Here is a 56077-nt window from a genome sequence, read left to right on the forward strand (position 1 = left end):
CCAGATAGGGAAGGCTTTTTTGCTTTCTGGCATTTGCGAACGGGAATAAGGAAAGAAGAGAAAACTGCAGGACTGCGATTTGCCACTGGCAACACCCTCCCGGCTTGCAGTCTCTTATGCTTGAGCCGGACGGTGTCCGTCCAGTCAGAGAGTTGCTTGCTGCTGGCTTCTCAAACCCTGGCCTCAGGGAAGCATCGACTTTTCCCTATTCCTCTGCAGCCGTAAAAAAGCCTTCCCGATGGAAGGCTTTTTATCTTCATTTTGTACTGGTTAATACAGATATTCGGTTCTTTCAGGCTTTCTCTTTCTTGCCAAAACTCAGGCCCAGCTTGATGGAAAGGGCGGCCAATAGCAGCAACATCATGATCAGAGAGAAGAAATTACTGCCCATATCCGGGTATTGCACCTTGAGCAGGGCGGAATGACCAAATACACCGATAAAGAAGCAAAGCAGGGTACATATCGGGGTATTGCCCACCATGGGCTCCTGTCGATAGTGCAAAAACAGTTGATAGGCTGCCAGCACAAAAGCGATGAGAGGATAGAGGGAGAAGGGAACTTGCGAGTTGGTCAGCACAGCCAGCGATGCATCTCCGCAGATGCCAGTTAGCAGTGCCAGTATGAGAGGCTTTTTCGGGATCATGAGCTGTTCATGCATATCGTTCTCCATCCAATGGTTATGAGTGAGGGGCATGGCGTTTCTGGTTTTGAACCTCGGCACCCATGGCGATCATTCGCAGCTGGCGAATCGTACGCTCGGAGAGCGCACGGCACTCCTCGCTGGTCATGTCGAGGGCATCTGCCCCGGCGCTGAATACGATGGTGACCATGGCTTCGGCCTGAATATAGGCGTCTTCTCGCGGGGCCTGAGTGGTGGCCTCAAGGTAGTCGGTCAGCTCGGCAATGAAGTGCTGGATCTCGCGTGCCACGGCTTGGCGGAATGCGGCCGAGGTGCCTGAGCGTTCCCGCAACAGTAGCCGGAAAATGTTGGGGTTGTTCTCGACGAACTCCATAAAGGTCTGCACCGAGGTGCTGATGACGCTGCCGCCACCGGCAATGCGTTGACGGGCCTGGCGCATCAGCTGACGCAGAGTCAGGCCGCCTTCGTCCACCAGGGTCAATCCCAGCTCCTCCATATCGCGGAAGTGGCGATAAAAGGAGGTCGGGGCTATGCCGGCCTCTCGGGCGACCTCCCGCAGGCTGAGATTGGAGAAACTACGGTTGGCGCACAGTTGGCTGAATGCAGCATCGATCAATGTACGCCGGGTCTTTTCTTTTTGTTGAGCGCGAATACCCACGAAATCTGTCACCTTCAGCTTGTCGAGGCCAGATGATAACCCGAAGGCGTCTCAGGATCAGGTTTGTATCCTATTTTTTTGCCAGCGAGCGCGTCCTCTTGTTGGCGTCGGGGACTATGAGTCATGGTCCTCGCGATGAGGGATTCGGTGCGGCATTTTCTGGCGAAACTTGCCCTTGAGCCTGATATGTCCGTTCTGGAAGGGCTTGGTTGCAAGAGGCAATCAGTAAAAGAGAAAGCCACCAGTTAGGCGGCTTTTTCTTTACGTGATATGTGCCGTTTACCTTGCCTGAAGGTGGATTATTCCGGCATATCCTGCTCTTGCAGTGCACTTAGGGTCTGTTGTTCCAGCTGGCTGAGGCCCAGTTGCTCACAAGCCTGCTCAAAACTGATCCCCAAATGGCACATCATGATATCGATCGCAGGCAGATAGTTTTTCATAGCTTCTTCCATGGTGATCCTCCGAACCCGTCTCTTATGCCCTGAGTGACTCGGGGCTGCAATTAGACTTTAGGCTTAGTCCGCTCGTTTGATAACCCCCTGCCACAGCGGACGACTATTTGTTAATCTACTCAATGAGATAGAATGGTTTCCGTATGGCAGCGAGCATCAGGTAAGGGGCAGGGCATGTTATTGAGTTTCTTGATCATCGCATCCGGTTGGTGGCATATCCGCGCCGCCTATGGTGCTGATTATCGCCAGTTTTATCTCAGCAAGCCGCTGACCATGCTGTTTATCATCGCGCTGGCATTCGGTTACCAGGGTTATGATCACGATGGATCCCACGCCTGGATCCTGCTTGGGCTCTGTCTCTCGCTGGCGGGTGATGTGTTGCTGATGCTGCCGGCAGATCGTTTCGTTGCGGGGTTGGCGGCATTTCTTGTCGCGCATCTCTGTTACATCGTCGGTTTTGCCCAAGGTCCCTTGTTGCTCAATCTGGTGGATGGGCTTTTGCTGTTGCTGGTCGCCGGCATGGTGTTTGGTGTCTTGTGGAGCAAGCTGGGGGAGATGCGGATCCCTGTCTTCTGCTACATGTTGGTGATCATCTGCATGGCCTGGGTGGCAGCCGGTGCCTGGCATGCTTCTCTGACCGCAGGCAGTGCCGCAGCTCTTGTGGGGGCACTGATGTTCCTCTTCTCAGATACTATGCTGGCACTCGATCGCTTCCGCCGCCCCTTCCCCCAGGCTCGGGCTTGGATCATGAGCAGCTATTTTGCGGCGCAATTCCTGATAGCCGGGTCGCTGGCGGGCTGAGTATTACCGCTAACACAAAACGGGCCCAAGGGCCCGTTTCTGATTAGGGCATCATGCTTCTATCGGTTCGGCATCAGCTGCCCTGGGGGCTGGTTGCTTGAGCAGCAACATCAGGCCGCTGGCGATCAGCAGGAAGATGCCCATCACATAGAACACCTGGTTGTAGGCCATGATGGCCGCCTCGCGGCTGATGGTATTCGACAGCATGGTCTGGGCTTGTTGCCTGGCCAGCTCCGGGCCAGAACCTTGTGCCATCATGCTCTGGGTCAGCTGCAGCAGATAGTTCTGTCCCTCTATGCTGCTGGCGGCCAGGGTACTGCTGATCTGGCTGACATGGACCCGGGTATCGTTGTCGATCATGGTCGCTATGATGGCGATGCCAAAGGCGCCCCCCAGGTTGCGCAATACGTTGAGCAGGGTAGAAGAGGAGGGGATTTCGTCATGGGTCAGGCTGGCGGTCGCCACCAGCGAGAGCGGCACCATGATGAAGGGCTGGCCCAGCGCCCGCACGATGAGCGACTGGATCAGCTGGGGGCCGGCATAGTCGGCGCTCATGTTGACGTTCATAAAGCAACTGGCGGCGAACACCAGAAAGCCGAAGCTCACCAGATAGCGCGGATCTATCTTGTGGGTCAGCCTGGGCACCAGCGGCAGCACCAGCAATTGTGGCAGGCCCATCCACATCAACACTTCCCCTATCTCCAGCGCGTTGTAGTTGTGGATCTGGGTCATGTAGAGCGGTAGCACATAGATGGAGCCCATCAGTGCCATGCCAAGCACCAGATAGGCAAAGCAGGCCAGGGCGAAACGCGGGTTGTGCAGCAGTCTCAGATTGACCAGTGGATGGCGTCTGAGCAGTTGACTGATGACGAAGAACACCAGCGCGACCACAGAGATGGCGGTGAGTCGCACGATGAAGCTGGAACCGAACCAGTCCTCCCTGTTGCCCTCTTCCAGCACCACTTCCAGCAGACCCAGCCCCACCGCCATGGTGACGATGCCGACGAGATCCACTCGCTTGATCACCCCCCAGTCCACCGGCTGCTTGTCCAGTCCGTGGGCCAGCATCGCCAGCACCAGCAGACCGGGTGGCACATTGAGGTAGAAGATGTAGTGCCAGGACATCTGTTCGGTCAGCCAGCCACCCAGGGTCGGGCCGATGGCGGGGGCGAAGGTGGCGCACAGGCCGAACAGCGCCATGCCGGTGGCTCTCTTCTGCAGGGGCAGCAGAGTCACGATGAGCGAGAAGGCCATGGGGATCAGCGCCCCTCCGGTGAAGCCCTGCAGCGCACGGAAGATGATCATGCTGGTGAGGTTCCAGCTGAACGAGCAGAGCACGGAGGCGATGATGAAGGCCCCAGTGGTCCACAGCAGGTAGCGCCGCACGCTCAGCCCCCGGCTCAACCAGCCGCTCAGCGGGATGGCGATCATCTCCGCCACCAGATAGGAGGTGGAGATCCAGGAGCTCTCGCTCAGGGTCGCCGACAGGGCCCCCTGAATGTCTTTCAAAGAGGCATTGGTGATCTGGATGTCGAGGATGGCCATGAAGGCACCGATAAGGCCCCCCATGACCGCGATCCAGTTGCGGCGTGGAATAGGTTCCATCAGTTGGCCGCAACCAGAGGTTCGGGAGTGCGGGTGTCCACTATCACTTCGGTGGAGAGGCCTGGGCGCAGCTTGCCTGTCAGGGGACCCGGCTCGGGGATGCGGATCTTGACCGGCACTCGTTGCACGATTTTGGTGAAGTTACCGGTGGCGTTTTCCGGCGGCAGCAGCGCGAACTTGGCGCCGGTAGCGGGTGCCAGGCTATCGATGATCCCCTCGATTGGCTGATCCGGATAGGCATCCAGGATCACTTCCACTTTTTGTCCGGGTTGCATGTGAGCGAGCTGGGTCTCCTTGAAGTTGGCCTCGACCCACACCTGCTGCAGCGGCACCAGGCTGGCCACCTGCATGCCGGACTGGACGTAGAGCCCTTCCCGCAGGCTGCGTTTGCCGATGATGCCGTCGGCAGGGGCACGCAGTTCGGTGTAGCCAAGCTCCAGCTTGGCCTGTTCAAGCTGGGCGGAGCTCAATGCCAGCTTGGCCTGATTCTGTTTCGCTTCAGCATCCAGCACCAGCAGCCGTTCACGAGCGGCCTGCAGGGCGGCCTTGGCTTCCTGCATCTGTGCCTGCGTGACCTGCAGGCTGGCGCGCACTTCGTCCAGACTATCTTGCGAGCTGTAGTGGCGCTGGTTGAGCTGGCCTATTCGCTGCACCTGCTGCCGGGCACGCAGTTGCTCGGCTTCGGCGGAGGCGACCCTGGCTTCGGCCTGCTGGATCAGGCTCAACTGCTGGACACGGGTCGCGGCCAGGTTCTCGATAGTGGCCTGAATAAGGTGAAGATCGGCCTGTGCCTCTGCTACCTGGCTTTGGAACTCGCGATCATCGAGGCGGGCGATCAGCTGACCCGCCTTGACCGACTGGTTATCGGTCACCAGCATCTCGCTGATATAACCGGACAGCTTGGAGCTGATCCCGGTCACTTCACTTTGCAAATAGGCGTTGTCGGTGCTTTCGAAATAGCGGCCATGAAGATACCAGTAACCGGCAAACAGCAGGCCAAGCAGGGCCAGCACCATGGCGGCCAGCAGGGGAATTTTCTTGTGTTGACTCATCGGGGGGATTCCTGAACTTAAGAGACGCAGGCTAACACCGGCCAACTGTTTCGATTAGTATCAGGTTATGAGAATAACTGTCTCATTGGTGAAACAATGGATCTCAATGCCGCATTAATCCTGGTTCGTATCGTCGACAAGGGATCTTTTACCGCCGCCGCCCAGGAGCTGGGGATGACCAAGGCGATGGTAAGCCGACGCATTGCCGAGCTGGAGCGTCGGCTCGGCGTGCGCTTGCTCTATCGCTCCACCCGCCAGCTCACGCTGACGGAAGAGGGAGAGCAATATTACCAGCGCTGCAGCAAGGCGGTGGATGCCCTGACGGAGGCCGAGCTGATGCTGAGCGCCCGCCAGCAGGAGGTGACCGGCACCCTCAAGCTGGCCGTACCTATCGAGACCGGGCAACTGGTAGTCGGTCGCATGGTCGCCAAATTTCTGCAGCGCTATCCCGCCATGCAGGTGGAGCTGGAGTTGACCAACCGGATCCTGGACCCCATCAGCGAGGGACTCGACGCCGTGGTGCGGGTGGGGGACATGAGCAATTCCAATCTGGCGGCGCGTCGGCTCTGGAGTACCGAGCGGCTGCTCTGTGCCAGTCCGGACTATCTGGCTCGCAGTCCGGCGATCGCCCGGCCGGAGGACTTGCTCCGCCATGAGCGGGTGGCGGTCAGCAGCGGTTTTCTGGCGTCCCACTGGTGTTTTGAACGGGATAGCAGAGAGGTTCTGGTTGACCCCCCATCCCGTTTTCGGGTTAATAATATTACCTGCGCCAGGGAGGCCGCAAAGGCGGGGCTGGGGCTTGCTTCGTTACCCGCTATGCTCTGTCTGGAGGAGCTGGAACGCGGTGAACTGGTCTCCCTGCTGCCTGAGTGGCAACAGCCGAGAGTACCCATCTATCTGTTGTTTCCGGAGCGGCGCCTGATGCCGCGCAAGTTGCGGGCGTTTATCGATTTCATGGTGGAGAACGGTGTCGAGTTCGGCATCGACAAGCTGCTGTAAGGGGGACCTATGGAAAACTGGATCAACCTCTATCGCGCCTCCCACTCTCTTGAAGCCCACGCGCTCAAGGGGGCGCTGGAAGTGGAAGGGGTCATGGTGCGCCTCAGTGGCGAGGGGCTGTCAGGCGCATTGGGCGAGCTGCCAGTCGATCTGCTTCAGGTCACCCTGATGGTGCGAGCCGAGGATCGCAGCAAGGCCGGCAGAGTCATCGAGCGTTACCAGCAACGTCAGGGCAACGGCTGGCTCTGTGGTCAATGCGGGGAGGAAAATGGCGCCAACTTTGATGTCTGCTGGCGCTGTCATCACGATCCCCATGACGGTTGAACGGGCTAGCGCAGGGGGAAGTCGATATCTTCCCCTGCGTGTTCGTCATGATAGGTCGCCATATCCAGTTCGTTCTCGCTGCGCGCAATCAGCACTGAAACCAGTATATCCCCCGAGACGTTGACGGCGGTGCGCGCCATGTCGAGGATCCGGTCGATCCCGGCGATGAGCGCCACTCCCTCCAGCGGCAGGCCGACGGCAGTCAGGGTCAGGGTCAGCAGCATCAGACCGGTGCCCGGGGTGCCGGCGGTGCCGATGCTGGCCAGGGTCGCGATGCTGATGATGGTCAGGTAATCCACTACGTGCAGATCGACACCAAAGGCCTGGGCCACGAACAGGGCGGTGACGCCCTGATAGAGGGCCGTACCATCCATGTTGATGGTGGCACCGATGGGCAGCACCTTGGCAGTGATGGCGGAAGAGACCCCCAACCGTTTCTCGGCACAGGCCAGGCTGATGGGCAGGGTGCTTGAGCTGGAGCTGCTGGTGAAGGCCACGGCCTGGGCATCGACGATGCTCTTGAAGTAGTGCAGCGGATTGAGGTGCGCCAGCAGGAGCAGCAGGGCGCTGTAAACTCCCAGCACATGCAACAGGCAGCCGAGGTAGACGGCACCGATCACCTTGAACAGCGGCAACAGCAGGTCGATGCCATATTTGCCGATCATCCAGGCCATCAGGGCACAGACGCCGTAGGGCGCCAGCGCCATCACCATCTGGGTCAGTTTGAACATCCCCTCCGACAACGAACTAAAGAAGCGGATGGCGGGGCGACCGCGGCGGCCGCTGGCGTTGAGCGCCACGGCGAGGGCCAGGGCGAAGACAAGCACCTGAAGGATCTTGCCATCAACCATGGCCTGGATGGGATTGCTGGGGACCAGCTGGCTGAGCACTGTGCCCAGAGTCGGTTGCTGCACCATCCCGACCCGTTCATAAGGGCCCATGTCGGCACCCATGCCGGGTTCCAGCAGCCAGCCCATCATCAGGCCGATGCAGATGGCGATGGCAGTGGAGCCCAGATAGAGGCCGATGGCCTTGCTGCTGATGACATCCAGTTTCTTGCCCTTGAGCAGGGCGGTGAGGCCGGCGATGACAGAGCAGAAGATGAGGGGCACCATCAGCATCTGGATGGTGTTGACGAACAGCACGCCGATGGGTTTGAGCAGCAGGGCCTGCTCTTTGAAACCGACTCCGAGGGTGACCCCCAACAGCATGCCGATCAGGGTCTTGAGCCAGAGTGGGCGGCGGGTCCAGATCTGCCAGGGCTTGAAAGCCTCTCCATGGAACAGCATGACGCCAATATCCTTATTAATTTGTCTGCAATGGCAAAAGGGGCGCCAGTGTAGCGATCCCCGATGCGGGTTGCCACATTATCGACAAAGGAGTCGCCACGACCAGTCTCTTGACCGGGTAATGCGTGATTTATTGGTCTACATCAAGATCCCCGGCGCCCTGACAGGATTTAATGAGCATTAAATATGTTCATTAATGAGGTGCAAAATGTCGCAATCGGTACATGGTCACGAAGTGATGGAGATGATGCTGGAGCAGGGCGGACAGTTTACCCGTGCCAGCCTCAAGCAGGCGATGGCCGAGCGTTTTGGCGAACAGGCGCGTTTTCATACCTGCAGCGCCAGCGAGATGGATGCCGAGGCCCTGATTGACTTCCTGGCTGCCCGCGGCAAGTTCATCGAGTCCGCCGACGGCTTCCAGACCCACGCCGACAAGATCTGCAACCACGGTTGACCCTCTGCGAGCGCATCATGGCGCTCGCTGAATACCTCCCATTTTGCTATATTTCGCCCCTTCTCTTTTTGCTATTCAAGGCGTAGCCAGGGCGTTGTATGGATACCTTCTCTGCCGCAGTCATGCTGTTTCTGATCATGGACCCGCTGGGTAACCTGCCGGTCTTCCTCTCCATTCTGCGTCACATCGATCCCAAGCGGCGACGCAAGGTGATGATCCGCGAGCTGCTTTTCTCTCTGGCGATCATGATGCTGTTCCTGTTCGTCGGCCAGCAGATCCTGAGCTTCCTCAACCTGCGTCAGGAGGCGGTGAGCATTGCCGGCGGTATCATCCTCTTCCTCATCGCCATCAAGATGATCTTCCCGGGAGAGGGCGGTGTGACCGGGCTTGCTGCGGGTGAAGAACCCTTCCTGGTGCCGATGGCGATCCCGATGATCGCCGGCCCCTCCATCCTCGCCTCCCTGCTGCTGCTCGCCAACCAGGAGCCGACCCGGATGGTCGACTGGTCGCTGGCCCTCTTCATGGCCTGGGGCGCCAGCGCAGTGATCCTGATGTTCTACGAGGTGTTCAACAAGCTGCTGGGTGAGCGTGGACTCACTGCGGTGGAGCGGCTGATGGGCATGCTGCTGGTGATGATCTCGGTGCAGATGCTGCTCGATGGCGTGCACCACTACTTGCAGGTGACGGCCCAGTCCTGATCGTCAGTATGGGCGTGAGGCTCAAGTTGGCTCATGATCTGGGTCAGCAGGGTCTCGCGCAACCAGCGATGGCCCGGATCCTCGTCATGGCGCTGATGCCAGATCAGCAGGTGGGAGATGCTGTCCAGCTCGATGGGCAGAGGTAGCTGCATCAGGGGATAGACCTGGGTCGCATGGCGGGCATAGAGACTTGAGAGCGTCACTATCATGTCGGAGTGCATCCCCATCCGCAGCGCCGCCTCGAACGAGGGGACGGTTGCCTCGATCCGCCGGTAGAGATCCTGTTCCGCCAGCTTGTAGTCCAGCATCCAGCGATCCCGTCCCTCGCAGTAGGTCTGTACATGGGGGTAGCGCAGATAGTGGTCCAGATCCCAGCCTGGTTCCCGCAACGCGGGGTGATGCTTTTGCACCAGGCAGGTCAATCCGTCGATGGCCAGCAGCCGCTGGCAGATGCTGCTTGGCAGGGTATCGAGCCGGTAATCCGAGTTGATGCAGTTCTCCCGCACCGTGAAGGCGATATCCACCTGCCCCTGGCTCATCTCGGTCAGGCTGTTCTCGGTCCACTCTTCATAGCGCAGGCGGATCCGTGGCGCTTGGCGCTTCAGTTCGCTCAGGTAGAGCGGGGCAAACAGGGTGAAGGCACTGTCCATGCTGGCGATGACGAACTCCCGCTCCGAACTGGCGGGATCGAACGCGGGGGGCTGGATCAGGTTGTCCAGCGACAGCAGTATGGGTTGCAACTGCTGTTGCAGCGTCTGGGCTCGGGCGGTGGGTTCCAGCCCGTAGGCGGAACGGATGAAGAGCGGGTCGTCGAAAGTCTCGCGTAGCCGTCCCAGGGCCTTGCTGACGGCAGACTGGCTCAGGTGAAGGCGACGGGCCGCCTTGCTGCCGTTGCGCTCTTCCAGCAGCACCTGCAGGATGATGAGCAGATTGAGGTCAATGCGGGCCAGTTGTTCCAGTAGCATGATATGAATCCTGTTCAATACAAGGATGAATTTATACCATTAGTATTCATATCTTGGCGATCTTATCCTCTAGAGGTCTCGGGCCCGCCAGGGCCGCTGGTACAGGATGTAGCGGTTGAGGGGACAAAGTAGCACAAGCAATATGGCGGCCCCGGGCCGCCATATTTTTTGGGCGATTTATTTGCCAACTTGCACCCGTCTTGATTTTACCCAACAATCCTTGCGCGTTAATTTGATACAACCAGCAGATATCTCTGGATGAGAGGTTTCCCTATGGGACTCGGTGGAATTCATATCTGGCATTTGTTGATCCTCTTGCTGGTGGTCGTGCTGGTGTTTGGCAGCAAACGCCTGACCAGCGCCGGCGAGGATCTGGGTACCGCCATCAGGGATTTTCGTAAAGCCTTGCGTGACGATGCAAATCATCCGAAATGAGTAGGAGTGGAAGTATGTCTGTAGACGATAAAGTTGAATTGAACGAAACCTGCGACAGCTGTGGTTGCTTTGCCGAGATTGGCACCATTATCGGCGAAGGTGATGACGTGATGGATCTGGTGATCGAGGCCGCTGAAGAGGGTGCTGCCCGCGCCAAACTGGCCGCCTATGAGGCGCTGGCCAAGCAGGTCACCGAAGAGGCCAAGGTGAGCAGCGAGCTGACCCAGGGCGCCGATGGGGTGATCCTGAAAGCCCGCCTGCAGTTCACCTGCACCGCCGAAAAACTGATTTTCGAGATGCGGGCTCGCGCCATCTGAGCACTGTAATGATGCGGCAGGTACGCCTGCCGCGTTGACCCTTCTGCCGTGGGTCGAGTTCTATAGTTAGTCTATTCCACCGTCGGTATTGACCGGCGCGAGTGGCCAACAAAAGGCGAACACATGCGGCAATGGATCTGGGGCCTGCTGGCTCTCTGGTGTCTTCCTCTGCTGGCGGCCGATCTCAAGCCGCAGCGTCTTCCCCAGCCCGGGGACCTCGACAGTATCCTGCAAAAGCGTGAACTCAGGGCCCTGGTGGTCTATGAGCGCGGCTTCTACTTCCTCGACAAGGGGGCCCAATACGGCATCCTGGTCAACCAGCTGCAAGGGTTCGAACGCTGGTTGAACAAGACTTATCTCGCCAAGGAGAAGGTCAAGCTCAAGGTGGTTTACATCCCGGTCAGGCAGGACAAGCTGCTGGATTATCTGACGGAGGGGCGTGGCGATCTGGTGGCGGCCACCATGACGGTCACCCCGACCCGAAGGGAGCAGGTCAGCTTCTCCAGGCCGCTCATCTCTTCCATTGAGGAGTGGGTGGTAAGCCAAAATAGCCTGCCCTCCTTTAACCGCATCACCCAGCTCTCCGGCCGGCGGGTCTGGGTGCGGGCCAGCTCCAGTTACTACGAGAGCCTGCGCCAGCTCAACTGGCTGTTCCGCGAACTGGGACTGCCCCCCGTCTACATAGAGACGGTGCCCGAATATCTGCAGGATGGCGATTTGCTGGAGATGGTGGCGGCCGGGATTATCCCCCTCACGGTGACTGACAGCTACAAGGGGCGGATCTGGCTCGGGATGATCGATGGTCTCAAGGCGCACAAGCTGGTGCCCCTGCGCAGCAATGGCACCAGTGCCTGGGCGCTGCGCAAAAACAGCCCCGAGCTGCTCAAGGCGGTCAACGGTTATCTGGCCAGCGTCAGCCAGCACAGCCTGTTCAGCGATCTGACCCTGCGGCGCTTGCTGGCCCACAGCGAGCGGATGAGCAACATATTGGCTCCGGATCCCTTGGGGCGACTGGCAAAGATCCGTAAGGTGCTTGAAAAATATGCGGAAAAATATGACATCGACTGGTTGATGCTGGCAGCGCTGGGATACAAGGAGTCTGGTCTCAATCCCAACGTGCGCTCCCCAAAAGGGGCGGTTGGCATCATGCAGCTGCTGCCTGCCACCGGGCGGGAAGTGGGGATCACGGGGGCCAGGCTGGCGAGTCTGGAGGGCAACGTGGAGGCCGCCTGCCGTTATATGCGGTTGATCCTCGACACCTATTTCAACGATCCCGGTCTGGATCGGCTCAATCGTCACCTGTTTGCCCTAGCTGCTTACAATGCAGGGCCCAACCGGGTGCAGGCATTGCGCAACAAGGCCCGCTCACTGGGGCTGGATCCCGATGTCTGGTTTGGCAACGTGGATCAGCTGGTGGCCAACGAGGTGGGGCAGGGGCCGATCAACTATGTGGGGACCATCTACAAGTACTATGTCGCCTACCGTTTCAGCCTGCTCCAGATTGAAGGCAAGGCTGCCGCAATCGAGGCGGTGCAGCCCTGAGCTCCTGGCCGGATTGGGCCGGCAGGGTCACCGGAAGCTGCCAGCCGCCATCCCTGTGCTGCAAAAACCAGTGCACGGGGTCGGTGGTCGGGACGACATCTGGCTGGCCTGACTGGTCGAGATAGCGCACCATCGGGGTATCGTGCAGTTCCATCAGCAGCTCCTTGCTTGCTATTCAGAGAGGCTTGCCAGCGTTATGACACTCCCCGATGACAACAGGATGACAGCATGATCCCGGGATCCTTCGCCCTGATCGCGGATCCCCTGCTGGCACTCAAGGTGCGCTGTCAGTGGATCCGCACTGCTCGCGAGCGGATCCAGGCCCAGTACTACAGCTGGGAAGAGGACAGCAGCGGCAAGCTGCTGCTCAGCGAACTGCTCCATGCCGCCAGGCGCGGGGTCAGGGTCGAGCTGCTGGTGGATGATCTCTATGCTGGCGACAACCGCTTTCTGGAGATGGTGGCCCACGAGCCGGGGATCGAGGTGCGCCTGTTCAACCCCTTCTGGTTGCGGGGCTGGCGACCCCTGGCACTGCTACTGGAGGGGCTATTCAGCTTTCGCCGCATCAATCACCGCATGCACAACAAGCTGCTGCTGGTGGATGGCAGGCTGGCGCTGATCGGCGGTCGCAACATCGGTGATCGCTACTTCCATCTCGACGATCAACCCCCCTTTGTGGATCTGGATCTCGCCTGCCGGGGAGCGCTGTGTCAGGAGATGGCGCAGGGATTTGCCCAGTTCTGGCACAGCCGCTGGAGCCATCCCATTCGCCACCTGTTGCGACGCTCCCCGCTGCCCGCCGAGGCCCGGGTGGTCAATGACTTCCTGCTCACCATGACGGATCCGGCCATTGCCGCCGTCTATTCATTGCCGGCCAACCTGTTTGTCGATGAACCCCTGGCGCTGCAGTGGCACGACGGTGTGGCGGAGGTGTGGTTCGACCGGCCCGGAAAGGGATTGATCTCGCGACCCGCCACGGCCCGCCAGCTGTGGCAGCGACTGGCAGACAATCCGCACTCATTGTCGTTGGTGACCCCTTACCTCATCCTGACCCGTGGCTTTCGCCGCCGCCTGTTGCAGTTGCGTCAGCGGGGCGTGACCATCGATATCCTCACCAACTCCCTGGCCAGCACGGATGTGCCTCTGGTCTATGGCGCCTACCGACGCTATCGCGGCTGGCTGTTGCGGCAGGGGATCCAGGTGCACGAGTTTGGCGATGACAGCCACAGCCTGCATGCCAAGCTGATCCTGCTGGGGCGGGAACGGGCACTGTTTGGCAGCCTTAACCTCGATCCCCGCTCGCTGTTTCTCAACACCGAGCTGATGCTGCACCTGCGTTGCCCGACCTTGTGCGAGCAGCTGAGGTCGTGGCTGATGCACTGGCAGGAGCAGGCCAGTAGCGCACCCCGCAAAATCGATGGCTGGCCCCGGCGACTGGTGGCCCGACTCAGTGACTGGTTGCCCCTGAAGCGCTGGCTGTGAGGCGGGTGTTTTTTGTGCGAGATCTCGCAAAGCCTTGTACGCCTTTGCTTATCCTCCGTGCGGGTGAATAGCTATTCATTTCCTTATCTTGCTGTTTTTAAATGAATTATTGTTAATGTGAAGGCGGTTTTTTGTATCAACACGGGAACTTCAGGGCATAAAAACGTTTTTTTATTTTATTTGTCTGCGTAATATTTCACTTGCAAGGACAAACACGGCGGCCCGTCTGCCGTGTGGATGAAGGCAACAAAGGGTGACCGGTCGACTGCATCGCTGCAATCGACACTGACTTCGGATGGGTAGCGGACTCTGGGGAAGTGGGGCAAGGCATCCGGCGTGGCCGGACTCCAATATGGAACATGCTATTTGCGAGGGGGTGACATGGAAATGTCACCCCACTTTTTTTGGGGGCCGTTTTTCCTCTTGGGCCACCTTCGCCGCCATGGTCTATGCCGGACAAAAAAACAGGGCCGCATCACGCGGCCCTGTCAGGGATCAAGCAGGTTGTGGTGCCAGGCGTCGGCGTTGCAGCCAGACGATGACCCCGAACAGCAGGAAACCCGGGAGCCACATCAGCTCCTTGTTCCAGCGATCGGTCGGAGCCTTGACGGCGAGGATCTCTTGGTCAAACTCCAGCCCCATGCCGGCGGCAGGGCTGCCGAAGGCCACGTTGTCGATCAGGGTCTTGCCATCCTGTTCATAGAGGCTCAGGCCCAGATTGGCCAGACGCTCTTCACCGTTGGCACCATCTGGCACGGCAACCAGCAGGGTGAACTTGCGGGGTTTGCCCACCGCATCTTCCCCTTGGACCCGCAGCCGCAAGGTGCTCTCCACCTCCAGTTCACCCATAGTCTGGGCCAGCTGGGCGGGTGGCGTCTCGCGATAGGGATCGTGCACCATGTCCATCCAGAAGCCGGGGCGGAACAGGGTAAAGGCGACCAGCAGCAACAACACGCTCTCGTACCAGCGGCTCTTCACCAGGAAGTAGCCCTGGGTTGCGGCGGCGAAGATCAGCATGGCGATGGTAGCCACGATGAAGATCATCACCCCGTGGGCAAAGTCCACGTCGATCAGCAGCAGATCCGTGTTGAAGATGAACAGGAACGGCAGTGCCGCGGTACGCAGGCTGTAGTAGAACGCCGTGATACCGGTCTTGATGGGATCACCCTTGGAGACGGCGGCCGCGGCGAACGAAGCCAGCCCCACCGGCGGGGTCACGTCCGCCATGATGCCGAAATAGAACACGAACAGGTGCACGGCGATGAGCGGCACAATGAGGCCGTTCTGCTGACCCAGAGTGACCACCACGGGCGCCAGCAGGCTGGATACCACTATGTAGTTGGCGGTGGTGGGCAGCCCCATACCTAGGATGAGGCTGAGCAGGGCAGTCAGCAGCAGCATCAGCAGCAGATTGCCCATGGAGAGCATCTCCACCAGATCGGCCAGCACCAAGCCAACCCCGGTCTGGGAGACGGCGCCGACTATGATGCCGGCAGTGGCAGTGGCGATACCGATGCCGATCATGTTGCGGGCACCGGCCACCAGACCTTCGCGCAGGTCGATGACGCCGTCCCGTACGGTGCCGTAGTCATGTTTGCCGTCGGTGCGCAGCCAGTTGAGCAGCGGACGCTGGGTCAGCAGGATGATGACCAGCATGACGGTGCCCCAGAAGGCGGACAGGCCGGGGGAGAGGCGCTCGATCATCAGACACCATACCAGTACCACCACCGGCAACAGGAAGTGCAGGCCGGAGAGCAGCACGGTGCGGGTGTCGGGCAGCTCGGTGAGCGGCTTGTCGGGATCTTCGGCTGCTAGCGGTTCATTGCTGGCGGCGATCTTCAGCAGGCCCACATAGGTGGCGGCCAGCAGCAGGGATATCCCCGGCAGGGCATAGTCGCCCAAGGCCGGCTTGAGCCAGCCCAGACCGTAGTAGACCGCCATCGAGAGGCCGCTGATGAGGGCGGCGCCGAAGGCAAAGCCGGTCAGGCGACGCAGCCAGGGCTTGGGCTGATGGCCACCGATGGGTTGCATGCCGAGCTTGAGCGCTTCCAGATGGACGATGTAGAGCAGGGCGATGTAGGAGATGGCCGCCGGCAGGAAGGCGTGCTTGATGATCTCCACGTAGGGAATGCCGACGTACTCCACCATCAGGAAGGCCGCAGCCCCCATCACGGGCGGCATGATCTGGCCGTTGACCGAGGAGGCCACTTCCACCGCCCCGGCTTTCTCGGAGCTGAAACCCACCTTTTTCATCATGGGGATGGTGAAGGTGCCCGTGGTGACCACGTTGGCGATAGAGGAGCCGGAGATGAGGCCGGTGAGGCCGGAGGCGACCACCGCCGCCTTGGCCGGGCCGCCACGCAGGTGGCCGAGCAGGCTGAAGGCGAGCTGGATGAAGTAGTGACCGGCGCCGGCCCGCTCGAGCAGGGCGCCAAACAGCACGAACAGGAACACGAAGCTGGTGGAGACCCCGAGGGCGATGCCGAACACCCCTTCGGTGGTGATCCACTGGTGATTGGCCAGCGCGGTAAAGCTGACCCCGCGGTGTGCCAGCAGACCCGGCATCCAGGGGCCGGCCAGGCTGTAGACCAGGAAGACGATGGCGATCACCGCCAGAGCCGGGCCGAGGGCGCGGCGTGCCGCTTCCAGCAGCAGGGGAATGCCGATGCAGGCGGTGACCAGATCCGAGGTGGTCAGGTTGCCGGGACGCTGGGCCAGCGCCTCGTACATCACGAACAGATAGGATGCGGCACCGGCGGCGATCAGTCCCAGCGCGATATCGCTGAGGGGGACTCGATCCCGCGGGGAGGAGCGAAACGCGGGAAACACCAGATAGGCCAGCAACAGGGCGAAGGTGAGATGAATGGCGCGCGTTTCGGTGTCATTGAGTACGCCAACCCCGAAAATGAAGGGGAGCGGCGAGGCGATCCAGAGCTGGAACAGGGACCAGGCCAGTGCCAGGGCGGTAATGAGCCAGCCCATGGCTCCCAGCGGCAGGCGGGCGCCTACATCCTGGGCGATCAGTTCCTCGGTAGAGAGTTGTTTGTCTTGCATAGGGTCAACTTGTGCCATCGAGTACAACAAAAACGACACCCGCCGCCGCAAACCGCGCAGCCAACGGGTGTCGAAGGAGTGACAAAGGCCCTGGGGCCTTCAATCAGAGCCAGCCGCGCTCTTTGTAGTAGCGAGCAGCGCCTTCATGCAGCGGAGCGGAGAGCCCCACCTTGATCATGTCGGCTTCCTTCAGGTCGGCGAAGGCCGGGTGCAGGCGCTTGAAGCGGTCCAGGTTGTCAAACACGGATTTGACCAGCTGGTAGACCACTTCCGGATCGGTTTTGGCGCTGGTAGAGAGCACCGCCTTGCCACCGATGGACGGGGTCGGCTTGTCGCTGCCCTTGTAGAGGCCACCCGGGATCTCGGCCTTGGTGTAGTAGCTCTTCTCGGCCAGCAGCTTGTCGATGTCAGCGCCGGTGACCGGTACCAGTACCGCATCCGTGGTGGTGGAGGCTTCCTGGATGGCACCGTTCGGGTGACCGACGAAGTAGCTCATGGCGTCGATGTTGTTGTCACCCAGCGCGGAAGCCTGCTCGGCCGGTTTCAGCTCGGAGACCAGACCGAAGTCGCTCTTCTTCCAGCCCTTGACCGCCATGATCTCTTCCATGGTGTCACGCTGGCCGGAGCCCGGGTTGCCGATGTTGACGCGCTTGCCTTTCAGATCGTCGAAGCCGGCGATCTTGGCGTCCTTGCGGGCCAGGATGGTGAACACTTCGCTCTGCAGGGAGAAGACGGCACGGATGTCGTCCATGGCACCTTCGGCCTGGAACGGGGGCAGCCCTTTCATCGCCTTGTACTGGTGGTCGGACTGCATGATGCCGAAGTTGAATTCGCCGCTGCGAATGCCGTTGACGTTGGCGACACCGCCGCCGCTGGCCGGGGCGTTGCACTTGATCTCATGCTCGGTGGAACCACGATTGAGGAAGCGGCAGATAGACTGACCTGCCACATAATAGACGCCGGTTTGACCGCCGGTGCCGATGGTCACGAAGCGCTCCTGCGCCTGTACCGGACCACCAAATGATACGCCGACCAGAGCAGCCGACAGTGCGCACGCCAAGGATAATCCTTTCATTTTTTCTCCCTTTTCTTGGATTTGGTTTACCCGATCCGCGGGTAAATTGATGGTAAGCCCGTTCTGCGCCGGGTTTGCCATTACTTCATGTGTGCTGCATGACAAGGGCGGGATCCTGGGTGCCCTTGCCTGCGGTCATCGCGTCCTGCGGTGACTGTCGTGGCGTCCTGCCACCGGGGGTATTTGGCCAATAGCAGGCCGGATAAAAAGTTGTAAGCACTCCGATTAAGCACATTTTGCCAACATAAATCAAACTAAATGGCAAACTAACGGAGTTAAATCTCGAGAAACATGACCGCGATCATTCATTTCCCTGTTGCAGATTAAGGGGAGTCGACGCGAAATGGAAGAGAGAAAAAGAGAGTCTGGATTCTTTTGTAGCCCTTGCGTGGCAAGGGCTACCGTGAAATGGACTCAGGGGGCCGGGTTGGCCAGATCCAGAATAAAGGCGTACTCCAGGGCTATATCCTCATAGGCCTTGAAGCGGCCGGACTTGCCACCGTGGCCGGCATCCATGTCGGTATTCAGCAACAACTTGTTATCATCCGTCTTCAGCTCCCGCAGCTTGGCCACCCACTTGGCAGGCTCCCAATACTGCACCTGGGAGTCATGCAGCCCGGTGGTGATCAGCAGATTGGGGTAGGTCTGGGCCTTGACCTGATCGTAGGGGCTGTAGGACTTCATGTAGTCGTAGTAGCGCTTCTGGTTCGGGTTGCCCCACTCGTCGTACTCGCCAGTGGTGAGGGGGATGGACTCGTCCAGCATGGTGGTGACCACGTCGACGAACGGCACCTGGGCCACTACGCCGCGATAGAGCTGGGGCGCCTGATTGATCACTGCCCCCATCAGCAGGCCGCCGGCGCTGCCTCCCATGGCATAGACCTGATCTTTGGCGCTATAGCCCTGTGCCACCAGTGACTCGGTGACGTCGATGAAGTCGTTGAAGGTATTCTGTTTTTTCAACAGCTTGCCATCTTCGTACCAGTGGCGGCCCAGCTCCTCACCGCCACGGATGTGGGCGATGGCGTAGACGAAGCCCCGATCCAGCAGGCTCAGGCGGGAGCTGCTGAAGTCGGGATCCATGCTGGCACCGTAGGAACCATAGCCGTAGACCAGCAAGGGGGTCTGGCCATTTTTCTTGAACTTGTCCTTGCGATAGACCAGCGAGACCGGCACGGCCACGCCGTCCCGGGCGGTCACCCAGAGCCGCTCACTGGCGTACTGCTCCGCCTTGAAGCCCGCCACCGGTTGCTGCTTGAGCAGGGTGCGCTTGCCGCTGGCCATGTCGAGCTCATAGGTGGATGAGGGCGTGGTCATGGAGGAGTAGCCATAGCGCAGGGCGCTGGTCTCCGGCTCCGGGTTGTAGGCGAGCCAGGTGACGTAGGCCGGGTCGTCGAAGGCGATCTCTTTCTGCTCGCCGCTCTGCCAGTTGATCTGGCGCAGCCGGGTCAGCCCCTGGTTGCGCTCTTCCACCACCAGCCAGTCCCGGAACAGGGCGTAGCTCTCCAGCAGCACGTCGGGATTGGGGGCGATCACCGGCTTCCAGCGATCCACCGGGCTCTCTTTGGTCTCGTACAGGCCGAAGTTCTTGCCGTCCTTGTTGGAGCGCACATAGAAGCGGCCACGGTAGTGATCCAGGGTGTATTCGTGATCTACCTTGCGCGGCAGGAACAGACGGGGTGCCTGCTCCGGCACGTTGGCATCGATGAGGCGCGCCTCGCCGGTGGTGGTGCTGGAGAGATTGATGACGATGAAGTCTTCCGAGGTAGTGGCGTAGAGGCTGACGTAGAAGCTGTCGTCCTTCTCCTCATAGACCAGCTCATCCCTGGCCGGATCCGTGCCCAGGGTGTGGCGATAGACCTGATAGGGCAGCAGGGTCTTGGGGTGCTTGCGTACGTAGAACACCGTTTTGCTGTCGTTGGCCCACACCAGGTTGCCCGAGGTGTTCTCCAGGGTATCCGCGGCCCACTTGCCGCTCTCCAGATCGAGGAACTGGATCCGGTACTGGCGGCGGGAGAGGTAATCTTCCGCCACCGCCAGCCAGCGGTTGTTGCGGCTCACTTCCAGCGCCCCAAGGGCGTAAAATTCGTGCCCTTCGGCCCGCTGGTTGCTGTCGAGCAGCAGCTTGGAATCCTGCTCTCCCAGCTTGGTGCGCGAATAGATGCCGTACTCCTTGCCCGGCTCGTAACGGGTCTGGTAGCGGTAGCCGTTCTTCACGTAGGGGACGGATTCGTCTTGCTGGGGAATACGGGCCACCATCTCCTTATAGAGGGTTTCACGCAGCGCCTTGGTCGGCTGGAGCATGGCCTCGGTGTAGGCATTTTCGGCCTTGAGGTAGGCCAGCACCTCGGGATCCTGACGATCGTCATCGCGCAGCCAGTAGTAGTTATCGACCCGGGTATCCCCGTGTTTCTTCAGCGTATGCGGGTGTTTGGCGGCAACGGGGGGTTGGACAGGGATTTCGCTTCTCGGCATGGCAGACTCTTGGTTGGCATAGGAACAGGGAACGGCTGTCAGACAGGCTAGCAGCAGAATCCCTCGAGAAAAGGGGAACATGTCGCATCCTTTGCGCGTTAACAGGGTTGGCGAACCGGCGTATCGGCTCCTTGAACTGGCCAACAATCTGCCCCTTGTCGCCGGTGGTTGCAAGCAGTCCCTTGTTATCGCAGGAAAAACCATCAAAAAAGGCCGCTATCTCGCGATAGCGGCCTCTTCTCTGGCCATGAGCGACAAGGGTCCGCTCAGGTGTGCCTCACATGATGGGGGAGTGCCGGTTCATGGCCAGTATCCGTCAGCCGGGATAGCTCGACCAGACTCTGGTCGTGCCCTCGTTGCTGATGCTCAGCACCTGGTAGGGTTGGCCCGGAATGTCCATGCCGGGGGCGCTCTGTGGCATACCCGGAATGGTCAGGCCGCGGATCGCCGGCTTCTCTTTGAGCAGCTTCTTCACATCGGCGGCGGGCACGTGTCCCTCGATCACATAGCCGTTGACCACCCCGGTGTGGCAGGAGGCCAGTTGCGGGGCGATGCCGTATTTCTGTTTGACCGGTTCAAGCTGTTCGGTTTCGATGACCTCGAGTTCGAAGCCATTCTCTTCCATGTGCTTGTTCCAGGCCTGGCAGCAGCCGCAATATTTGGATTTGTAGACGGTCATTTTCTCGGCCGCGAGAGCGGAAAAGCTGACGGTGCCGGCCAGCAGGGCCAGCAGCAGGGATTTGTACATAACTCACCTCAGATTGAATAAAACATGCCCAAAAACAGGGATTTTGACTCAAGTCCGGGTGCGGGGAGGGCGCTCCAGCCGTTCTGCCGGAGCGTCCGGCATGAACAGGGAAGGGGGGAGGAAATCCGGGGTATCGGGTTCCAGCATGGCCACCGTCAGGCTGTCATTGCCGAGCACCGTCATCGAGAGCGCCGAAGTAAAGCTGCCGCACGGCATGGCTTTCTCCAGGGTGCGCTCGCTCTGGCTGCAGTGGCTGCTCAGGGTACAGAGGTCGGTCGCGGCCCGGCTGCCAAACGACATCAATACCAGCACCAGACTCCACAGGGGGAGCCAGCGACGGGCATGAGCGAGTTGGCGACGAGTGAGAACCATGGAACGACTCTGACGAAATTGGGGCGTTATGGTAACCCTGTGCCAGGGGGGAGGGTCAAGCCCTCCCCGCCGTTCCGGTCAGGCTGGATTAAGGTTGCTGACGAGTTGCCGCCAGCACGATTTCACGCACGCAGACGTTGGCAGGCTGGTTCCAGGCATAGAGCACAGCCTCGGCGATCACCTCGGGTGCGATCACGCCACCCATCTGCTCTTTCCAGTCGTGGTAACCGGCCTTGATGCTCTCGTCCGTGGTGTGGCTGAGCAGCTCGGTCTCCACCGCTCCCGGGGCGATAGTCACCATCCGCACCCCCAGATCGGCCACCTCTTCCCGGATGTTCTCGGTCAGGGCGTGAACCGCGAACTTGGTGGCGCAGTAGGCGGCATGGTTCGGGAAGGTCTTGCGACCGGCGATGGAGCTGATGTTGATGATGGTGCCGCTGCGGCGTTCCTTCATCCCGGCCAGCACCCCATGGATGCCGTTCAGCACGCCCATTACGTTGATGTTGAGCATCTGCTGCCATTCGGCGGGATCCTGCACGTCGGCCTGACCCAGCAACATGACACCGGCGTTGTTGACCAGGCAGCCCACCGGGCCGAATTGCGCCTCGGCCTGCTGAATGGCCGCCTTCATGGCGTTTGTATCGGTGACGTCGACCCCGATGCAGAGCGTATCGGGCAGGCCCAGGGCCTGCATGGGCTCGACCCGGCGGGCCAGCAGCAGTAGCGGGTGGCCGGCGGCGGAGAAGGCGCGGGCGATGGCGGCACCGATCCCGGCGGAGGCACCGGTGATCACGACGAGGGACTTGGACATGATGTTTCCTTCTGATTCGATGGTCGGTTTGGGCAAACAGACGGCTGGCCAGCACGCAGTGGAGTCACTATAGTCTCCGCATCCATCAGTGATAAATATTGTTTTCCGCTGGTTATCATCTGAAAAAACTATGGTTGGGCTTATGCTGGATCTGAGATTGCTGCGTTTCTTCATCGCCATCTATGAAGAGAAGAACATCACGGCGGCGGCGGAGCGTTGCCACGTTAGCCAGCCCTCCCTCTCGGCGGGGTTGCGCCAGCTGGAAGAGGTGCTCGGTGACAGCCTCTTTATCCGGGGCAAGAAGGGGGTGGAGGCGAAGGAGCCGGCCCACTATCTCTATCCCCACGCGGTCAAGCTGGTGGAGGAGGCGCGCCGCCTGCCCGAGCTGTTTCGCCAGAAAGCGACGCGGGCGAGACTCAATATTGCCATCATGCCGGATCTGAGCCGACGTCGGGTGGCGGCTCTGCTACAGCGGGTGCAGGGGGTCTTGCCGGAGCTGGATCTCACCCTCTCCGACCAGGATAGCCCCGCCGATTGTCGTCTGACCCTGGATGCCCTGCGCCGGGAAGACGAGATCTTCTTGCCGCTGTGGGAAGAGGATTATGTACTGTGTGTACCCACCGGCCACCCGCTGGCCAGTCGTCCGCGCATCGAGCTGGCAGAGCTGCAACACCATGATTTTATTGAGTGCCCGCCCTGCGAGGCCCATCAGCAGACCATAGGCCTGCTGGCCTGTGACCGGCTCACCCTCAACCTGGTGGCCAAGGCCGAGAGCAAGGGGCTGGTGATGGCGTTGGTGCTGGCGGGAGTGGGGATCAGTTTTCTGCCCGATGGCTTGGTGGAGGATGAACCCGGATTGCAGACCCTGCCGGTGAATGGGCCGCGGATGTTTCGCCGGATCGGGCTCTGTTATCCTGCCCACCAGACCCTGAACCCGGCGATGCGTGAACTGATCCCCGAGTTGGCAGGGTATGGCGCTTCCTGATAAGGTCGCTTTCCCATGCATCTTCAGGATGTACCTTGTCGTCGCGCCCCTTTTTATCGATCGCGCCATGCGCAGTGAGGCTTCTGTCCCGGTGGGCTTGTCATGAAACGCATTCTGGTCATTTTTTCACATCCGGCCCTGCAGAGTTCCAGGGCCAACAAGCAGTTGCTGCAGGCCGTCGACGGTCTGGAAGGCGTGACCCTGCACGACCTCTATCACCACTATCCCGACATGTTCATCAATGTGAAACGGGAGCAGGCACTGCTATCGGAGCACGACATCATCGTCTTCCAGCACCCCTTCTACTGGTACTCCTGCCCGGCCATCATGAAGGAGTGGATGGATCTGGTGCTGGAGTATGGCTACGCCTACGGCCCCGAGGCTCACGCCCTCAAGGGCAAGCAGTGGCTCAGCGCCATCACCACGGGCGGTGCCCCCGAATCCTACTGCAGCGAGGGCTACAACAGCCGTCCGCTGCTCGATTTCCTGCTGCCCTTTCAGCAGACCGCCACCCTGTGCGGCATGCACTGGCTGCCCCCCTTCGTACTCCACTCTTTTCACAAGATCCGGGATCCGGAGGCGTTGCGCCGCTGCGGCCAGGATTATCGTCAGCTCTTGTGCGCCCTGCGCGATGAGCAGCTGACCCCGGGGCAGCTGGCCGGGCGGCCCTATCTGCGGGATCTGCTGGAGGAGCTCTCATGACAGGTATGCGATCCGGTCGTTGCCCCGGTATGCCCTCCCAGGGATCTGCCATCGCGTGGAGGATCCGCTGATGGGACATGGTTTGCTGTTTGATGCCTTCATCTATCTCTCTGCTGCGGTGATCGCCGTGCCGCTGGCCAAGCGCTGGGGGTTGGGGTCCGTGCTCGGCTACCTGCTGGCGGGGATCATCATAGGCCCCTTCCTGCTGGGGTTGGTGGGTGAGCAAAAAGACGTGATGCACTTCGCCGAGTTTGGCGTAGTGCTGATGTTGTTTCTGGTCGGGCTGGAGCTGCGCCCGGCCCTCTTGTGGCAGCTGAAGGGGCCGATCCTCGGTACCGGTGGCCTGCAGGTGCTGCTCACTACCGGCGCCCTGACCGGCGTGGCTTATCTTATCGGTCTGCCGCTGCAGCAGGGGCTAGCTATTGGTCTCATACTGGCGCTCTCTTCCACCGCCATCGTGCTGCAGAGCCTGCAGGAGCGAAAACTGATGCAGAGCGAGAGCGGCCGCTCCGCTTTTGCTGTATTGCTGTTCCAGGATATCGCCGTCATTCCCATCCTGGCGATTTTGCCGCTGCTGGCCATCGCGCCTGTGGTCAGCAATGGTGGCACCGAGCTGGCTGGCTGGCAGCATGGCCTGCTGGTAGTGGCCGCTATCTCCGGCATAGTGCTGGGTGGCCACTACCTGATGCGGCCGGTATTTCGCGCCATCGCCCAGTCCCATATGCGGGAGATCTTCGTCGCCGCGGCCCTGTTGCTGGTGATCGCCATCGCCGTGCTGATGGAGTCGGTGGGGCTTTCGCCTGCGCTGGGCTCCTTCCTCGCCGGCGTAGTATTGGCGGACAGCGAATATCGCCACGAGCTGGAGGCGGATATTGAGCCCTTCAAAGGCTTGCTGCTTGGCCTCTTCTTCATGTCGGTGGGGGCGGGGATCGACTTCGGTCTGTTTGCCGAACACCCCTTCCTGATCCCGACCCTGGTGATCGGGCTGATGGTGCTCAAATGGCTGGTGCTGATGGCCCTTGGTTTTGCCATCCGCATCTCGCCGGGTCAGCGCTGGACCTTCGCGCTGGCACTGGCCCAGGGCGGGGAATTTGCCTTCGTGCTGTTTTCGTTCGCGGCCCAGAACAGGGTACTGCCCGGTGACACCATCTCATTGCTGACCCTGGTGGTGGCGCTCTCCATGGCACTGACTCCGCTGCTGTTGATCCTCAACGATCGGGTGATCCAGCCCTGGTTCGACTATCGCAACCAGGGGGATGTGCCGCAACACGAGCAGCCCGAGCTGGTGGAGCACCCGGTGATCATCGCGGGCTTCGGTCGCTTCGGCCAGATAGTGGGGCGCCTGCTGCACGGTCACGGCATAGGCACCACCATCCTCGAGCAGGATGCCAGCCAGATCGAGATGCTGCGAAAATATGGCTATCAGGTCTTCTATGGCGACGCCAGCCGGATCGATTTGCTCCATGCCGCCGGCGCCCACAAGGCGAAGCTGCTGGTGCTCTCCATCAACGATACCGCCACCTCGCTGGCGGTGATCGAGATGGCCAGGAAACACTTCCCGCACCTCAAGATCCTCGCTCGTGCCCAGGATCGTCCCCATGCCCACGAGATCCTGCGCCACGGGGTCGACAGCGTCTATCGGGAAACTCTGGGATCTGCGGTGGATCTGGGGGTGGAAGCTCTTACCCAGCTCGGCTTTCGGGCCAACCAGGCCTGGCGGGCGGGGCAGACCTTCAAGCAGCATGACAACTGGTTGCTGCGGGAGCAGGTGAACTACCTGGACGATGAACACACCTATATCAACAAGAGCCTGCAATACCGGGAGATCCTCTCCGATCTGTTGCAAGACGACGAGGAGGGGCAGGAGCGCATCCATGCCCACAACTGGAACAGCGGGCTACCCAACGACGACAAGGAAGCAAGATGATTGCCTATTACCCCATGCTCAAACACCTGCATATGACGCTGGCGCTGGTCAGCCTGCTGCTGTTCCTCTACCGCTGGGGCCTGGCCCTGGCGGGCAGTGCGCGGCTGCAACAGAAGTGGCTCAAGGTGCTGCCCCATATCAACGACACCTTTCTGCTGCTGTTCGGGGTGTTGCTGGCGGTTGCCCTGCAGATGAGCCCGGGCCAGCAGCCTTGGCTGATGGCCAAGCTGGTGGCGCTGGTGGTCTACATCGGGCTCGGTGTCATGGCGCTCAAACGGCCGGCGCAGGGCCAGAAGCTGGTGGCCGGTGTCGCCGCCCTGGCGGTATTTGGTTATATGGTCGGTGCCGCCATCACCAAGTCCCCCTGGTCCTGGCTGTTTTGATCGGAGAAATGGAGGGGAGGCAGGCCTCCTCTCCATGTAATCTGCTTTAAAAATCGATAATTTCTCTCTTTTATCCTTCCTGCGACCTTGTTCGTGACATGTCAAATTTATCTTTTTTATTATCAAAAAAGCCTCAATTGCCACCTTTCCGGTTTGTTTTTTTCTTATAAATCATGTTGATAAGCCTGACTGTATGAAAATGGAGACAGTTGTCTCGGCAAAACTTGCGTCATAGACTGTCGCAGGTCACGACTAGCATTCAGTCAACACTAACCCAGTGAAGGCATGCACCATGAGTAAGAAGCTGTTACGACAACTGACCTTGGCGCGTTGCATCCCGCACCGCCCTTACAAGCTGACCGCCAGCCAACTCCAGGTAAAACTGGAAGAGGAAGGCATTCATGTCAGTCTGCGTACCGTGCAACGGGACCTGGAAGAGATGTCCGGCATGGGACTGTTCGACCTCACCTCGGACGAGCGCAGCAAGCCCCATGGCTGGTGCTTCGAGCGCCACGGGCTTAACGATTTTGCCAATATCATGCCGCTCTCCCTGGCGGTGGCCCTGAAAACCTGGAGTGATCAGGCGAGCCAACTGTTGCCGGCGAGCGTGCTGACCGAACTGAACCCGCTGGTCGACAAGGCCAGCCAGGTGATCCGCGACAGCCAGAGCGAACTGGCCGAGCGCTGGCTCGAGAGCGTGCATCAGTCGCCGCGTCCGTTTGCCGGCAACCCGGAGATCCGCCGCAGCACCCTGATCCGCGACGCTCTGTGGCGTGGTCGCAAGTTCAGCGCCGAGATCCAGCGGGTGATCAAAGAGCGAACCGTGTGGCTCTGCTATGATCGCATCAATCCGCTCGGGATCCTCAACCAGCCGGAAGGGCCGGTTCTGCTCTGCACCCTGTCCGAGCTGGATCCCAAGGTGTATGGCATCCCGTTCGATCACATCAAGAGCGTCGAGCTGACCAATTTCAGCGCGACCCAGCCGAAGGATTTCAATATCCAGAAGCTGATCCGCGATCAGGGCTATCAGGATGTGAGCGGTCCGATCCGCTTTGTCGGTCGCATCGATGCCAACAGCCAGTCGCTGGTGGACAACCAGATCCCCGGCAACAACCCCCGCATGACGCGTTATGACAAGCGCAGCGTGGTAGTCGAGACCGAGGTGCAGGATACCCCCGAGTTTCGCAGCTGGCTGAACAACATTGGTGGCGAGCTGGAAGTGCTGGCGCCGGAATCCTTGCGCAAGGCCTACCTCAACCCGTCCAACCGGGTGAGTTGATGGTACAAGGCTGATAACAGCAAACGGATAGCATCACAAAGAGTCGAGCCTGGTCTCGACTCTTTTTTTGTCTCTTTTTTGAGCATATTTATTCAACAAATTTTTAAGCTTTATTCGCTGGATTGAACCGTTTTCGCGGGCCGTTTCGGGGCGGGGAAAGCATGTAAGAGATCTGCCATAGGGTGTGTGCGACGCTAACGCTTTAAGCCGTACGCGAAGCCATGCCAGAAAAGGTGACCTTTCTAGTGAAACTAACTAATTGCTTGTTTTTAAAGGAATAGTTTTTAAGGTTGTTTTTTGTCATCTATATGGCAGCGGATATTTCTCCACGGATGGCCCTTGCTCGGAGAGTCCATTGCCTTAGTATGGGTCTCACAAGGACGAAGCTGGTTCCGCAGGATGCAGAGCAGCGAATAAAGATGGAATAGTCCACAGGATGTGGGCAAGGACACCTCAGGATGAGCACGGTAGTCAGGATGATTATCGTCATGGATGAACAGGGAACACCGCGGGATGCGGCAGGACACTCTCGGGACGAGAGCAGAACGAACCGGATATCGTTCTTCAGGATGAACAGGACCTCGCGGGATGCGAGAAGGACGCTTCAGGACGAAGCGAGATAACCCGGATGGTTATCGGTCAGGAAGACGCAAGGACCCCCACAGGACGTGGTAATGGACACCTCCAGGATGGAGACAGTGAAGCGGTTCAGGATGAATTGCCAAGCCAGGAAGGCTGCTGGACACGCCAATGGATTGGAAAGGGGATATTCCAAGGGATTAGGATAACGTCAGGGATTGCAGGGAGCATTGCAGTTCTAGGGACAGGACGACATGACTCTAGGGGACGGCCACCGCCGTCCCCTTTTCTTTTATTGCTTGTCCGGATTGTTTGCGCGTTGGGCTGCTTCAACGATCCCTTGCAGGCGCTGGCGAATGTCTACCATGCCAAAGACGCCGAAGATGAGCACACCGATGAACTCACCCCGGGTCACCTCAAAGTAGCGTTTGCAGGCTGCCTTGATCATGCTGGCTTGCACCCAGTGCAGCAGGGCGACTATCACGCCACAGACCGGCAAAAAGCCGTTCAGTTTGCCTGGCAGGGGCAGGATCAGGCTCATCAGTACGCCGAACCAGAAGAACAGAATGAGCCCCATCGCCAACAGATTAAATATCCGCTTCATCGTTTACCTCCCGCACATAGAGTTGATAGCAGACCTGACCGGCCTGCTTGTCCTTGAGTAATTGCCAGCTGGCAGGCAGTGGAAGATCTGCCATCTCCTTCTCCCGCTCCAGATAGATGAGGGCATCCGGAGCCAGCCAGCCTCGCTGCTCCAGCAGATCGCACACCTGGGGCAGCAGTTCGCGGCGAAAGGGGGGATCGAGGAACACCAGATCGAACGGGGTAGCCGGGCCTTGCAGCCAGTTCACCGCATCGGCCTGGATCACCTGGCCCTGGCTGCTGCCGAGGGTGGTCAGGTTCTGTCTGATCTGCTCGGCGGCGCCTCTGTCCATCTCGATCAGAGTGACCTGTTCGGCGTAGCGCGACAGCGCTTCCAGACCCAGACCACCGCTGCCGGCGAACAGATCGAGGCAGCGGGTACCGCGGATGTGGGGGGCCAGCCAGTTGAAGATGGTCTCCTTGACGCGATCCGTGGTAGGCCTGAGCCCTTCTACATCCCTGACCGGCAATTTACGGCCGCGCCACTGGCCGCTGATGATTCTTACAAAGCCCGATTTTCCTTGCTGGGCTGGGCGTTTATTGGGGTTGCTACGGCTGGATTTCACTCTGGGCATCGCGTTTCATCGTCAGAAAATAAAGTGGTAGTATAAGGCAGTTCATTTTTATGCCGGCCCTCCCGGGACGGCTATCTTAGCAGTCAGCCAACGATGTGAGTATTTTTTAGATGGCAAAAGGTTTGTTTTCCTGGCTGGGTTTCGGCCGCAAGAAAGAAGAGGCTGAGGCTGTCCAACCACAGACACCGCAAGCCACCCCTGTTACCGCTGAACCTGAGGTTCCTGCTACCCCAGCCGCCGACACAGTGCCGGCTGTTTCTCCCGAGGTGCCCGCCAGCGAGCCTTCCTCTGCCGGGCATGATGAATGCTGCCAACCCGCAGAACCCGATGCCAAAGGACCGCTGGTGGTGGAGGAGTGCGCCTCCGATTTGGAGCCGGTGATCGTCAATGAATCACTGATGACAGATGAAGCCCGGGCGGCCGAAGAGGCCCGCATCGCCGCCGAAGCGAAGGCAGCGGAGGAGACCCGCATCGCCGCCGAGGCGCAGGCTGCGGAAGAGGCCCGTATCGCCGTCGAAGCGCAGGCTGCGGAAGAAGCCCGCATCGCCGCCGAAGCGAAGGCTGCGGAAGAAGCCCGCATCGCCGCCGAAGCGAAGGCTGCAGAAGAGGCTCGCATTGCCGCCGAAGCGAAGGCAGCGGAAGAAGCCCGCATTGCCGCCGAAGCGCAGGCTGCGGAAGAGGCCCGTATCGCCGCCGAGGCAAAGGCTGCGGAAGAGGCGCGCATCGCCGCCGAAGCGCAGGCTGCAGAAGAGGCGCGTATCGCCGCTGAGGCACAGGCAGCGGAAGAGGCCCGTATCGCCGCCGAGGCGCAGGCAGCGGAAGAGGCTCGTATTGCCGCCGAGGCTGAAGCCGCCGCGCTGGCAGCCTTGCCACTGGCCGCAGCCGTAGAGGATGACACCCAGGAAAAACCGCAGCGCGAGGGCTTCTTTGCCCGTCTCAAGCGCAGCCTGGTGCGCACCAAGGAAAACATTGGTTCCGGCTTCTTCAGCCTGTTCCGTGGCAAGAAGATCGATGATGATCTGTTTGAAGAGCTGGAGACCCAGCTGCTGACCGCCGATCTTGGCGTAGATACCACGACCCGTATTATCGAAGGGCTGGTGCAGCATGCGGATCGCAAGCAGTTGAAGGATGCCGAGGCGCTCTACGGTCTGCTCAAGCAGGACATGGGCGCCATGCTGGCCAAGGTCGAGCAGCCGCTGGTGATCGATACCGGCAAGAAGCCCTACGTCATCCTGATGGTTGGTGTGAATGGGGTGGGCAAGACCACTACCATCGGCAAACTGGCCAAGCAGTTCCAGGCCGAGGGCAAGAGCGTCATGCTGGCCGCCGGTGATACCTTCCGGGCCGCTGCCGTCGAGCAGCTGCAGGTGTGGGGTCAGCGCAACAATATCCCGGTGATCGCCCAGCATACCGGTGCCGATTCTGCCTCCGTCATCTTTGATGCCATCGAGGCCGCGCGCTCCCGTGGTGCCGACGTGTTGATCGCCGATACTGCCGGTCGCCTGCAAAACAAGAGCAACCTGATGGAAGAGCTCAAGAAGGTGGTGCGGGTGATGAAGAAGCTCGACGAGGAGGCCCCTCACGAGATCATGCTGACCCTGGACGCAGGCACCGGCCAGAATGCCCTGAGCCAGGCCAAGCTGTTCAGCGAGGCGGTGGGCCTGACCGGTATCACCCTCACCAAGCTTGACGGCACCGCCAAAGGGGGCGTCATCTTCGCGGTGGCGGACAAATTCCAGATCCCGATCCGCTATATCGGGGTCGGCGAAGGGATTGACGACCTGCGCCCCTTCGTGGCCAACGATTTTATCGAGGCGCTCTTCAGTCGCGATGAGTAACCGCAGCATGCCCCGGCCCAGGTCGGGGCTTGTCAATGTCAGGGAACCGTTATGATTCGTTTTGACAAGGTCAGCAAGGTATACAGCGGCGGTCATCAGGCGCTGCAGAAGGTCAGCTTTCACCTGCGCAAGGGGGAGATGGCTTTCCTGACCGGGCACTCGGGAGCGGGCAAGAGCACCCTCCTGAAACTGATCAGTGTGATGGAGCGACCGACCGATGGTCGCGTTTTCTTTCATGGCGACGATGTCAGCCACATCCAGCGCAGCCAGATCCCCTATGTGCGCCGCCAGATCGGCATGATCTTCCAGGATCACCGCCTGCTGATGGACAGAACCGTGTTCGACAACGTGGCCCTGCCGCTGGTGATCGATGGCTACAGCCACGCCGATATCAACAAGCGGGTCGCTGCAGCCCTCGACAAGGTGGGGCTGCTCGGCAAGGAGCGTTACCAGCCGCGCATGCTGTCCGGTGGTGAGCAGCAGCGGGTGGGGATCGCCCGCGCCATCGTCAACAAGCCACCACTGCTGCTGGCGGACGAGCCGACCGGCAACCTGGATCCCCAGCTCTCCATGGACATCATGCGGCTGTTCGAGGAGTTCAACCGCTTCGGGGTGTCGGTGCTGATTGCCACTCACGATCTCGGCCTCATCGCCCGCATGCGCTACCGCACCCTGACCCTCAAGGCGGGTCGCATGTATTCGCAAGGGGAGGAGCTCTGATATGGCTATCGTTCGTCATAAACAGCCACCGCTGCGCCGCCTGATGATGTATGGCGTGGATCATGTGCGCCAGGCTTTCGCCAGCCTGGGGGAGCTGTGGCGCAATCCGCTCGCTTCCCTGATGACGCTGGCAGTGCTGGGGGTCAGCCTGGCGCTGCCTTCCTGCTTCCACGTGCTGCTGAAAAACGCCGAGATAGTAGAGGGAAGCTGGCAGAACAGCTCCCAGATCTCCCTCTATTTGCGCAAGGACCTGCCTGAGCAGAGCATCCTCGATCTGCAGCAGCGGATCCTGCTCTATCCCGAGGTGGACTCGGTGACCTATCTGAGCCGGGACGATGCGCTCAGGGAGTTTCGCGAGATCTCCGGTTTCGGCGATGCGCTTGATTACCTCGACAGCAACCCGCTGCCGCCGGTGCTGAGCGTGATCCCGGATCCCCGCTGGCAGAATCCGGAAGGGGCCGCCGAGCTACTCGGCAAGCTCAACAACGAAAACGGGGTGGAGCAGGGCAAGCTGGATCTGCAGTGGCTGACCCGGCTACAGGGGATCATGAACCTGCTGCGCCACACCATCACCGGCATTGCCGTGCTGCTGCTCTCAGCCGTGCTGCTGATCGTCGGCAACACCCTGCGCCTCAATATCCTCAACCAGCGATCCGAGATCGAGGTGCTCAAGCTGGTGGGGGCGACTGACTCCTTTATTCATCGTCCCTTCCTTTATACCGGCATCTGGTTTGGCGTCATCGGTGGCATGCTGGCCTGGTGGCTGACCGAGGTGATGGTGATCTGGAGCGAAGGGGTGGTGAAGGAGCTGGCGGGGCTTTACAACAGCAACTTCCGGCTGGTGGGAATGGGGGCGTTTGACGGTTTCAACCTCATACTGCTCGGGGCTTTGCTGGGGCTGATCGCCTCCTGGTTTTCGGTTCATCGCCACATTCGCGACATAGAACCGTCCTGATTAATTTATCATCAAAGTAAATCACTGGATTTTGCGAACTGGATCAAGTAAAAGAGTGGCCTTTTCTAGCTCGGACCGCATTGTCAGAGTATTCTGGGTAATAATGATCCCCGGGATCTTCGCGGGATCCAGTGAACCTTCTGCACTATAAACGGTCTATCAAGCTGAAGCATTTATACGGGTATGGCCCCTATGCCTTGCTCGTCTGACTTGGCAAGCATGTGAAGGTTGCGAGCTCCGCAACAATGGACTTAGCATGCTACTTTTCGGGGGTCCTTGATTGTGACCCCCTTTTTTTGACTGTTCATTCATGATTCATCCTGCCGGCCTAAGATAACCCAGTCTGAAACTGGGTTTGATGTATGATGCAAGCCGCAGAATGACGTCCGGTCAGTAGACAGACCCTCTCAGGGTGTTAGACTGATTTGATTGAAAAGTAAGAGGTAACAGATGGGAACTTCATTGCAGCGCACTATGGCTTTGATTCCGCAAGGTAGTCTGGAAGGCTATATCCAGGCAGTTAACTCGATTCCGGTGCTGAGCGCAGAGGAAGAGCGTGAGCTGGCTGAGCGTTTGCAGCAGGATGGCGATCTCGAGGCTGCTCGTCAGCTGGTTATGTCGCACCTGCGTTTTGTCGTTCACGTGGCCAAGAGTTATGCCGGTTACGGCCTGCCCCAGGCTGACCTGGTTCAGGAAGGCAATATCGGTCTGATGAAGGCGGTCAAGCGCTTCGACCCGAGCGTGGGTGTGCGTCTGGTCTCCTTCGCCGTGCACTGGATCAAGGCCGAAATTCACGAGTATGTTCTGCGCAACTGGCGCATGGTCAAGGTGGCTACCACCAAGGCCCAGCGCAAGCTCTTCTTCAACCTGCGCAAGTCCAAGAAACGTCTGGGCTGGCTGAACCACGAAGAGGTGCAGGCCGTGGCCGCCGATCTTGGCGTCTCCGCCAGCGACGTGACCGAGATGGAAGCGCGCATGAGCAACTATGATCAGGCGTTCGATCTGGTCGGCGATGATGACGAAGAGGGTGGCTTCGCTCCCGTCCACTATCTGGAGGACAAATCCTCCGATCTGGCCGCCACCATCGAGAACGACAACTGGGACGATCACGCGATCCGTCGCCTGAGTTCCGCCCTCGCCACTCTGGACGAGCGCAGCCAGCACATCATCCGCGCCCGCTGGCTGGACGACGAGAGCAAAACCACGCTGCAGGAGCTGGCCGATACCTACGGCGTCTCCGCCGAGCGCGTGCGTCAGCTTGAGAAGAACGCCCTCAAGAAATTGAAGGATGCCATGGAGGCCTGATGCCTCCGTCATTGAAAACAGGGCCTAATGGCCCTGTTTTTGTATCAGGCCGGATCTGTTGAGGCTTGCCCAGGTTACCCATGGGTGTGTTATGTTGCCGCCACTGCCAAATAATGGAGAGCAGAAGTGAAACTGTTGAACGATCTGTTTACCAATAACCGCGAGTGGGCCGAGCGGATCAAGGCCGAAGATCCCGATTTCTTCGCCACACTCTCCGCCCAGCAGGCGCCGGAATACCTCTGGATCGGCTGCTCCGACAGCCGGGTGCCGGCGAACCAGCTGATGGGACTGTTGCCGGGGGATGTGTTCGTCCATCGCAACGTCGCCAACCTGGTGGTGCACACCGACTTCAACTGTCTGTCCGTGCTGCAATATGCGGTCGAGGTGCTCAAGGTGAAGCACATCATCGTCTGCGGCCACTACGGCTGTGGTGGCGTCAAGGCGGCGATGCAGAACCAGGAGTTGGGGCTCATCGACAACTGGCTGCGCAACATCAAGGACGTCTACTTCAAATACAGCGAACAGCTCGATGCCATCGACGACGAGCATGAGCGCTTCGACTATCTGTGCGAGCTGAACGTGGCCGAGCAGGTGGCCAACGTCTGCCATACCACCATCATCCAGAACGCCTGGCGCAAGGGTCAGGAGCTGGCGGTACATGGCTGGATCTACGGCATCAAGGACGGTTTGCTGCACGATCTCGATCTCTGCATCAGCGGTCCCGAGCAGATCCCGGACGTCTACCGCGCCTGGCCGGACATGCGTCCGCCGCACCGCCGCCGCTGAGGATCCGACCTTGGCTCCAGCCCTCTACCTGCAGATAAAGCAACATATCCTGGACGGGATCCGCGAACGCCACTATCAGGCGGGAGACAAGATCCCGACCGAGGCGGCCTTGTGCGATCAGTTCGGCGTCAGCCGGATGACGGTCAACAAGGCCCTGCGCGAGCTGACGGCCGAGGGGTGGCTGGTGCGCACCGCGGGATCCGGCAGCTTTGTGGCGGACAGGCGCACCGAGTCGCCACTGCTCGAGATCCGCAACATCGCGGACGAGATCACCGAGCGTGGTGCCCGCCACGGCAGCCGGGTGATCCGGCTGGAGCGGCAGAAGGCGGATGAGAAGGTGGCGGTGCAGCTTGGCCTTCGGGTCGGCGCCCCCATCTTCCACAGCCTGATCGTCCATCAGGCCGACGACGAGCCGCTGCAGCTCGAGGAGCGCTTCGTCGACGCCGAACGCCTGCCGGGCTACGGGGAGCAGGACTTCACCACCCTGACCCCCAACCATTACCTGATGCAGGTCTGCCCCCTCTCCGAGATGGAGCACGTAGTCGAGGCGGTGCAGCCGAGCGCCGGCGAGGCCGCCCTGTTGCAGGTGCGGGTCGATACTCCCTGCCTGCTGCTGCACCGGCGCACCTGGTCGGACGGCGTGCTGGTCTCCTATGCCCGCCTGCTGTCGCCGGGATCCCGCTACAAACTGAGATCCAAGACACGGATCGAATAGAAGTTGTAACACAAAGGTAACTTTTCATTTCCTTCCTGCCATCGGGCGCTATAAATGTATATACATTTTGGCGTCCGGAGGACGCCCGTTCACTCAGGGAGGAAATCATGGAACCGGAACACACTCTCGACTCGACCGCGCGTGGCGGCGCCGGTCTCAAGCTGTTGCTCACCAGCGTGCTCGGCATCGGCGCTTTCTTCGTGCCGTTCGAGCTGGCGGGGCGCAGCACCATACTGGTGGATCACCTGGCCGGCGCCCTGATGGGGCAGCGACCCCTGGCCGTCGGTCTGATCCTGGCGTTGATCGCCTATGGCGCCGCTCGCCCCTTTTTTGACGGCCGCTGGCGTGGCCGCTTCATCGACCGGCTGCTGACCCTGTTCAAGCTGCTCGGTCTTGCGTTGGCGCTGCTCTACGTGACAGGCACGGGGCCCGTCTGGCTGATGACGCCGGATCGTCTGCCCTTCCTGTTTGACAAGCTGGCCCTGTCGGTTGGCCTCATAGTCCCGCTCGGCGCCATGTTGCTCACCTTCCTGCTCGGTTTCGGCCTGCTCGAGTTCATCGGAGTGCTGATGCAGCCGGTAATGCGCCCTCTATGGCGCACCCCGGGCCACTCGGCCATTGACGCGGTGGCCTCCTTCGTCGGCAGCTACTCGGTGGGCCTGCTCATCACGGATCGGGTGTTTGCCGCCGGCAAGTACTCGGTGCGCGAGGCGGCCATCATCGCCACCGGTTTCTCCACCGTTTCGGCCGCCTTCATGATCATAGTGGCCAAGACGCTCGGCCTGATGGAACACTGGAACTTCTACTTCTGGTCGACCCTGATCATAACCTTCCTCATCACCGCCATCCTGGCCCGGGTGCCGCCCATCAGCCGGCTGGACGACGCGGGGGAGGCCGAGGCGCCCCTGCCCGACGGCGTCAATCGCTGGCAGATGGCGCTGGCCACCGGGCTGGCCCAGACCCGCGGTGCCGACCCCATCGGCCGCCAGCTGCTCGACAACCTGCGCGACGGCATCCGGATGGCGGCGGCCGTGGTGCCCACCATCCTCTCGGTGGGGCTGTTTGGCCTGCTGCTCGCCAAGTACACCCCCCTGTTCGACGTCATCGGCTGGCTGCTCTGGCCGCTGACCTGGCTGCTGCAGCTGGGGGAGCCCCTGGAGACGGCGCGGGCCCTCGCCGCCGGCCTGGCCGAGATGTTCCTGCCGGCCATCCTGCTCAAGGAGGCGGATCTGCTGACCCGCTATGTGGCCGCCGTGGTGTCGGTGAGCACTGTGTTGTTCTTCTCCGCCTCCATCCCCTGCATCCTGGCCACCCGCATCCCAATCGGAGTGGGGCAGCTGCTGGTCATTTGGTTGCAGCGCACTCTGCTCGGCATCCTGCTGGCTGCGCTGGCTGGTCGCCTTGGCCTTGCTCTGGGCTGGATAGGTTAATTGTATATACAAAATAGCACGCTCGTTTTGCCCGCCTTGTGCGGGCTTTTTTCTTTTCGGCCCTTGTGTTAAGCCTGTTACAGAAATGTGATGAAGGATCTTCCCTTTTCACCCACGATCGACTATACATATTTGTATATACATTTGGAGTCTGGCATGAACAAGGAACTGTTGGCCTGCGATCGGGTCTGGATCAACCTCATCCCCGCCACCATGAGCAATGGCTATGACCTTCTGGGCCCCCACGCCCTCGGCGTGAAAGCGGGCCGGATCCACGCCCTGATCCCCATGAGCGAGCTGACCGGGCCCTTCCCCGAGAGCTGGCAGGATATGAAGGGCCGCCTGGCGACCCCGGGTCTTATCGACTGCCACACCCATCTTATCTATGCCGGCAGCCGCGCCGCCGAGTTCGAGCAGCGGCTGCAGGGGGTCCCCTACAGCGAGATTGCCCGCCAGGGTGGCGGCATCCTCAGCACGGTGCGTGCCACCCGTGCGGCCAGCGAGGAGGAGCTGTTCACGCTTGCTGCCACCCGGCTCAAGAGCCTGCTGCGCGAAGGGGTCACCACGGTCGAGATCAAGTCCGGCTATGGTCTGACCCTGGAAGACGAGCTCAAGATGTTGCGAGTCGCGCGCCGCCTTGGCCGCGCCCTGCCGGTGCGGGTACGCACCACCTTGCTGGCGGCCCACGCCGTGCCGCCCGAGTTCGACGCGGATGGCTGGGTGGATCTCATCTGCGACCAGCTGATCCCGATCGCTGCCGCCGAGGGGCTGGCCGACGCGGTCGACGTCTTCTGCGAGGGGATCGCCTTCAACTTGGCCCAGTGCGAGCGAGTCTTCGCCGCCGCCCGTGCCCACGGCCTGCCGGTCAAGGGGCACATGGAGCAGCTCTCCAACTTGGGCGGCAGCGCGCTCGCCGCCCGCTACCGCGCCCTCTCGGTGGATCACCTGGAACACCTGGATGCCGCCGGCATCGCCGCCCTGGCCGAGAGCGGCACGGTGGCGGTGCTGCTGCCCGGCGCCTTCTACTTCCTGCGCGACACCACCTTGCCGCCGGTGCAGGCGCTGCACGAGGCCGGCGTGCCCATCGCGGTCGCCTCCGACATCAACCCCGGCACTTCGCCGCTGGTCTCCCTGCGTCTGGCCATGAACATGGCCTGCACCCTGTTTCGTCTCACCCCGGAGGAGGCGCTGTGTGGCGTCACCCGTCACGGCGCCACGGCGCTTGGCGAAGCAGGGCTGGGTCAGCTCCAGGTAGGCATGGAGGCCGACTTCCTGGTTTGGTCGTGCGCCCACCCGGCCGAGCTGGCCTATCAGGTCGGCGTCGACCAGCTGGTGGCACGGGTCGTGAAAGGACAGGAAACCCTGGGAGGTCTGGCATGAGCGAGATGCAGGTATGGCAGGGTCGTCAGGACCCGGAAGACGGCGCCCTGGCCCTGCGTTGGCACGACAAAGTTCTGCCTTGGCAAGAGGCGCAGCCCTGGCAGGCGCAGGACGAGGCGCCCGGCGTGGTGCTGCTCGGCTTTGCCTGTGACGAGGGGGTGCGCCGCAACAAGGGGCGGGTCGGCGCCGCCGGCGCGCCGCTGGCGATCCGCAAGCTGCTCGCCAGCACCGCCTGGCACCTGAGTCAGCCCGTCTACGACGGTGGCGACGTGCGCTGCGAGGACGGGGATCTCGATGCCGCCCACGGCCGGCTGGCCGAGCGGGTCGCCGCGGCCCTGGAGCAGGGCCACTTCCCGCTGGTGCTGGGGGGCGGCCACGAGGTGGCCTTCGGCAGCTGGAGTGGCCTCAACCGCCATCTTGATGGCAAGGGCAGTATGGGCATCATCAACCTGGACGCCCACTTCGACCTGCGCATGAAACAGGAACAGGCGAGTTCCGGCACCCCCTTCTTCCAGATCGCCGAGCAGTGCGCGGCGCAAGGCTCGCCCTTTATCTATGCCTGCCTCGGGGTGGCCGAGACGGCCAATACCGCGGCTCTTTTTGCCAGAGCGCAAACGTTGGGGGTGTGGCACGTGCTGGATGAGGCCATGACCCAGAGCGAGCTGCCTGTCCTGCTGGCGGGGCTGGATGCCTTTATCGCCCGCTGCGATCACCTCTATCTCACCATCGATCTCGACGTGCTGCCCGCCGCCGTCATGCCGGGGGTGAGCGCCCCTGCCGCCCGCGGCGTGGAGTTGGCGGTCATCGAACCGCTCATCGCCCATATCCGGGCCAGCGGCAAGCTCAGGCTCGCCGATCTGGCCGAGTACAACCCGAACCTGGATCTCGACAGCTGCAGCGCCCGCGTGGCGGCCCGTCTGGTCCACCAGTTAACCAAGTAGTGACCGAATCCATACACAAGGAGTGTCTATGTCCCTGCAACACCAGGATCCCCGCTCTGATTCCAGAACGGACCCGAGCCGCGTGATCCGCGCCCCGCACGGCAGCAAACTGACCGCCAAGAGCTGGCTCACCGAAGCGCCCCTGCGCATGTTGATGAACAACCTGGATCCGGACGTGGCGGAGCATCCCCAGTCTCTGGTGGTGTACGGTGGCATCGGCCGCGCCGCTCGCAACTGGGCCTGCTACGACAAGATCGTCGAGGTGCTGACTCGCCTCGAGGACGACCAGACCCTGCTGGTGCAGTCGGGCAAGCCGGCGGGGGTGTTCCAGACCCACAAGGACGCCCCGCGGGTGCTGATCGCCAACTCCAACCTGGTACCGCACTGGGCCAACTGGGAGCACTTCAACGAGCTCGATAAGAAGGGCTTGATGATGTACGGCCAGATGACCGCCGGCTCCTGGATCTACATCGGCACCCAGGGCATAGTGCAGGGCACCTACGAGACCTTCTTCGCGGTGGCCAACCAGCACTTCAACGGCGAGCCGAAGGGGCGCTGGATCCTGACCGGGGGCCTCGGCGGCATGGGCGGCGCCCAGCCCCTGGCGGCCACCATGGCCGGCTTCTCCATGATCGCCGTGGAGTGCGACGAGACTCGCATCGATTTCCGCCTGCGCACCCGCTACGTCGACAAGAAGGCCCACACCCTGGATGAGGCGCTGGCCATGGTCGAAGAGGCGAAGCAGAGCGGCAGCGCTGTCTCGGTCGGCCTGCTCGGCAACGCCGCCGACGTGTTCGCAGAATTGGTGGCCCGTGGCATCACCCCGGACGTGGTGACCGACCAGACCTCCGCCCACGACCCGATCCACGGCTACCTGCCCCAGGGCTGGAGCGTGGCCCAGTGGCGCGACCTGCAACAGAGCGCGCCGCAAGAGGTTAACGTGGCCGCTCGCCGCTCCATGGCGCGCCAGGTCGAGGCCATGCTGGCCCTGCAGGCCCGCGGCGCCGCCACGCTCGACTATGGGAATAACATCCGCCAGATGGCGCTGGAGGAGGGGGTCGAGCACGCCTTCGACTTCCCCGGCTTCGTCCCGGCCTATATCCGTCCGCTGTTCTGCCAGGGAATCGGCCCGTTCCGCTGGGTGGCCCTCTCCGGCGATCCGGAAGATATCTACAAGACCGATCAGAAGGTCAAGGAGCTGATCCCGGACGATCCCCACCTGCACAACTGGCTCGACATGGCCCGTGAGCGCATCGCCTTCCAGGGCCTGCCGGCACGGATCTGCTGGGTCGGCCTGAAAGATCGGGTACGTCTGGGACTGGCCTTCAACGAGATGGTGAGAAACGGTGAACTGAAAGCCCCCATCGTCATCGGCCGCGACCACCTGGATTCGGGCTCGGTGGCGAGCCCGAACCGCGAGACCGAGTCCATGATGGACGGCTCCGACGCCGTCTCCGACTGGCCGCTGCTCAACGCCCTGCTCAACACAGCAGGCGGCGCGACCTGGGTGTCGCTGCACCACGGTGGCGGGGTCGGCATGGGCTTCTCCCAGCACTCCGGTGTGGTGATCGTCTGTGACGGTAGCGATGATGCGGCTCGCCGCGTCGGCCGGGTGCTGCGCAACGACCCGGGTACCGGGGTGATGCGTCACGCCGACGCCGGTTACGAGATTGCCATCGAATGTGCCCGCGAGCAGGGGCTGGATCTGCCGATGATCGACGGCGCCGACGGCGTCAAGAAGGTGAACCAAGATGTTTGAACTGACCATTACCCCGGGCGAGCTGGATCTCGCCACCCTGCGCCGCGTCAGCCGTGAGCCGGTCCACCTCTCCCTGAACCCGGCCGCCCTGCCGGCGATCCAGGCTTCCGCCGACACCGTCTCCCGGGTGATCGAACAGGGCCGCGTGGTGTACGGCATCAACACCGGCTTTGGTCTTCTGGCCAACACCCGGATCCCGGTGGATCAGCTCGACGAGCTGCAGCGCTCCATCGTGCTCTCCCATGCCGCCGGCATCGGCGAGTACATGTCCGACGCCACCGTGCGCCTGATGATGGTGCTCAAACTCAACTCGCTCGCCCGTGGCTTCTCCGGCATCCGCCCCCTGGTGCTCGAGGCCCTGATGAAGCTGGTCAACGCCGGCGTCTATCCCCTGGTGCCGAAGAAGGGCTCCGTCGGTGCCTCCGGCGACCTGGCTCCCCTGGCCCATATGAGCTGCCTGTTGATCGGTGAAGGCAAGGCCCGCCACGACGGGCGCGAGATCGCCGCGGCAGAGGCCCTGCGCATCGCCGGGCTTGAGCCCATCGCCCTGGCGCCGAAAGAGGGACTGGCCCTGCTTAACGGCACCCAGGCGAGCACCGCCTTTGCCCTGGAGGGGCTGTTCCACGCCGAGGATCTGTTCGCCGGTGCCACCGTCATCGGCGCCATGAGCGTCGAGGCGGCGCTGGGCAGCCGCCGTCCGTTCGATGCCCGCATCCACGCGGTGCGCGGCCAGCGCGGGCAAGAAGACGCGGCCACCTGCTACCGCCACCTGCTCGGGGATCTCAGCGAGATCGGCATGTCCCACCACAACTGCGAGAAGGTGCAGGATCCCTACTCCCTGCGCTGCCAGCCCCAGGTGATGGGCGCCTGCCTGACCCAGATCCGCCAGGCCGCCGAGGTACTGGTGTGCGAGGCCAACTCGGTCTCCGACAACCCCTTGGTGTTTGCCGATGACGAGGAGATCATTTCCGGTGGCAACTTCCACGCAGAACCCGTGGCTTTCGCCGCCGACAACCTGGCGCTGGCCATCGCCGAGATCGGCTCCCTGTCCGAGCGTCGCATGGCCCTGCTCATCGACTCGCGCATGTCGGGCCTCCCCCCCTTCCTGGTCAACAATGGGGGCGTGAATTCCGGCTTTATGATCGCCCAGGTCACCTCGGCGGCGCTCGCCTCCGAGAACAAGACCCTGGCCCACCCGGCCTCGGTGGACAGCCTGCCCACCTCCGCCAACCAGGAAGACCACGTCTCCATGGCCACCTTCGCCGGTCGCCGGCTGGCGGACATGGCCGAGAATACCCGCGGCATCCTGGCGGTCGAGCTGCTGGCTGCCGCCCAGGGGCTGGATTTCCGTGCCCCGCTGCGCGCCAGTGAAGGGGTGGAAGCGGCCAAGGGACGCCTGCGCGCCCACGTGCCCTTCTACGACAAGGACAGGTACTTCGCCCCGGACATCGAGGCGGCGGCGAGCCTGCTTGGCACCGCCAGCTACAACGATCTGCTGCCGGCCGGCATGTTGCCCAGCCTCTAAGCGGTCACTCCGCTCATAACAAAAGACCGCCTATCGGGCGGTCTTTTTCATATCCGGGGCACGGTGTCAGCTGTGCTCGAACATCAGAAACAGATAAACCACGAACAGCACCAGGTGGGTAGCCCCGTGCAGGGCGTGGGTGCGGCCGCTGCTGAAGGTGACCTTGCACACCATCAGGGTGGTGACCAGCAGCACCATATCGGCAGGGGCGAGCCCCAGGCGCACCTCCTGTCCCATCAGGGAACCAATAAAGAGCACGGCCGGCACTGTGAGGGCGATGGTGGCCAGCACGGAACCGAAATAGAGGTTCATGGCCCGTTGCAGTTGGTTGTTGAAGGCCGCCTTGATGGCGCCCACCGCCTCGGGGGCCAGCACGATACAGGCGACGATGAAGCCGCCCAATGCCGCCGGGGCCTCCATCACCTGTACCCCGTGGTTGATGGGGATGGCCAGCGTCTTGGCCAGCAGGATCACCACCACCAGGTAGGCCAGCAGCAGCAGGGTGTGGTAGACGTTGCTCTTCAGCGGGCCATGGTGCTCCTCGTGATCCGCGTGGTCGCCATCGACGAAGAAGTGGCTGTGGCTGCGGGTCTGGATCAGCAGAAAGACCCCGTAGAGCAGCACGGAGACGATGATCAGCATCCAGGACATGGCGCGTGACAGACTGCCGGCGTTGCCTCCCTCGGTGAAGTTGGGCAGCACCAGGCAGAGCAGGGCCAGAGGAATGATGGCCACCAGATAGGATTTGATTCCGTCCAGATTGAAGTTCTGGGTGTGGTAGCGCCAGCCGCCAAACAGCAGGGTGAAGCCCACCAGACCGTTGGTCACCAGCATCACCACCGCAAACATGGTGTCGCGGGCCATGGTGGGGTTGGGTTCACCGGTCAGCATCACCGAGGAGATCATCACCACCTCCAGCGATATGACCGACAGAGTCAGGATCAGGGTACCGAAGGGCTCGCCAAGCTTGATGGCGAGGGCATCGGAGTGGCGCACCACGGAGAAGATGGCCCAGGTGACGACGGCCAGCAGCCCCAGTGACACCGGCAGATAGAGCCCGAGCGGCGTTGTCTCTGTCAGCAGGTCGCTGCCTGCCGTCTTGAAAAAGAGCAGGGTCAGCAGGCCGACGGGCAGGGCAATCTCTTGCCGGATAAATGACTTCATGGGCAAGGGTCCTCTTGCGGGGGGTCGTATGACCGGGGAAACAGGCGCGCAACGGCCGGTTGCGCGTGAGTTGGCCCGGTATGATAAAGGCTGTCCGTCACTGGAGCGGGATCATTTTGTTGCGAAATGTAACTGTGTGGAGTGAAGAGGGAAGAGTGGCTCGCGGTGCGGAGGCCACGAGCCGACGAAGAAGGATCAGGCTGCATGTTCCCCTCCCTGGGGATGATCAAGCAGCCACTCCTCCTGCCAGCGCAGCAGGGCCGACAGGGGAATGGGTTTGGCGAACAGATATCCCTGCAGCAGATAGACGCCTCTCTGGCTCAGGTAATCGGCCTGAAGCTGGGTTTCCACCCCTTCCGCAATCATCTCCATGCCAGACTCCCGGCCCGAGGCGATGATGGCATCCAGCACGCTGCGCTTGAGGTCGTGGGTGCCTATGGTATCGACGAACATCTTGTCGATCTTGATCTGGCGGATCCCCAGCCGCTGCAGATAGGCAAAGCCGCCGTAGCCGGTACCGAAGTCGTCCAGCTTGAAGCGATAACCCATCTGATGCAGCGCGGTGATCTCGTGAGTCGCCGCCTGGATATTGGTGATGGGTTTGCGTTCGGTCAGCTCGAAGAGCAGGCGGTCGGGAAAGGGGGTATCGTGCTGTAGCAGCAGGTTGCGCAGCAGGGGGCGTTCGATATGGGCCGCCACCAGGTTGACGCTGACCCACTGCCCCTCGGCCAGCTGTGGCAGATCGCGGAGCACCTGCTCCAGCAGTTGTTCGGTCATCGGCAGGATCAGCCCCTGGGCCTCCGCATAGTCGATGAAGGTACCCGGTGGCAGCAACTCTCCCCTGTGTTGCCAGCGCAGCAGCGCCTCGAAGCCGACCACCTGCTGGCTGCGACTGTCCACTATGGGTTGGTAGAAGGGGATGAACTCCCGCCGTGTCACACCATTTTGCAACATTCCCTTCAGAGAGTGGCGGTAGCTGCGCAGCAACCAGTAGGTGGCGTTGAACAGGAGGCCCAGTGCGCAGCCGAGCCAGAGGGCATATTGCCGGGTCTGGAGCAGGGCGTAGTGGGCGAGGGTTTTTCCAGCCCAGACGGTCTGCTTGGTGAGAGCGCCCGTTTCCTGGAAGCTCAGGCAGCGGTTGTCCGGTTCCGCCTTGATGGACTTGTCGCCGCGGGGGAGGATCATGGGGGGTGCGGCGGGGTCTCGCTGGCTGAACTCGAGGTAGAAACACTGGGGGCAGGGGTGTTGCAGCAGATCGTGGCTCCAGCTGTTGTCCAGCACCCAGTAAACGATGTTGTCTTTGACATGGTAATAGGCGATCAGCTCCTGTTCCGTGTCGTCATAGGCCGCAGTGACGGTCAGGCCCGCTTTGCCTGGCAGCTTGCCGCTGCGCTTTGCCTCGCTGATGAGGGAGAGGCCAGGCCCCAGGCTGGAGCAGCTGATACCGGACGCCAGCTCCAGTCCCTGCAGGCGCAGGTGGGTACTGTAAAAGCGGGGATCCCGCAGCAGGGCCATGTCTTGCTTGCCGCAATCGAAGTGGAATTGCTGCAACTGGGCACTGAGCGCAGTATCCAGAATCTGGTGGCGTGCCCTTATCGCCTCCCTGATCTCCCCGGCTTTTTGCTCGAGCAGGTGGCGTGCCACGAGATCGCTGAACCAGGGGCTGAGGGGTTGGCTGATCATGAGGGGGGTGGCAAACAGCAGCAAGCTGATCCAGAGGGGAGAAATGCGTAACACGGGTTACCTGCCAGATTGGACGAGACGCAAATGGGTTGCGTCATCTTAGCGCATTAGCAGAATCAACTTGAGACTGATGTATCAGATTTGAGGTTGCCGTTTGTAACTCACTGTAAGAAAACGATTTTTAGGACTTGATTGAGTTTGATTTAATCGATGACCTGTCATAAGTGACAATTGCCTGGCTTATCCGAAACGCATTAAAGTAGCCCTGCGGTTTGACTCACCGTGTGTTCAATACTCCTGTATCTGTTTTTTGTCAGTAGCACAGAGTGTTAGTTTTGATATTTTGATATGAGTGTTCCTTTTGGTCCCTTTTCAGGGACCATTTTTCTCTCTGTCACTTCTCCTTTCTCCGGGCCTGCAGCCCACCATCTTTGGTATTCTTCCGGCACCTTGGTTATGCTCCCTGCGGCGTAAATTGCAGAAGCGGGATCTTCATCCATAGCTGCGGCGTGATCCCCACTGCTACCATGAGGCCACAAGGATGGTCCGGGCATACGGAAAAGCACATGAAACTGACTACACAGCTTGTCTCATTCATCACCCTGTGCGTGATCGCCGCCATGGCGACCGTGCTCATCGGCGGGGTCTTCAGCTTTCGTGAACTGGGCATGGAGCTGCAACAGAAGAAGGTCGACGCCCTGGTCGAGGTGATCGACGAGCAGCTGGATGTCAGCCAGAACGTGGATGCGATGAGCAACTGGCTGCCCACCCTGCTGCGGGCCGCCCATGTGGTCGAGCTGGAAGTGCGCCAGAACGATCAGCGGGTCTACTGGTTTCGCGATGTGCAACGCCCGGTCGATGAACAGCTACTGCTCTCCTATAGTCATTCGCTTCCTCACCAGGCCGGCATGCAGGCCAATTTCCGGCTCGAACGTCCCTTCAAGGAGGTGGAGTACTCCATCGAGGCGATGTCGGGCATCTCGTTTGGCATCTTCATCGTGGTGTTCGGTCTCTGGTACTCCATCCGCTGGCTGCGCCAGCAGTTGCGGGGGGCCGAGTTGCTGGGGATTCGTGCCCAGCTGATCCTGGATGACAAGCTCTCCAAGCTGGCTCACGACCCGTCCGAGGAGTGGCCGGTGGCCGCCAGCCAGGCCCTCGATCATCTGCTGGCCGAGCTGGCCGATGCCCGCAAGGAGCGCAGCCGTTTCGACAACTTCATTCGCAGCAACGCCTTTGTCGACAAGATGACCGGCATCGGCAATCGCCTGTTTTTCGACAACCGGCTGGAGAGCGCCATCATGGAGGCGAGCGTGATGAGCGGCGGCGTGCTGCTTATCGATCTCGCCTGTCTGGAGGAGCTGGAGGCCGAACAGTACGAGCAGCTTGGCCCCGACCTGCTGGCTCAGGCGAGCGCAACCATAGGCGCCTTCGTGCGCAAGCACAGCGGCGCCCTGCAGGCGCGTTACGCCGGCCAGGTGTTTGCCGTGCTGCTGCCCAACATGTCCGAGAGCGAGATGGTGGATAGCGCCAGCCAGCTGCTCAAGAGCCTGCAGCGCCTGCATTGGCCGGACGAGGTCAACCCCGAGACCGCCGTCTATCTCGGCGCCGTTTGCTACCATTCCCAGGACAGCCTGCTCAAAGTGCAGGAGGAGGCCGAGCTGGCCCTCAAGAGCGCCCGCCTGCAGGGGCACAACGGCTGGTTCCTCTACGAGAAGCAACTGGAGGAGGAGCAGAGCAGCAAGGGCTCGGTGCGCTGGCGCACCCTGATTGGTCGTCGCCTCGAGGAACATGGCATCGACTTCTACACCCAGGCAATCCAGCAGGATCGCGGCCAGGTGGTATTGCAGCAGGAGCTGCTCACCTATCTCCACGATGAGCAGGGGCGCGCCCTGCCAGCCGGAGTCTTCATGCCGATGGCGGAGAAGGTGGGGATGCTGCTGCAACTGGATCGGCTGGTGGCGGAGCAGACCCTGCAGCTGCTGCGCCAGCGCGCCGAGCACAGCTGCCCCATCAGCCTGACCCTGAGCGCCCAGAGCCTGCTCCATCGCGAATTCCAGCGCTGGCTCTTCTTCGCCCTGTTCCAGCTGCCCCGCAGCACCAATGAACGGCTGGTGCTGCAGCTGTCGGAAGCTCAGGTCACCCGTCACTACGAGGCGCTCAAGCGGCCGCTGCGCTCCCTGCGCATGCTCGGCTGCCGCCTGGCCATCGACCACGCCGGCCAGGATGTGGTGAGCACCCAGTACATCAAGGAGTTCGAGATCAACTTCCTCAAGCTGCATCCCAGCCTGGTGCGGGAGATCCACACCCGCCAGGTCAACCAGATGGCGGTACGCAGCCTGGTGGGGGGCTGCGCCAACACCCCGACCCGGGTGCTGGCGGTGGGGGTGGAGAGCGAAGAGGAGTGGAAGATGCTGCGCCACCTCGGGGTGCACGCCGGTCAGGGGCCCTGGTTTGCCGCGCCGGAGCGGCTGCTGATAGAACCGGTCGGCGTCTGAGTCGGGCGGCGCGAGCCGCCGTCAGAGACGCCCCTGCTCCTTGAGCCCCGCCAGCCCCTGCAGGCCGCCGGTGTGGATGAAGACGATCCGGCAGCCGGCCGGGATACGGCCCGCTGCCAACTCGCGAAACAGTCCCCACATCGCCTTGCCGCTGTAGATGGGCTCGAGCGGCAGGCCGGTCTCGGCGCTGAAGGCCTGCACCCACTGCCAGAGCGCAGGGCTGAATCTGGCGTAGCCGCCGTCATGGTGATCCAGCGCGATCCGCCAGCCGGGCATCATGGCCGCGGCCGGGTAGAGCCGGCACACCTCGTCGGCGATGAAGCTGCCCCCCTTGAGCACGGCGATGGCAAGGATCTGTTCCGGATCCCGCTTGCCCGCGATGAGGCCGGCCAGGGTGCCACCGCTGGCACAGGGCAGCACCCAGAGATCCGGCGAGAAGGGGACTTCGTCGACCAGTTCGGCAACCCCCGGGATGGCTAGCGGGCTGCTGCCACCCTCCGGCACTATCAGGGTGTCTGCGGCCGCAAACCGGGCCAGCCACTCGGGGTCATGTCGCCTGCGGTAGGTCTGCCGGTCGACAAAGCGCAGGGCCATGCCCCAGCGGCTGGCATCCGTCAGGGTCGGGTTGCCGATGGCCTCCGGTTCGCCCCGGATGATACCGGTGGTGCGCAGCCCGTAGTGGTGGCCCGCCGCCGCCAGGGCATGGATGTGGTTGGAGTAGGCGCCGCCAAAGGAAAGCAGGTGCTGCTTGCCCTGTTCGCTGGCATGCTGCAGGTGATATTTCAGCTTGCGCCACTTGTTGCCCGAGATGGTCGGGTGGATCAGATCGTCCCGCTTGCACCAGAGTTCCACCCCGTAGTGGGCGAGCAGGGGATGCCGGATGGGGTGCAGTGACGATGGCTGGGGGCTGTCCCCCTCAGTTGCCAGGGGTGTAAGGCTGTCTTGCAAGGGTGAGTCCGTCTTTTGCTGGAGGCTAATTCTCTGTTTATGTTAAGATTTCATGCTTTTTGCCAATTAATGACGGGGCGGCTTACATGAAACAACTGTTCAAACGGTCAACGCCAAGTCGCCAGGTGGGGCTCCTGCTGGCCAATGACAGGATCATGCTGGCTGCCGTCGCCAATCCCCCCGTCTTCGCCACCCGGACCATCAACGGACCGCACGAGTGGGGCCAGGCCGTCAATGAACTGTTCAGTCGTCATGGCCTCGCCAAGTCTAAAGTGCGTGTCGCCCTGGCCGCCAGCCTTTATCAGCAGATCCAGATCGACAAGCCCGCCGTGCCCGAGGCCGAGATGGCCGGCGCCCTGCCCTGGGCCATCAAGGATTATGTCAGCGAACCCGTGCTGCAGCTCGCCATGGATTATGTCGACCTGCCCACGCCCCCTGCCGGTCAGCCGCGGATCAATGTGATCTGCCTGCCCAAGGGCCGGGTACAGCAGGTGGCGGAAGCCATCAACGGCGTCGCCACTCTGGATGCCATCGTCAGCGACGAGCTGGCACTCACCTCCCTCTACGAGGCCGACAAAGCGGTGCGCATGCTGCTGTGGCAACCCAGGGGGCAGGATCTGCAGCTGCTGGTGTTCCATCAGGGCGGACTCTGCTTCTCCCGCCAGCTGCGCGGCTTTGGGGCGCTGACCGGAGAACAGGAGGAGCCGGATGCCCTGCTGCTCGATACCCTGGCGCTGGAAATCCAGCGTTCCCTCGACTATCTGACCGGTCAGCTCAAGCTGCCGGAGCTGGGCCAGATGCAGCTGGCCATCGCCTCCTCCTTCATCGGTACCTTGGTGCGCCACATGGAACAGACCTTCGGCATGGCTGTCTCTGCCATGGCCAACAAGGCGGTGCTGGCGGGGGTCGAGTATTTGTCTGCCTATGCCGCCGCCATCGGGGAGGATGCGTGATGAAACGCCAGATCAACCTCTACGGCGCCGAGTTTCGTCCCAAACGCCAGTGGGCCAGCCTCAACCAGATGGCGCTGGCCTGGGGCGCCGGCCTGCTGCTGATCCTGCTGATGGCTGCCGTCTATGGCTGGCAGCAACAACAGGTCAGTCGGGCGTTGGCACAGGTCAATACCGAGCTGGCGCACAAACGTAGCGAGGCTCAGAGGCTCGATGCCGAGCTGGCACGCCATCAGGCCGATCCCCGCTTGCAACAGCGGCTCACCGGTCTGCAGGAGGAGTTGACTGCCAAGCAGGAGCTGATGCGCCAGCTGGGCAGCCTGAGCCTGCAAAAATCCCTGGGGTATGCCAGCGTGATGGCGGATCTGTCGCGGATCCGCAGCAGCAACCTCTCGCTGCAACGCATCGAAATCAACGAAGGGCGGTTCAATCTCTCCGGTTTTGCCGGGCGCAGCCAGGATGTGCCCGCCTGGGTCAATCGCTTCAAGCAGACTCCCAGTCTGGCGGGCCAGGAGTTTGGTGAACTGACCCTGAGCCGTGACAAGCAGGGTCGCCTGACCTTTCAGCTGAGCGGCATAGCGCGGGAGAAACCCTGATGACTCTGAAAGAACAGTGGCAGGCCTGGGGCCAGCGCATTGCCGCCCTGAGCCAGCGTGAACGGGTGCTGATCCTGCTGACCGGGCTGGTGGTGCTGGGGGCGGTTGGCTTCTATGGTTGGCTCGATGGCGCCGCGACCCGATTGCAGCAAGACCGCATGGCGCTGAATGCCGCCGAACGGGATCGCGAGATCATGGATCTGGAGAATCTCGGCAAGCAGGCTCGCCTCAAGCGGGATCCCGATCAGAGCGTTCGGGAACAGCTGGCGCGCACCGAGGATGAGCTGGCCCGGCTCGACGAGCGGCTCAAGGCCCAGACCGTGGATCTGATCCCGGCCCGCGAGATGCCGCAGGTGCTGGAGGCGCTGCTCTCCCGCTCTGCCAACCTGCACATGCTGGCCCTTAGTTCCTTGGAGCCGACCCCATTGATGGCTGGCGAGCAGAAGATCAATCTCTACAAGCACGGCATCCGGCTGCAGCTGGAAGGGGGCTATTTCGACGTGTATCAGTATCTCAAGGCACTCGAGGCCCTGCCGCGCCACTTTTACTGGAAGCGGTTCGACTACCAGGTGAAAGATTACCCGGGGGCCCTGGTGGAGATGGAGATCTACACCCTGAGCACCAGCAAGGAGTTCATTCGTGGCTAGATGGTTCCCATTGTGTTGTTGCCTGTTCGGAGCCCAGATCATGGCGCAGCCGACCGAGGTGTTGCAGGATCCCACGGCGCCGCTGGCGGAGATGGCCGGTGGCTCCGCGGCCAGCGGTCAGGGGAGTACCGGGTTGCCGAAATTGCAGAGCATAGTGCTGGGCAACGGTCCGGCGCTGGCGGTGCTCAACGGCAAGAGTTACCGGATAGGACAGCAGATCGAAGGATATACGCTGGTGGCCATCCAGGCCGATGGTGTCGTGCTCGAGAAGGCGGGAAAACGCCACGCGCTGACACTGTTTGCCAGCAAGGTTCGGGTTTAATCCTGGCGGCCCCACAGGGGCGCCGGGTTTATCGCATTTAATTGCAAGTCAGGGTGCATTGATTACATGAAAACACACCGTCTCTGTCTGATCGCCGTGGCCATGATGGCCGCCGGCTGTACCACGTATCGACACCCTGAGCCCACCCAGGCCAAGGACGCCCTCAAGCAGGCCATGAGCGAACAGCAGAAGCAGGCCGCCCCCCTGACCACCCTGCCCGAATCGGTGCAAAGCGAATTGCTGCAGCTGAACCGGCCGCAGACCCCCGTGCCCATGCCGGAAAAACGGCTGCGCATCGCCGCCCACGACGTGGAGGCAGTCGAGTTTTTCGGCTCCCTGTTCAAGGGATCCCGCTACAGTGTGGCGGTGCACCCCGGAGTCTCCGGGCTGGTCTCCGTTGAGCTCAAGGACGTCACCCTGCAGGAGGTGCTGGCGGTGGTGGGGGACATGTACGGCTTCGACGTGCAGCGCAAGGGCAACGTGTTTCACATCTACCCGGCCGGCCTGCGGACCGAGACCATTCCGGTCAACTATCTGATGATGTCCCGGCGCGGCCTCTCCCGTACCTCGGTCAGTACCGGCGGGGTCACCTCCAACGACAATAACAACAGCAATAACAACAGTTTCGACAGCGCCAACAGCAACAACACCAGCACCAGCAACTCGTCCGGCAGCAACGGCAACTCGGACAACAGCAACGGCACCCGTATCGAGACCGACACCAACAGTGACTACTGGACCGATCTGCGCACCTCTCTGGAGATGCTGATCGGCACCGGCGACGGCCGCGCCGTCATCACCAGCCCGCAGGCGGGTCTGGTGACCATTCGCGCCTATCCGAAGGAGCTCAAGGCGGTGCGCGAGTTCCTCAACCAGTCCGAGAGCCACCTCAAGCGCCAGGTGGTGCTGGAGGCGCGGATCCTGGAAGTAGCCCTCAGCGAGGGTTATGAACAGGGGGTGGACTGGAGCGGTCTGACCGCCAGCTGGGGTGGCAACAAGGGCATTCCGACGGTGGCCCAGCCTATCCTGACTGCGCCGGGTAGTACCCCTGCTTACAACTTGCTGAATGGTGCCGGTTCGCTGGGAACCAGCCTGGTTGGCGCGGCGAACCCCATATTCAAGGCGATTGGCGGTGGCGCCGGTTTCACCATCACGGATGGCAACTTCAACGTGGCGGTCAACCTGCTCAAGACCCAGGGGGATGTGAATACCCTCTCGAGCCCGCGGGTGACGGCGACCAACAACCAGAAGGCGGTGATCAAGGTGGGGACGGATGAGTATTTCGTCACCAACGCCTCGACCACCATCACCACCAACTCCTCCGGCGTCTCTGACAAGACTCCAAACGTGGAGCTGACCCCCTTCTTTTCTGGTATCGCGCTGGACGTGACGCCTCAGATCGACGAAGAGGGCAAGGTGTTGTTGCACATCCACCCCTCCGTCATCGACACCGAGGAGCAGAACAAGGTGATCGACATGGGGACCACGGGTGGCAAGCTGGAGCTGCCGCTGGCCAGAAGCTCCATTCGGGAGTCCGATACCGTGGTGCAGGCCAACAACGGCGACATCATCGTCATCGGCGGCTTGATGAAGACCGACAAGCAGGAGATCGTCAGCAAGGTGCCCCTGCTCGGCGACATTCCCTGGGTCGGCGAGGCCTTTACCAACCGCCGCGAGAGTACCAAGAAGGTGGAACTGGTGATCCTGCTCAAGCCGACCGTGGTGGAGAAGGAGACCTGGCAGAACGAGCTGCAGCGTTCCGCCGATCTGCTCGACAAATGGTATCCCCCCAAGGGTTGATGGCATGAGCGCGGATCCGGCTCTGTCCCATGGTCTGGTGCTGGCGGGTGGTCTGTTGCAGGCCGCCCGGCCCGGGCGCGGGAGCTGACGGCATGTACCTGGAATATTTCGGGCTGCAGGAGGCGCCGTTCGGCCTCACCCCCAATACCGGTTTTTACTACGGCCTGCCCCCACACGAGGAGGCGTTGCAGGTGCTCAACTGGGCGCTGTCGCAGGGGGAGGGCTTCATCAAGGTGACTGGCGAGGTGGGCACCGGCAAGACACTGCTGTGCCGCAAGTTGCTGGGGGAGCTGGGTTCGGAGGCGCATCCGGTGCGCATCGCCTGGTTGCCCAACCCACATCTCTCTCCGGCCGAGCTGCGCATCGCCCTGGCGCTGGAGCTGGGTCTGTCGGTGCACGATGGCAGCGAGCTGGATATCACGGATCGCATCCATCGCCACCTCATCGCCCTGCATCAGCAGGGGAGCCGGGTGGTGGTGCTGATCGACGAGGCCCAGGCCCTGCCGGACGAGACCCTGGAGGCGATCCGGCTGTTTGGCAACCTCGAGACCGAATCGAGCAAGCTGTTGCAGATAGTGCTGTTTGGCCAACCCGAGCTGGATAGCCGGCTCGGCAAGCCCCATCTGCGCCAGCTGCGCCAGCGGATCGGTTTCTCTTACTGCCTGCGGCCCCTGAGCCGGGATGAGACCCGCGCCTATCTGGAACACAGGTTGCAAGTCTCCGGCTATCGCGGCGCGCCGCTGTTCAGTCGCCGAGCACTGACGCTATTGTGGCGCGCTTCGCGCGGCGTGCCCCGACTTATCAACGTACTGGCGCAGAAGTGCCTGATGCTGGCCTATGGTCAGGGGGCGCGGCAGATAGCGCCGCGTCTGGTGCGCCTCGCTATCCGCGATACCGATGATGCGCGCAAGGGCGCCCCGGGTCGCTGGTGGCCCCTGTTACTGCTGCTGGGGTGCGCCCTGGCTTATGGAGTCTGGCAATGAGCGTGATCAACCAGATGCTCAAGGATCTGGAACAGCGCCAGCAAGGATCCGCGGGAGCTGCCGTCTATGTCGCACCGGCCCGCAAACAGGGCTGGTGGATGCTGCTATTGACCCTGCTCTGTGGCCTGGCCCTCGGGATCCTCGGTTGGCGCACCTGGATCTACTGGCAGCAGACCCGGGCTATGAGTGTGGTCAGTGAATCCGTGGCGGCGGATGTGGTGGCCCGGGTGGCACCGTTGCCAATGCTCGCGCCCGTCGAGCCGGAGCCCGCCGAGGTGGCGGCGACGCTGCCGTTGCCGCGTTCGGTCGCCGATGAGAATAGGGATGAAGAGCCGTATACCTTGTCCGAGCCCGCGTTTGATGAGGCTGATGAGGCCGGGGAAGGCGATGAACCTATGCTGAGCGATGAGGAGCTGCAGCCGGATCTGCATGCCGAGCTGGCCGCGGAACAGCAGGCGCTCATCAAGCCACCGCGTAAACCGGGCGTGCTGAAGATCGAAACCGTCGAGCTCTCCCCGCAGGAGCTGGCGGTGCTGGCCGAGCGCAAGGCGACTGTCGCCATGGCCAAGGGCAACCTGAGGGATGCCCAGGACAATTACTATCAGGTGCTGGAACACGATCCCCACAACCAGGGGGCGCGGGAGCAGCTGGCGGGTCTCCTCTATGGCGAGGGTCGGCTGGCCGAAGCCCGCCAGTTGCTGGAGGAGGGGCTCAGGTTTGAGCCCCAGCAGGCGGATTTTCGGCTCCTGCTAGCCCGCCTTGCCATCAGCGAGGGACAAAGGCAACAGGCGCTTGGCTGGCTCGCCGGTTATCAGCCGGAGCTGGCCGCCAATCTCGATTATTACGCCACCTGGGCCGGGCTGACCCAGGAGCTGGGACGCAACGCCGAGGCAGCAGAGCTCTATGTGAAGCTGCTGCGCCAGCAGCCGGATCAGGGGCGCTGGTGGCTCGGGCTGGGCGTGGCCGAGGATGGCCAGGGCCACAGCCAGCGGGCGCTGGACGCCTATCGCAACGCCCTGCTCCATGGCAATCTGGGTGAGGCTTCCACCAGCTGGCTGGAACAGCGCGTCGCCCAGCTCGCCCCCTGACGGGCGACACGGTCAATCAACTTCGGAGTTTCAATGGCACAACCCAGACTGAAAATGCGCCTCGGCGACCTGCTGGTTCAGGAGCAGATCATCTCGGATGATCAGTTGCAGCTCGCCCTGCAGCAGCAGCGTCAGACCGGCCGCAAGCTGGGCACTACCCTGATCGATCTCGGCTTCATCAGCGAAATGCAGTTGCTGCAGTTTCTCGCCCGCCAGCTGGATGTGCCCTTCTTCGATCTCAATAACCTCACCATAGACGCGGCGGCGGTGGCCCTGCTGCCGGAGGTGCAGGCTCGCCGCTATCGGGCGCTAGCGGTCAATCTCAGGGATGACAGGGTGACGGTGGCCATGTCGGATCCGGCGGATCTGAGCGCCATGGATGCCATCGCCGCCCTGCTCAGCCCCCGCGAGATGGTGCTGGCGGTGGCGCGGGAAGGCCAGCTGCTGGAGTATTTCGACCGCCTCTATCGCCGCACCCGCGAGATCGAGAGCTTCGCCGAGCAGTTGCAGGAGGAGTATCAGGACACCGGCTTCGAGCTGGGGGCCAGCAACCTGGGGGCGGCGGATGAGGGGGAGGCGACGGTAGCCAAGCTGCTGCGTTCCCTGTTTGAGGACGCGGTGCAGGTGGGGGCATCGGATATCCATATCGAGCCGGACGAGAAGGTGCTGCGTATCCGCCAGCGGATCGACGGCATCCTCCACGAAAACATCCTCAACGAGGTGCGCA

The 56077-nt window shown here is 61.5% G+C and carries 53 protein-coding genes (1 of these 53 cut by a window edge); 34 read left to right on the plus strand and 19 right to left on the minus strand.

Annotated elements, in window-relative coordinates:
* Nucleotides 1-292 precede the first annotated feature (292 nt).
* From BN1123_RS18770 to BN1123_RS21535, 3 genes are all read right to left on the minus strand, one after another.
* Nucleotides 293-658, minus strand: coding sequence for a YijD family membrane protein (locus tag BN1123_RS18770; protein ID WP_042028966.1), 366 nt, complete (start codon nucleotides 656-658; stop codon nucleotides 293-295).
* A 19-nt stretch (nucleotides 659-677) separates the two neighbouring features.
* A complete protein-coding gene (fabR, locus tag BN1123_RS18775; protein ID WP_026455969.1) occupies nucleotides 678-1298 on the minus strand; it encodes an HTH-type transcriptional repressor FabR in 621 nt (206 codons plus the stop codon).
* A gap of 299 nt (nucleotides 1299-1597) precedes the next feature.
* On the minus strand, nucleotides 1598-1738 hold the full coding sequence (locus BN1123_RS21535) for a hypothetical protein (RefSeq protein WP_167335320.1): 141 nt from the start codon (nucleotides 1736-1738) through the stop codon (nucleotides 1598-1600).
* Nucleotides 1739-1924: 186 nt separating this feature from the next.
* Between BN1123_RS21535 and BN1123_RS18780 the strand changes: the two genes are divergently transcribed.
* The gene (locus BN1123_RS18780; RefSeq protein ID WP_042028967.1) at nucleotides 1925-2551 is read left to right on the plus strand and encodes a lysoplasmalogenase; all 627 of its coding nucleotides are present in this window, start codon (nucleotides 1925-1927) and stop codon (nucleotides 2549-2551) included.
* Between the two features lie 51 nt (nucleotides 2552-2602).
* On the opposite strand, the gene BN1123_RS18785 is transcribed toward BN1123_RS18780, so the two are convergent.
* On the minus strand, nucleotides 2603-4156 hold the full coding sequence (locus tag BN1123_RS18785; RefSeq protein ID WP_042028969.1) for a DHA2 family efflux MFS transporter permease subunit: 1554 nt from the start codon (nucleotides 4154-4156) through the stop codon (nucleotides 2603-2605).
* Entirely contained in the window at nucleotides 4156-5208 is a 1053-nt protein-coding gene (locus BN1123_RS18790; protein WP_042028970.1) for an HlyD family secretion protein, read from the minus strand. The genes BN1123_RS18785 and BN1123_RS18790 overlap by 1 nt, the downstream gene beginning before the upstream one ends.
* A 96-nt stretch (nucleotides 5209-5304) precedes the next feature.
* Here BN1123_RS18790 and BN1123_RS18795 point away from each other — a divergent pair, with 96 nt between their 5' ends.
* Together BN1123_RS18795 and BN1123_RS18800 are read left to right on the plus strand one after the other, a co-directional pair.
* Nucleotides 5305-6207, plus strand: coding sequence for a LysR family transcriptional regulator (locus BN1123_RS18795; protein ID WP_042028971.1), 903 nt, complete (start codon nucleotides 5305-5307; stop codon nucleotides 6205-6207).
* Between the two features lie 9 nt (nucleotides 6208-6216).
* Entirely contained in the window at nucleotides 6217-6531 is a 315-nt protein-coding gene (locus BN1123_RS18800) for a putative signal transducing protein (protein WP_026455974.1), read from the plus strand.
* 5 nt (nucleotides 6532-6536) lie between these two features.
* Here the strand turns inward: BN1123_RS18800 and BN1123_RS18805 are convergent, their stop codons facing one another.
* The gene (locus tag BN1123_RS18805; protein WP_042028972.1) at nucleotides 6537-7820 is read right to left on the minus strand and encodes a dicarboxylate/amino acid:cation symporter; all 1284 of its coding nucleotides are present in this window, start codon (nucleotides 7818-7820) and stop codon (nucleotides 6537-6539) included.
* Between the two features lie 208 nt (nucleotides 7821-8028).
* On the opposite strand from BN1123_RS18805, the gene BN1123_RS18810 reads away from it, so the two are divergent.
* The gene (locus tag BN1123_RS18810; protein WP_026455976.1) at nucleotides 8029-8274 is read left to right on the plus strand and encodes a YecH family metal-binding protein; all 246 of its coding nucleotides are present in this window, start codon (nucleotides 8029-8031) and stop codon (nucleotides 8272-8274) included.
* A gap of 98 nt (nucleotides 8275-8372) precedes the next feature.
* Nucleotides 8373-8972 carry a YhgN family NAAT transporter gene (locus BN1123_RS18815; protein ID WP_026455977.1) on the plus strand — a complete coding sequence of 200 codons (600 nt, stop codon included), beginning with the start codon at nucleotides 8373-8375 and terminating at the stop codon, nucleotides 8970-8972.
* Here BN1123_RS18815 and BN1123_RS18820 read toward each other — a convergent pair.
* Nucleotides 8945-9937, minus strand: coding sequence for a LysR substrate-binding domain-containing protein (locus BN1123_RS18820; protein WP_042028973.1), 993 nt, complete (start codon nucleotides 9935-9937; stop codon nucleotides 8945-8947). The genes BN1123_RS18815 and BN1123_RS18820 overlap by 28 nt on opposite strands.
* 273 nt (nucleotides 9938-10210) lie before the next feature.
* Here BN1123_RS18820 and tatA point away from each other — a divergent pair, with 273 nt between their 5' ends.
* The 4 genes from tatA to BN1123_RS18840 all read left to right on the plus strand — a co-directional run bounded on the left by tatA (nucleotide 10211) and on the right by BN1123_RS18840 (nucleotide 13713).
* Nucleotides 10211-10372 (plus strand): twin-arginine translocase TatA/TatE family subunit, encoded by a 162-nt coding sequence (gene tatA, locus BN1123_RS18825; RefSeq protein WP_042028974.1) that lies wholly within the window; start codon nucleotides 10211-10213, stop codon nucleotides 10370-10372.
* A gap of 14 nt (nucleotides 10373-10386) precedes the next feature.
* Nucleotides 10387-10689, plus strand: a complete 303-nt coding sequence (locus BN1123_RS18830) for a YfcZ/YiiS family protein (RefSeq protein WP_042028976.1) — start codon at nucleotides 10387-10389, stop codon at nucleotides 10687-10689.
* Nucleotides 10690-10812: 123 nt separating this feature from the next.
* Nucleotides 10813-12231 (plus strand): MltF family protein, encoded by a 1419-nt coding sequence (locus BN1123_RS18835; RefSeq protein ID WP_042028979.1) that lies wholly within the window; start codon nucleotides 10813-10815, stop codon nucleotides 12229-12231.
* Nucleotides 12232-12459: 228 nt separating this feature from the next.
* Entirely contained in the window at nucleotides 12460-13713 is a 1254-nt protein-coding gene (locus BN1123_RS18840; protein ID WP_042028982.1) for a phospholipase D-like domain-containing protein, read from the plus strand.
* Nucleotides 13714-14208: 495 nt separating this feature from the next.
* Here the strand turns inward: BN1123_RS18840 and BN1123_RS18845 are convergent, their stop codons facing one another.
* The 6 genes from BN1123_RS18845 to BN1123_RS18870 all read right to left on the minus strand — a co-directional run bounded on the left by BN1123_RS18845 (nucleotide 14209) and on the right by BN1123_RS18870 (nucleotide 22248).
* Nucleotides 14209-16767 carry a TRAP transporter permease gene (locus tag BN1123_RS18845; protein ID WP_042028984.1) on the minus strand — a complete coding sequence of 853 codons (2559 nt, stop codon included), beginning with the start codon at nucleotides 16765-16767 and terminating at the stop codon, nucleotides 14209-14211.
* Between the two features lie 103 nt (nucleotides 16768-16870).
* Nucleotides 16871-17842, minus strand: a complete 972-nt coding sequence (locus tag BN1123_RS18850; RefSeq protein WP_026457441.1) for a TAXI family TRAP transporter solute-binding subunit — start codon at nucleotides 17840-17842, stop codon at nucleotides 16871-16873.
* A gap of 414 nt (nucleotides 17843-18256) precedes the next feature.
* The gene (locus tag BN1123_RS18855) at nucleotides 18257-20398 is read right to left on the minus strand and encodes a S9 family peptidase (protein WP_042028985.1); all 2142 of its coding nucleotides are present in this window, start codon (nucleotides 20396-20398) and stop codon (nucleotides 18257-18259) included.
* Nucleotides 20399-20633: 235 nt separating this feature from the next.
* Nucleotides 20634-21065 (minus strand): DUF411 domain-containing protein, encoded by a 432-nt coding sequence (locus BN1123_RS18860; RefSeq protein WP_042028986.1) that lies wholly within the window; start codon nucleotides 21063-21065, stop codon nucleotides 20634-20636.
* A gap of 48 nt (nucleotides 21066-21113) precedes the next feature.
* Nucleotides 21114-21437, minus strand: a complete 324-nt coding sequence (locus tag BN1123_RS18865; protein WP_042028987.1) for a hypothetical protein — start codon at nucleotides 21435-21437, stop codon at nucleotides 21114-21116.
* A gap of 88 nt (nucleotides 21438-21525) precedes the next feature.
* Nucleotides 21526-22248: an SDR family oxidoreductase gene (locus BN1123_RS18870; RefSeq protein WP_042028990.1), complete on the minus strand. Its 723-nt coding sequence runs from the start codon at nucleotides 22246-22248 to the stop codon at nucleotides 21526-21528.
* 142 nt (nucleotides 22249-22390) lie between these two features.
* Between BN1123_RS18870 and BN1123_RS18875 the strand changes: the two genes are divergently transcribed.
* The 5 genes from BN1123_RS18875 (at nucleotide 22391) to BN1123_RS18895 (ending at nucleotide 27524) form a co-directional block, all read left to right on the plus strand.
* Nucleotides 22391-23233 (plus strand): LysR family transcriptional regulator, encoded by an 843-nt coding sequence (locus BN1123_RS18875; protein WP_042028992.1) that lies wholly within the window; start codon nucleotides 22391-22393, stop codon nucleotides 23231-23233.
* A 102-nt stretch (nucleotides 23234-23335) separates the two neighbouring features.
* Nucleotides 23336-23935 (plus strand): glutathione-regulated potassium-efflux system oxidoreductase KefF, encoded by a 600-nt coding sequence (kefF, locus tag BN1123_RS18880; protein ID WP_042028993.1) that lies wholly within the window; start codon nucleotides 23336-23338, stop codon nucleotides 23933-23935.
* A gap of 70 nt (nucleotides 23936-24005) precedes the next feature.
* Entirely contained in the window at nucleotides 24006-25862 is a 1857-nt protein-coding gene (locus BN1123_RS18885) for a monovalent cation:proton antiporter-2 (CPA2) family protein (RefSeq protein ID WP_042028994.1), read from the plus strand.
* Nucleotides 25859-26245: a SirB2 family protein gene (locus tag BN1123_RS18890; RefSeq protein WP_042028995.1), complete on the plus strand. Its 387-nt coding sequence runs from the start codon at nucleotides 25859-25861 to the stop codon at nucleotides 26243-26245. The genes BN1123_RS18885 and BN1123_RS18890 overlap by 4 nt, the downstream gene beginning before the upstream one ends.
* A 292-nt stretch (nucleotides 26246-26537) precedes the next feature.
* Complete coding sequence (locus BN1123_RS18895; RefSeq protein ID WP_026456656.1) at nucleotides 26538-27524, plus strand: helix-turn-helix transcriptional regulator; 987 nt, start codon at nucleotides 26538-26540, stop codon at nucleotides 27522-27524.
* Between the two features lie 871 nt (nucleotides 27525-28395).
* On the opposite strand, the gene BN1123_RS18900 is transcribed toward BN1123_RS18895, so the two are convergent.
* Together BN1123_RS18900 and rsmD are read right to left on the minus strand one after the other, a co-directional pair.
* Nucleotides 28396-28707 carry a DUF1145 domain-containing protein gene (locus BN1123_RS18900; protein WP_042028997.1) on the minus strand — a complete coding sequence of 104 codons (312 nt, stop codon included), beginning with the start codon at nucleotides 28705-28707 and terminating at the stop codon, nucleotides 28396-28398.
* On the minus strand, nucleotides 28691-29320 hold the full coding sequence (gene rsmD, locus BN1123_RS18905; RefSeq protein ID WP_042028999.1) for a 16S rRNA (guanine(966)-N(2))-methyltransferase RsmD: 630 nt from the start codon (nucleotides 29318-29320) through the stop codon (nucleotides 28691-28693). Before rsmD ends, BN1123_RS18900 begins: the two co-directional genes overlap by 17 nt.
* A gap of 110 nt (nucleotides 29321-29430) precedes the next feature.
* Between rsmD and ftsY the strand changes: the two genes are divergently transcribed.
* From ftsY to hutH, 11 genes are all read left to right on the plus strand, one after another.
* Complete coding sequence (gene ftsY / locus BN1123_RS18910) at nucleotides 29431-31158, plus strand: signal recognition particle-docking protein FtsY (protein ID WP_042029001.1); 1728 nt, start codon at nucleotides 29431-29433, stop codon at nucleotides 31156-31158.
* Nucleotides 31159-31209: 51 nt separating this feature from the next.
* The gene (gene ftsE, locus BN1123_RS18915) at nucleotides 31210-31878 is read left to right on the plus strand and encodes a cell division ATP-binding protein FtsE (RefSeq protein ID WP_026457129.1); all 669 of its coding nucleotides are present in this window, start codon (nucleotides 31210-31212) and stop codon (nucleotides 31876-31878) included.
* 1 nt (nucleotide 31879) lies between these two features.
* Nucleotides 31880-32833: a permease-like cell division protein FtsX gene (gene ftsX / locus BN1123_RS18920; protein ID WP_026457130.1), complete on the plus strand. Its 954-nt coding sequence runs from the start codon at nucleotides 31880-31882 to the stop codon at nucleotides 32831-32833.
* Nucleotides 32834-33283: 450 nt separating this feature from the next.
* Nucleotides 33284-34138, plus strand: coding sequence for an RNA polymerase sigma factor RpoH (rpoH, locus tag BN1123_RS18925; RefSeq protein ID WP_042029003.1), 855 nt, complete (start codon nucleotides 33284-33286; stop codon nucleotides 34136-34138).
* Between the two features lie 126 nt (nucleotides 34139-34264).
* Nucleotides 34265-34924 carry a carbonate dehydratase gene (gene can / locus BN1123_RS18930; protein WP_026457132.1) on the plus strand — a complete coding sequence of 220 codons (660 nt, stop codon included), beginning with the start codon at nucleotides 34265-34267 and terminating at the stop codon, nucleotides 34922-34924.
* Nucleotides 34925-34934: 10 nt separating this feature from the next.
* Nucleotides 34935-35639 (plus strand): histidine utilization repressor, encoded by a 705-nt coding sequence (gene hutC, locus BN1123_RS18935; RefSeq protein ID WP_042029005.1) that lies wholly within the window; start codon nucleotides 34935-34937, stop codon nucleotides 35637-35639.
* 107 nt (nucleotides 35640-35746) lie between these two features.
* Nucleotides 35747-37069, plus strand: coding sequence for a YjiH family protein (locus BN1123_RS18940; RefSeq protein ID WP_042029006.1), 1323 nt, complete (start codon nucleotides 35747-35749; stop codon nucleotides 37067-37069).
* A gap of 156 nt (nucleotides 37070-37225) precedes the next feature.
* Entirely contained in the window at nucleotides 37226-38449 is a 1224-nt protein-coding gene (gene hutI / locus BN1123_RS18945; RefSeq protein ID WP_042029008.1) for an imidazolonepropionase, read from the plus strand.
* The gene (hutG, locus tag BN1123_RS18950; protein WP_042029010.1) at nucleotides 38446-39390 is read left to right on the plus strand and encodes a formimidoylglutamase; all 945 of its coding nucleotides are present in this window, start codon (nucleotides 38446-38448) and stop codon (nucleotides 39388-39390) included. The genes hutI and hutG overlap by 4 nt, the downstream gene beginning before the upstream one ends.
* Nucleotides 39391-39418: 28 nt before the next feature.
* On the plus strand, nucleotides 39419-41149 hold the full coding sequence (gene hutU / locus BN1123_RS18955) for a urocanate hydratase (protein ID WP_042029011.1): 1731 nt from the start codon (nucleotides 39419-39421) through the stop codon (nucleotides 41147-41149).
* Nucleotides 41142-42674: a histidine ammonia-lyase gene (gene hutH / locus BN1123_RS18960; protein ID WP_042029013.1), complete on the plus strand. Its 1533-nt coding sequence runs from the start codon at nucleotides 41142-41144 to the stop codon at nucleotides 42672-42674. Before hutU ends, hutH begins: the two co-directional genes overlap by 8 nt.
* 66 nt (nucleotides 42675-42740) lie before the next feature.
* Here hutH and BN1123_RS18965 read toward each other — a convergent pair whose 3' ends face one another.
* The 3 genes from BN1123_RS18965 to BN1123_RS21540 form a co-directional block, all read right to left on the minus strand.
* Nucleotides 42741-43838 (minus strand): calcium:cation antiporter, encoded by a 1098-nt coding sequence (locus BN1123_RS18965; RefSeq protein WP_042029014.1) that lies wholly within the window; start codon nucleotides 43836-43838, stop codon nucleotides 42741-42743.
* Between the two features lie 195 nt (nucleotides 43839-44033).
* Nucleotides 44034-45521, minus strand: coding sequence for an EAL domain-containing protein (locus BN1123_RS18970; RefSeq protein WP_042029095.1), 1488 nt, complete (start codon nucleotides 45519-45521; stop codon nucleotides 44034-44036).
* Between the two features lie 329 nt (nucleotides 45522-45850).
* Complete coding sequence (locus BN1123_RS21540; protein WP_156130737.1) at nucleotides 45851-46021, minus strand: hypothetical protein; 171 nt, start codon at nucleotides 46019-46021, stop codon at nucleotides 45851-45853.
* A gap of 66 nt (nucleotides 46022-46087) precedes the next feature.
* Between BN1123_RS21540 and BN1123_RS18975 the strand changes: the two genes are divergently transcribed.
* Nucleotides 46088-48016, plus strand: coding sequence for an EAL domain-containing protein (locus BN1123_RS18975; RefSeq protein ID WP_042029015.1), 1929 nt, complete (start codon nucleotides 46088-46090; stop codon nucleotides 48014-48016).
* 21 nt (nucleotides 48017-48037) lie between these two features.
* On the opposite strand, the gene BN1123_RS18980 is transcribed toward BN1123_RS18975, so the two are convergent.
* Entirely contained in the window at nucleotides 48038-48964 is a 927-nt protein-coding gene (locus tag BN1123_RS18980; protein ID WP_042029017.1) for a 1-aminocyclopropane-1-carboxylate deaminase/D-cysteine desulfhydrase, read from the minus strand.
* A gap of 86 nt (nucleotides 48965-49050) precedes the next feature.
* Between BN1123_RS18980 and BN1123_RS18985 the strand changes: the two genes are divergently transcribed.
* From BN1123_RS18985 to mshE, 8 genes are all read left to right on the plus strand, one after another.
* Complete coding sequence (locus BN1123_RS18985; protein WP_026455889.1) at nucleotides 49051-49917, plus strand: hypothetical protein; 867 nt, start codon at nucleotides 49051-49053, stop codon at nucleotides 49915-49917.
* Nucleotides 49917-50510: a PilN domain-containing protein gene (locus BN1123_RS18990; RefSeq protein ID WP_042029019.1), complete on the plus strand. Its 594-nt coding sequence runs from the start codon at nucleotides 49917-49919 to the stop codon at nucleotides 50508-50510. Before BN1123_RS18985 ends, BN1123_RS18990 begins: the two co-directional genes overlap by 1 nt.
* A complete protein-coding gene (pilO, locus tag BN1123_RS18995) occupies nucleotides 50510-51157 on the plus strand; it encodes a type 4a pilus biogenesis protein PilO (protein ID WP_042029020.1) in 648 nt (215 codons plus the stop codon). Before BN1123_RS18990 ends, pilO begins: the two co-directional genes overlap by 1 nt.
* Nucleotides 51150-51479 carry a SctD/MshK family protein gene (locus BN1123_RS19000; protein ID WP_042029021.1) on the plus strand — a complete coding sequence of 110 codons (330 nt, stop codon included), beginning with the start codon at nucleotides 51150-51152 and terminating at the stop codon, nucleotides 51477-51479. The genes pilO and BN1123_RS19000 overlap by 8 nt, the downstream gene beginning before the upstream one ends.
* A gap of 66 nt (nucleotides 51480-51545) precedes the next feature.
* The gene (gene mshL / locus BN1123_RS19005; protein ID WP_042029022.1) at nucleotides 51546-53279 is read left to right on the plus strand and encodes a pilus (MSHA type) biogenesis protein MshL; all 1734 of its coding nucleotides are present in this window, start codon (nucleotides 51546-51548) and stop codon (nucleotides 53277-53279) included.
* A gap of 92 nt (nucleotides 53280-53371) precedes the next feature.
* The gene (locus tag BN1123_RS19010; protein ID WP_042029023.1) at nucleotides 53372-54262 is read left to right on the plus strand and encodes an ExeA family protein; all 891 of its coding nucleotides are present in this window, start codon (nucleotides 53372-53374) and stop codon (nucleotides 54260-54262) included.
* The gene (locus BN1123_RS19015) at nucleotides 54259-55350 is read left to right on the plus strand and encodes a tetratricopeptide repeat protein (RefSeq protein ID WP_042029024.1); all 1092 of its coding nucleotides are present in this window, start codon (nucleotides 54259-54261) and stop codon (nucleotides 55348-55350) included. Before BN1123_RS19010 ends, BN1123_RS19015 begins: the two co-directional genes overlap by 4 nt.
* A gap of 33 nt (nucleotides 55351-55383) precedes the next feature.
* On the plus strand, nucleotides 55384-56077 hold the 5' end (the start) of the coding sequence (gene mshE / locus BN1123_RS19020; protein ID WP_042029025.1) for an MSHA fimbrial ATPase MshE. It continues 1016 nt past the right edge of the window; only the first 694 of its 1710 coding nucleotides appear in the window; it begins with the start codon at nucleotides 55384-55386; its stop codon lies off the right edge, out of view.

Source organism: Aeromonas enteropelogenes (assembly GCF_000819845.1).
Classification (GTDB): Bacteria; Pseudomonadota; Gammaproteobacteria; order Enterobacterales; family Aeromonadaceae; genus Aeromonas; species Aeromonas enteropelogenes.

What these genes read in the sequence shown, in the direction of transcription:
- BN1123_RS18770 (WP_042028966.1), bottom strand. Translation starts at nt 658, where the DNA reads ATGCATGAACAGCTCATGATCCCGAAAAAGCCTCTCATACTGGCACTG.
- BN1123_RS21535 (WP_167335320.1), bottom strand. Translation starts at nt 1,738, where the DNA reads ATGAAAAACTATCTGCCTGCGATCGATATCATGATGTGCCATTTGGGG.
- BN1123_RS18780 (WP_042028967.1), top strand. Translation starts at nt 1,925, where the DNA reads ATGTTATTGAGTTTCTTGATCATCGCATCCGGTTGGTGGCATATCCGC.
- BN1123_RS18785 (WP_042028969.1), bottom strand. Translation starts at nt 4,156, where the DNA reads ATGGAACCTATTCCACGCCGCAACTGGATCGCGGTCATGGGGGGCCTT.
- BN1123_RS18790 (WP_042028970.1), bottom strand. Translation starts at nt 5,208, where the DNA reads ATGAGTCAACACAAGAAAATTCCCCTGCTGGCCGCCATGGTGCTGGCC.
- BN1123_RS18795 (WP_042028971.1), top strand. Translation starts at nt 5,305, where the DNA reads ATGGATCTCAATGCCGCATTAATCCTGGTTCGTATCGTCGACAAGGGA.
- BN1123_RS18800 (WP_026455974.1), top strand. Translation starts at nt 6,217, where the DNA reads ATGGAAAACTGGATCAACCTCTATCGCGCCTCCCACTCTCTTGAAGCC.
- BN1123_RS18805 (WP_042028972.1), bottom strand. Translation starts at nt 7,820, where the DNA reads ATGCTGTTCCATGGAGAGGCTTTCAAGCCCTGGCAGATCTGGACCCGC.
- BN1123_RS18810 (WP_026455976.1), top strand. Translation starts at nt 8,029, where the DNA reads ATGTCGCAATCGGTACATGGTCACGAAGTGATGGAGATGATGCTGGAG.
- BN1123_RS18815 (WP_026455977.1), top strand. Translation starts at nt 8,373, where the DNA reads ATGGATACCTTCTCTGCCGCAGTCATGCTGTTTCTGATCATGGACCCG.
- BN1123_RS18820 (WP_042028973.1), bottom strand. Translation starts at nt 9,937, where the DNA reads ATGCTACTGGAACAACTGGCCCGCATTGACCTCAATCTGCTCATCATC.
- tatA (WP_042028974.1), top strand. Translation starts at nt 10,211, where the DNA reads ATGGGACTCGGTGGAATTCATATCTGGCATTTGTTGATCCTCTTGCTG.
- BN1123_RS18830 (WP_042028976.1), top strand. Translation starts at nt 10,387, where the DNA reads ATGTCTGTAGACGATAAAGTTGAATTGAACGAAACCTGCGACAGCTGT.
- BN1123_RS18835 (WP_042028979.1), top strand. Translation starts at nt 10,813, where the DNA reads ATGCGGCAATGGATCTGGGGCCTGCTGGCTCTCTGGTGTCTTCCTCTG.
- BN1123_RS18840 (WP_042028982.1), top strand. Translation starts at nt 12,460, where the DNA reads ATGATCCCGGGATCCTTCGCCCTGATCGCGGATCCCCTGCTGGCACTC.
- BN1123_RS18845 (WP_042028984.1), bottom strand. Translation starts at nt 16,767, where the DNA reads ATGCAAGACAAACAACTCTCTACCGAGGAACTGATCGCCCAGGATGTA.
- BN1123_RS18850 (WP_026457441.1), bottom strand. Translation starts at nt 17,842, where the DNA reads ATGAAAGGATTATCCTTGGCGTGCGCACTGTCGGCTGCTCTGGTCGGC.
- BN1123_RS18855 (WP_042028985.1), bottom strand. Translation starts at nt 20,398, where the DNA reads ATGTTCCCCTTTTCTCGAGGGATTCTGCTGCTAGCCTGTCTGACAGCC.
- BN1123_RS18860 (WP_042028986.1), bottom strand. Translation starts at nt 21,065, where the DNA reads ATGTACAAATCCCTGCTGCTGGCCCTGCTGGCCGGCACCGTCAGCTTT.
- BN1123_RS18865 (WP_042028987.1), bottom strand. Translation starts at nt 21,437, where the DNA reads ATGGTTCTCACTCGTCGCCAACTCGCTCATGCCCGTCGCTGGCTCCCC.
- BN1123_RS18870 (WP_042028990.1), bottom strand. Translation starts at nt 22,248, where the DNA reads ATGTCCAAGTCCCTCGTCGTGATCACCGGTGCCTCCGCCGGGATCGGT.
- BN1123_RS18875 (WP_042028992.1), top strand. Translation starts at nt 22,391, where the DNA reads ATGCTGGATCTGAGATTGCTGCGTTTCTTCATCGCCATCTATGAAGAG.
- kefF (WP_042028993.1), top strand. Translation starts at nt 23,336, where the DNA reads ATGAAACGCATTCTGGTCATTTTTTCACATCCGGCCCTGCAGAGTTCC.
- BN1123_RS18885 (WP_042028994.1), top strand. Translation starts at nt 24,006, where the DNA reads ATGGGACATGGTTTGCTGTTTGATGCCTTCATCTATCTCTCTGCTGCG.
- BN1123_RS18890 (WP_042028995.1), top strand. Translation starts at nt 25,859, where the DNA reads ATGATTGCCTATTACCCCATGCTCAAACACCTGCATATGACGCTGGCG.
- BN1123_RS18895 (WP_026456656.1), top strand. Translation starts at nt 26,538, where the DNA reads ATGAGTAAGAAGCTGTTACGACAACTGACCTTGGCGCGTTGCATCCCG.
- BN1123_RS18900 (WP_042028997.1), bottom strand. Translation starts at nt 28,707, where the DNA reads ATGAAGCGGATATTTAATCTGTTGGCGATGGGGCTCATTCTGTTCTTC.
- rsmD (WP_042028999.1), bottom strand. Translation starts at nt 29,320, where the DNA reads ATGCCCAGAGTGAAATCCAGCCGTAGCAACCCCAATAAACGCCCAGCC.
- ftsY (WP_042029001.1), top strand. Translation starts at nt 29,431, where the DNA reads ATGGCAAAAGGTTTGTTTTCCTGGCTGGGTTTCGGCCGCAAGAAAGAA.
- ftsE (WP_026457129.1), top strand. Translation starts at nt 31,210, where the DNA reads ATGATTCGTTTTGACAAGGTCAGCAAGGTATACAGCGGCGGTCATCAG.
- ftsX (WP_026457130.1), top strand. Translation starts at nt 31,880, where the DNA reads ATGGCTATCGTTCGTCATAAACAGCCACCGCTGCGCCGCCTGATGATG.
- rpoH (WP_042029003.1), top strand. Translation starts at nt 33,284, where the DNA reads ATGGGAACTTCATTGCAGCGCACTATGGCTTTGATTCCGCAAGGTAGT.
- BN1123_RS18940 (WP_042029006.1), top strand. Translation starts at nt 35,747, where the DNA reads ATGGAACCGGAACACACTCTCGACTCGACCGCGCGTGGCGGCGCCGGT.
- hutI (WP_042029008.1), top strand. Translation starts at nt 37,226, where the DNA reads ATGAACAAGGAACTGTTGGCCTGCGATCGGGTCTGGATCAACCTCATC.
- hutG (WP_042029010.1), top strand. Translation starts at nt 38,446, where the DNA reads ATGAGCGAGATGCAGGTATGGCAGGGTCGTCAGGACCCGGAAGACGGC.
- hutU (WP_042029011.1), top strand. Translation starts at nt 39,419, where the DNA reads ATGTCCCTGCAACACCAGGATCCCCGCTCTGATTCCAGAACGGACCCG.
- hutH (WP_042029013.1), top strand. Translation starts at nt 41,142, where the DNA reads ATGTTTGAACTGACCATTACCCCGGGCGAGCTGGATCTCGCCACCCTG.
- BN1123_RS18965 (WP_042029014.1), bottom strand. Translation starts at nt 43,838, where the DNA reads ATGAAGTCATTTATCCGGCAAGAGATTGCCCTGCCCGTCGGCCTGCTG.
- BN1123_RS18970 (WP_042029095.1), bottom strand. Translation starts at nt 45,521, where the DNA reads ATGATCAGCCAACCCCTCAGCCCCTGGTTCAGCGATCTCGTGGCACGC.
- BN1123_RS21540 (WP_156130737.1), bottom strand. Translation starts at nt 46,021, where the DNA reads ATGGATGAAGATCCCGCTTCTGCAATTTACGCCGCAGGGAGCATAACC.
- BN1123_RS18975 (WP_042029015.1), top strand. Translation starts at nt 46,088, where the DNA reads ATGAAACTGACTACACAGCTTGTCTCATTCATCACCCTGTGCGTGATC.
- BN1123_RS18985 (WP_026455889.1), top strand. Translation starts at nt 49,051, where the DNA reads ATGAAACAACTGTTCAAACGGTCAACGCCAAGTCGCCAGGTGGGGCTC.
- BN1123_RS18990 (WP_042029019.1), top strand. Translation starts at nt 49,917, where the DNA reads ATGAAACGCCAGATCAACCTCTACGGCGCCGAGTTTCGTCCCAAACGC.
- pilO (WP_042029020.1), top strand. Translation starts at nt 50,510, where the DNA reads ATGACTCTGAAAGAACAGTGGCAGGCCTGGGGCCAGCGCATTGCCGCC.
- mshL (WP_042029022.1), top strand. Translation starts at nt 51,546, where the DNA reads ATGAAAACACACCGTCTCTGTCTGATCGCCGTGGCCATGATGGCCGCC.
- BN1123_RS19010 (WP_042029023.1), top strand. Translation starts at nt 53,372, where the DNA reads ATGTACCTGGAATATTTCGGGCTGCAGGAGGCGCCGTTCGGCCTCACC.
- BN1123_RS19015 (WP_042029024.1), top strand. Translation starts at nt 54,259, where the DNA reads ATGAGCGTGATCAACCAGATGCTCAAGGATCTGGAACAGCGCCAGCAA.